At 64.3% G+C, this 57671-nt stretch carries 42 protein-coding genes (2 of these 42 cut by a window edge); 28 read left to right on the top strand and 14 right to left on the bottom strand.

Going from position 1 to position 57671, the window contains the following annotated elements; genetic code table 11:
• Positions 1-830: the 5' portion of a methyl-accepting chemotaxis protein gene (locus ACEN9H_RS11325; RefSeq protein ID WP_413674811.1), read on the bottom strand. Its footprint begins 730 nt before the window's first position; 830 of the gene's 1560 nt are visible here — the first part of the coding sequence; it begins with the start codon at positions 828-830; the stop codon falls past the left edge of the window.
• 170 nt (positions 831-1000) lie between these two features.
• Here ACEN9H_RS11325 and moaA point away from each other — a divergent pair, with 170 nt between their 5' ends.
• Genes moaA through ACEN9H_RS11305 form a run of 4 tightly spaced genes read left to right on the top strand, consistent with a single transcriptional unit; the run spans position 1001 to position 5277 of the window.
• On the top strand, positions 1001-1975 hold the full coding sequence (gene moaA, locus ACEN9H_RS11320; protein WP_056125101.1) for a GTP 3',8-cyclase MoaA: 975 nt from the start codon (positions 1001-1003) through the stop codon (positions 1973-1975).
• 1 nt (position 1976) lies between these two features.
• Complete coding sequence (locus ACEN9H_RS11315) at positions 1977-2624, top strand: carbonic anhydrase (protein ID WP_413674810.1); 648 nt, start codon at positions 1977-1979, stop codon at positions 2622-2624.
• Positions 2621-4573, top strand: a complete 1953-nt coding sequence (locus ACEN9H_RS11310; RefSeq protein ID WP_413674809.1) for a type IV pili methyl-accepting chemotaxis transducer N-terminal domain-containing protein — start codon at positions 2621-2623, stop codon at positions 4571-4573. The genes ACEN9H_RS11315 and ACEN9H_RS11310 overlap by 4 nt, the downstream gene beginning before the upstream one ends.
• A 17-nt stretch (positions 4574-4590) precedes the next feature.
• Entirely contained in the window at positions 4591-5277 is a 687-nt protein-coding gene (locus tag ACEN9H_RS11305; RefSeq protein WP_056125107.1) for a response regulator, read from the top strand.
• Here the strand turns inward: ACEN9H_RS11305 and ACEN9H_RS11300 are convergent, their stop codons facing one another.
• On the bottom strand, positions 5278-7593 hold the full coding sequence (locus ACEN9H_RS11300) for a response regulator (protein ID WP_413674808.1): 2316 nt from the start codon (positions 7591-7593) through the stop codon (positions 5278-5280).
• A gap of 195 nt (positions 7594-7788) precedes the next feature.
• On the opposite strand from ACEN9H_RS11300, the gene ACEN9H_RS11295 reads away from it, so the two are divergent.
• The 7 genes from ACEN9H_RS11295 (at position 7789) to ACEN9H_RS11265 (ending at position 18096) form a co-directional block, all read left to right on the top strand.
• Positions 7789-9060 (top strand): MFS transporter, encoded by a 1272-nt coding sequence (locus tag ACEN9H_RS11295; protein WP_413674807.1) that lies wholly within the window; start codon positions 7789-7791, stop codon positions 9058-9060.
• A 29-nt stretch (positions 9061-9089) separates the two neighbouring features.
• A complete protein-coding gene (locus tag ACEN9H_RS11290; protein WP_056125115.1) occupies positions 9090-10454 on the top strand; it encodes a NarK family nitrate/nitrite MFS transporter in 1365 nt (454 codons plus the stop codon).
• Between the two features lie 146 nt (positions 10455-10600).
• A complete protein-coding gene (locus ACEN9H_RS11285; protein WP_413674806.1) occupies positions 10601-14410 on the top strand; it encodes a nitrate reductase subunit alpha in 3810 nt (1269 codons plus the stop codon).
• A 20-nt stretch (positions 14411-14430) separates the two neighbouring features.
• Positions 14431-15987 (top strand): nitrate reductase subunit beta, encoded by a 1557-nt coding sequence (narH, locus tag ACEN9H_RS11280; protein ID WP_413674805.1) that lies wholly within the window; start codon positions 14431-14433, stop codon positions 15985-15987.
• A 1-nt stretch (position 15988) separates the two neighbouring features.
• Positions 15989-16660, top strand: a complete 672-nt coding sequence (gene narJ / locus ACEN9H_RS11275; RefSeq protein WP_413674804.1) for a nitrate reductase molybdenum cofactor assembly chaperone — start codon at positions 15989-15991, stop codon at positions 16658-16660.
• Complete coding sequence (gene narI, locus ACEN9H_RS11270; protein WP_160407841.1) at positions 16657-17340, top strand: respiratory nitrate reductase subunit gamma; 684 nt, start codon at positions 16657-16659, stop codon at positions 17338-17340. Before narJ ends, narI begins: the two co-directional genes overlap by 4 nt.
• A gap of 9 nt (positions 17341-17349) precedes the next feature.
• Entirely contained in the window at positions 17350-18096 is a 747-nt protein-coding gene (locus ACEN9H_RS11265) for a peptidylprolyl isomerase (protein ID WP_413674803.1), read from the top strand.
• A gap of 3 nt (positions 18097-18099) precedes the next feature.
• Here ACEN9H_RS11265 and ACEN9H_RS11260 read toward each other — a convergent pair whose 3' ends face one another.
• Positions 18100-18666, bottom strand: coding sequence for a nitroreductase family protein (locus ACEN9H_RS11260; protein ID WP_413674802.1), 567 nt, complete (start codon positions 18664-18666; stop codon positions 18100-18102).
• Positions 18667-18682: 16 nt separating this feature from the next.
• Positions 18683-20215, bottom strand: coding sequence for a diguanylate cyclase (locus tag ACEN9H_RS11255; RefSeq protein ID WP_413674801.1), 1533 nt, complete (start codon positions 20213-20215; stop codon positions 18683-18685).
• A gap of 421 nt (positions 20216-20636) precedes the next feature.
• On the opposite strand from ACEN9H_RS11255, the gene ACEN9H_RS11250 reads away from it, so the two are divergent.
• Positions 20637-23009, top strand: a complete 2373-nt coding sequence (locus ACEN9H_RS11250) for a TonB-dependent receptor (protein ID WP_413674800.1) — start codon at positions 20637-20639, stop codon at positions 23007-23009.
• A 58-nt stretch (positions 23010-23067) separates the two neighbouring features.
• Here ACEN9H_RS11250 and ACEN9H_RS11245 read toward each other — a convergent pair whose 3' ends face one another.
• The 6 genes from ACEN9H_RS11245 to ACEN9H_RS11220 all read right to left on the bottom strand — a co-directional run bounded on the left by ACEN9H_RS11245 (position 23068) and on the right by ACEN9H_RS11220 (position 31212).
• The gene (locus tag ACEN9H_RS11245; protein WP_413674799.1) at positions 23068-25299 is read right to left on the bottom strand and encodes a glycoside hydrolase family 3 N-terminal domain-containing protein; all 2232 of its coding nucleotides are present in this window, start codon (positions 25297-25299) and stop codon (positions 23068-23070) included.
• Between the two features lie 70 nt (positions 25300-25369).
• Positions 25370-26782: a DUF3943 domain-containing protein gene (locus tag ACEN9H_RS11240; protein ID WP_413674798.1), complete on the bottom strand. Its 1413-nt coding sequence runs from the start codon at positions 26780-26782 to the stop codon at positions 25370-25372.
• An 80-nt stretch (positions 26783-26862) separates the two neighbouring features.
• Positions 26863-27957 (bottom strand): hypothetical protein, encoded by a 1095-nt coding sequence (locus ACEN9H_RS11235; protein ID WP_413674797.1) that lies wholly within the window; start codon positions 27955-27957, stop codon positions 26863-26865.
• A gap of 12 nt (positions 27958-27969) precedes the next feature.
• Positions 27970-28380 (bottom strand): hypothetical protein, encoded by a 411-nt coding sequence (locus ACEN9H_RS11230; RefSeq protein WP_413674796.1) that lies wholly within the window; start codon positions 28378-28380, stop codon positions 27970-27972.
• A gap of 31 nt (positions 28381-28411) precedes the next feature.
• A complete protein-coding gene (locus tag ACEN9H_RS11225) occupies positions 28412-30016 on the bottom strand; it encodes a methyl-accepting chemotaxis protein (RefSeq protein WP_413674795.1) in 1605 nt (534 codons plus the stop codon).
• A gap of 131 nt (positions 30017-30147) precedes the next feature.
• Positions 30148-31212, bottom strand: coding sequence for an acyl-CoA dehydrogenase family protein (locus ACEN9H_RS11220; RefSeq protein WP_413674794.1), 1065 nt, complete (start codon positions 31210-31212; stop codon positions 30148-30150).
• A gap of 122 nt (positions 31213-31334) precedes the next feature.
• Between ACEN9H_RS11220 and ACEN9H_RS11215 the strand changes: the two genes are divergently transcribed.
• Positions 31335-32546, top strand: coding sequence for an XAC2610-related protein (locus ACEN9H_RS11215; protein ID WP_413674793.1), 1212 nt, complete (start codon positions 31335-31337; stop codon positions 32544-32546).
• A 235-nt stretch (positions 32547-32781) separates the two neighbouring features.
• Here ACEN9H_RS11215 and ACEN9H_RS11210 read toward each other — a convergent pair whose 3' ends face one another.
• Genes ACEN9H_RS11210 through ACEN9H_RS11200 form a run of 3 tightly spaced genes read right to left on the bottom strand, consistent with a single transcriptional unit; the run spans position 32782 to position 40470 of the window.
• Positions 32782-34149, bottom strand: a complete 1368-nt coding sequence (locus ACEN9H_RS11210; RefSeq protein WP_413674792.1) for a T6SS immunity protein Tli4 family protein — start codon at positions 34147-34149, stop codon at positions 32782-32784.
• Positions 34150-34195: 46 nt separating this feature from the next.
• The gene (locus ACEN9H_RS11205; RefSeq protein ID WP_413674791.1) at positions 34196-37216 is read right to left on the bottom strand and encodes a phospholipase; all 3021 of its coding nucleotides are present in this window, start codon (positions 37214-37216) and stop codon (positions 34196-34198) included.
• Positions 37217-37251: 35 nt separating this feature from the next.
• Positions 37252-40470 (bottom strand): type VI secretion system Vgr family protein, encoded by a 3219-nt coding sequence (locus ACEN9H_RS11200; protein ID WP_413675571.1) that lies wholly within the window; start codon positions 40468-40470, stop codon positions 37252-37254.
• A 212-nt stretch (positions 40471-40682) separates the two neighbouring features.
• On the opposite strand from ACEN9H_RS11200, the gene ACEN9H_RS11195 reads away from it, so the two are divergent.
• From ACEN9H_RS11195 to ACEN9H_RS11125, 15 genes are all read left to right on the top strand, one after another.
• Positions 40683-40946 carry a PAAR domain-containing protein gene (locus tag ACEN9H_RS11195; protein WP_036228705.1) on the top strand — a complete coding sequence of 88 codons (264 nt, stop codon included), beginning with the start codon at positions 40683-40685 and terminating at the stop codon, positions 40944-40946.
• Between the two features lie 3 nt (positions 40947-40949).
• Positions 40950-42323: a hypothetical protein gene (locus tag ACEN9H_RS11190; RefSeq protein WP_413674790.1), complete on the top strand. Its 1374-nt coding sequence runs from the start codon at positions 40950-40952 to the stop codon at positions 42321-42323.
• Positions 42320-43306, top strand: coding sequence for a type VI secretion system-associated protein TagF (tagF, locus tag ACEN9H_RS11185; protein WP_413674789.1), 987 nt, complete (start codon positions 42320-42322; stop codon positions 43304-43306). The genes ACEN9H_RS11190 and tagF overlap by 4 nt, the downstream gene beginning before the upstream one ends.
• A gap of 26 nt (positions 43307-43332) precedes the next feature.
• The gene (locus ACEN9H_RS11180) at positions 43333-46527 is read left to right on the top strand and encodes a type VI secretion system Vgr family protein (protein ID WP_413674788.1); all 3195 of its coding nucleotides are present in this window, start codon (positions 43333-43335) and stop codon (positions 46525-46527) included.
• Positions 46528-46562: 35 nt separating this feature from the next.
• Positions 46563-47105 carry a hypothetical protein gene (locus ACEN9H_RS11175; RefSeq protein WP_413674787.1) on the top strand — a complete coding sequence of 181 codons (543 nt, stop codon included), beginning with the start codon at positions 46563-46565 and terminating at the stop codon, positions 47103-47105.
• Positions 47106-47116: 11 nt separating this feature from the next.
• Complete coding sequence (locus ACEN9H_RS11170; protein WP_413674786.1) at positions 47117-48760, top strand: LysM peptidoglycan-binding domain-containing protein; 1644 nt, start codon at positions 47117-47119, stop codon at positions 48758-48760.
• Positions 48761-48769: 9 nt separating this feature from the next.
• The gene (locus tag ACEN9H_RS11165) at positions 48770-49375 is read left to right on the top strand and encodes a hypothetical protein (protein ID WP_413674785.1); all 606 of its coding nucleotides are present in this window, start codon (positions 48770-48772) and stop codon (positions 49373-49375) included.
• Positions 49376-49393: 18 nt separating this feature from the next.
• Positions 49394-50332 (top strand): hypothetical protein, encoded by a 939-nt coding sequence (locus tag ACEN9H_RS11160; protein ID WP_413674784.1) that lies wholly within the window; start codon positions 49394-49396, stop codon positions 50330-50332.
• 16 nt (positions 50333-50348) lie between these two features.
• Entirely contained in the window at positions 50349-53198 is a 2850-nt protein-coding gene (locus ACEN9H_RS11155) for a type VI secretion system Vgr family protein (RefSeq protein ID WP_413674783.1), read from the top strand.
• A 133-nt stretch (positions 53199-53331) separates the two neighbouring features.
• Positions 53332-54744, top strand: a complete 1413-nt coding sequence (locus tag ACEN9H_RS11150) for a hypothetical protein (protein WP_413674782.1) — start codon at positions 53332-53334, stop codon at positions 54742-54744.
• 17 nt (positions 54745-54761) lie between these two features.
• Positions 54762-55343, top strand: coding sequence for a hypothetical protein (locus tag ACEN9H_RS11145; RefSeq protein WP_371766642.1), 582 nt, complete (start codon positions 54762-54764; stop codon positions 55341-55343).
• A 376-nt stretch (positions 55344-55719) separates the two neighbouring features.
• Positions 55720-56118 carry a hypothetical protein gene (locus ACEN9H_RS11140; protein ID WP_413674781.1) on the top strand — a complete coding sequence of 133 codons (399 nt, stop codon included), beginning with the start codon at positions 55720-55722 and terminating at the stop codon, positions 56116-56118.
• A 58-nt stretch (positions 56119-56176) separates the two neighbouring features.
• Positions 56177-56455: a hypothetical protein gene (locus ACEN9H_RS11135; RefSeq protein WP_413674780.1), complete on the top strand. Its 279-nt coding sequence runs from the start codon at positions 56177-56179 to the stop codon at positions 56453-56455.
• 59 nt (positions 56456-56514) lie between these two features.
• A complete protein-coding gene (locus tag ACEN9H_RS11130; protein ID WP_413674779.1) occupies positions 56515-57045 on the top strand; it encodes a hypothetical protein in 531 nt (176 codons plus the stop codon).
• Positions 57023-57352: a hypothetical protein gene (locus tag ACEN9H_RS11125; RefSeq protein ID WP_413674778.1), complete on the top strand. Its 330-nt coding sequence runs from the start codon at positions 57023-57025 to the stop codon at positions 57350-57352. Before ACEN9H_RS11130 ends, ACEN9H_RS11125 begins: the two co-directional genes overlap by 23 nt.
• A gap of 49 nt (positions 57353-57401) precedes the next feature.
• Here the strand turns inward: ACEN9H_RS11125 and ACEN9H_RS11120 are convergent, their stop codons facing one another.
• Positions 57402-57671 carry the 3' portion of a diguanylate cyclase domain-containing protein gene (locus ACEN9H_RS11120; RefSeq protein WP_413674777.1) on the bottom strand. 762 nt of this gene lie beyond the right edge of the window, so the window shows 270 of its 1032 coding nt (coding positions 763-1032); its start codon lies off the right edge, out of view; its stop codon occupies positions 57402-57404.

Here is a 57671-nt window from a genome sequence, read left to right as displayed (position 1 = left end):
GACGCCGTGGCGATCGTCTCGGTCCCGCGCCGCACTTCGCCGACCATCGTGCAAAGGCTCGCGTTCATCGCCGCCAGCGCGCCGAGCAGCTCGCCGACTTCGTCCTGCGAACCCGCCTCGATCCGGCTGGTGAGATCCCCGCCGGCCACGCGCTGCGCCACCGCGACGGCGCTGCGCAGCGGCAGCACGATCGAGCGCGCGAGGCGGACGGCGAACACGAGGCCGACGGCCAGCGCGGCGCCGCCCAGCGCCAGCATCAGCACCCGGCCCGACGCGATCCGGTCCTGCACGGTCTTGCCCGCGGCGACCGCGCGCCCCTTCTGCAGCACGTTGAGGTCATGCACGGCCTGCTGCAACACGTCCAGGCGCGGCAGGGTTTCCGCCAGCACCAGTTGCTGCGCCTCGTCGCGCTTGCCCGCGTCGACGAGGGCGTTCACCTGCGTGAACGAGGCCACGTACGCCTCGCGCCGCTCGGTCACCCGGGCCAGCACGGCCTTGCCTTCTGCGCTGGCGACGAGGCGGCGCAGCGTGGCCAGCGCAGCGTCGATCTCGTGCCGGTTCAACGCGATGTTCTCGCGCACCCGGGTCCGGTAGCCGTCGTCCGGCGCGATGAACAGTTCCAGCGTGCGGCGCGCATTCGCCCGCGTCATCGTGTCGATGGTGGCGGCGGCTTCCGCCTTGGCCCAGTCGTCGTCGATCAGCGTCGCCGTCGCCCGGCCGACATCGTGGAAGCGCTGCAGCCCGACCGCGACCACGAGCGCGAGCAGCACCAGCACGAGGCCGAAGCCGGCGGCAAGGCGCGTGCCGATCCTGAAATTTGACATTTTCATATGAATTCCTCTCGTTTCGACACATTCTTGCCGATAGGAAATCAAGTCTAGCGGCAGCCTGCGTGGCCCGACATACGCCGAAAGAACTAGCTCCCGTCATCCGTCATGCCGACAGCCAGAGTGGCGCGCGGTCTCTACAATCTTCACCATCACCCCTTTGGAGAACCGCAATGTTGCGCGACCGCTACGGCCGAACGATCGAATACCTGCGCCTGTCCGTGACGGACCGTTGCGACCTGCGCTGCACGTATTGCATGCCGACGGGTTTCAAGGGGTTCGAGGAGCCGGAGGACTGGCTCACGTTCGACGAGATCGAGCGCCTGCTGCGTGCGTTCGCCCGCCTCGGCACGCGCCGCATCCGCCTGACGGGCGGCGAGCCGCTGCTGCGCCGCCACGTGACCGACCTGGCCGGCCGTATCGCCGCCATCCCCGGCGTCGACGACCTGTCGCTGTCGACCAATGCCACGACCCTGCGCCGCCACGCCGAGGCGCTGCGCAAGGCCGGCGTCGCGCGCATCAACGTCAGCCTCGATACGCTGGACCGCACCTGCATGGAATCGATCACGGGCCGCGACAGCCACGCGCGCATCCTGGACGGCATCATGGCTGGCAAGGAGGCCGGTTTCGATCCCATCAAGATCAACATGGTCGCGATGCGCGGCGTGAACGACGGCGAGATCGAGCGCATGGCGGAATTCTGCATCGGCCACGGCTTCGTGCTGCGCCTGATCGAAGTGATGCCGATGGGAGAAACCGGCCAGAACGCGGCCTACATGGACCTGCAGCCCGTGCGCGAACGACTCCAGCAACGATTCGACCTCGTGCCGCAGGCGCTGGAACTGGGCGGCGGACCGGCGCGCTACCTCGCCACCCGCGACGGCAGGAGCAGCATCGGCTTCATCACGCCGATGTCGCAGCATTTCTGCGCCACCTGCAACCGCGTGCGCCTGGCGGTGGACGGCACGCTGTACCTGTGCCTGGGCCAGGAAGAGAAATTCGAATTCCGCCCGCTGCTGCGCGCCGGCGCCAGCGACGCGGAACTCGAAGCCGCGATCCGCCACGCCATCGAACTGAAACCCCACCAGCACGACTTCACGGCGCGGCCCGAGAAAATCGTGCGCTTCATGTCGCAGACGGGAGGCTGACATGCAGGACATCGAACGCTTCATCCGCGGCTTTTCCCGCTTCCAGCAGCGTTTCATGAGCGAGCCGGTCGTGCGCGCCTCGCTGCGCGACGGCCAGCATCCGTCCACGCTCGTCATCGGCTGCTGCGACGCGCGCGTCGACCCGGCCCTGCTGACGGGCTGCGATCCGGGCGACATCTTCGTCGTCCGGAATATCGCGAACCTCGTCCCGCCGTGCACCGCGGACGCGTCGGCCGGCGTCAGTTCCGCCATCGAATTCGCCGTATGCGGCCTGGAAGTGGCGCGCGTCGTCGTGCTCGGGCATGCGCGCTGCGGCGGCATCCGGGCCCTGATGTCGGGCAAGCGCGTGACCGAGGAGACGGATTTCGTCGCGCGCTGGATGCGCATCGCGGAGCCGGTGCGCGCGGAAGTGCTGCGCGCGCTGCCGCACAAGCACGACGACGCCCGCTGCCGCGCCGCCGAGCAGGCCAGCATCCTCCATTCGCTCGACAACCTGATGACCTACCCGTGGCTGCGCCGGCGCGTGGAAGCGGGCAAGGTCGCGCTGCACGGCTGGTATTTCGACATCGGGACCGGCGAGCTACTGGCCTACTCCCCGCGCAAGCAGGAATTCCTCAACCTCGTCCAGCCGCTGGACGCCGCGGCATGACGACGCCGCCCGCTTATCCGCCGATCCCGGGCCACCTGCGCCTGTCGACCCGCATCGCCGGCGCCCTGGTCGGCTTCCTGCTGCTGGCGCTGACCGCCATCGGCACGACGTTGTGGCTGTCGTGGCAGCTGGAAGGCTCGGCGGCCGCCATCAACGAAACGGGCGGTGTGCGCAAGCAGGAATACCGGCTCGCGATGCTGCTCGGCCGCGAGGTGCGCGCGCCCGGCGGCGGCTACGCGCGCGACGCGCGCGCGCAGATCGCGTCCATCGATGCGACCCTCGCGCTGATCGACCGCGGCGACCCGCAGCGTCCCCTCGGCCTGCCGCCGACGGCCGCCATCCGCGACAGCTTTTCCATGGCCACGCTGCGCTGGCAGCGCGAGCTGCGGCCGCTCGCGCTGCAGGTGCTGCAGGCACGCGGCGACGAGCGCCTGCAGCCGCTGCGCGACTTCCTCGGCGGGGTCGATGCCTATGTCGCCCAGATCGACGCCATCGTGGGCCTGATCGAACGGGACAACGAGGTGCGCACGTTCTGGCTGCGCTGCTCGCAGCTGGCGCTGATGGCGCTGGCGATGGGCGGGACCGTCGTCCTCGTGTACCTGATGTTCAGCCTCATCGTCGACCCCGTCGAGCGCCTGCAAGCGGGGATGCGCAGCATGGCCGACACGGATTTCGGCGTCCGCCTCGACGTGGCCAGCCAGGACGAATTCGGCCAGCTGGCGGCCGGTTTCAACCGGATGGCCGACCGCGTGGAACAGGTCTACGCGAGCCTGGAAGACAAGGTGCGCGAGAAGACGGCCGCGCTGGAAGGCCAGAACCGCGAACTGGCGCTGCTGTACGACAGCGCCGCCTTCCTGCAGGTGCGCCAGACGCTGGAGCCGATGTGCGAAGGCTTCGTCGAGCGCATCATGCGCTACTTCGGCGCGGACGGCGGCTCCGTGCGGCTCATCGACGCCAATTCGGACAAGGTGCATCTCATCGTGCAGGCCGGCCTGTCCGACGAGATGGTCAAGGCCGAACGCTGCATGCCGGTCGGCGACTGCCTGTGCGGCGAGGCGGCGCAGGACAAGCGCCCCGTCGTGCGGCTGCTGCGCGCGGTGCCCGGCCCCGACGTGTCGCGCTGCGCGCGCGAAGGGTTCGCGACGGTGTCCGTGTTCCAGATTTTCGCCCAGGACCAGCACCTCGGCGTATTCAGCCTGCACTTCCGTAGCGAGACGTCATTCAACGACCGCGAGACCGCCCTGCTGGAAACGCTGGGCCGGCTGCTGGGCACCGCCATCGAGAACATGCGGCTCGCGGCGCGCGAGCGCGAAATGGCCATCTCGGAAGAGCGCAACATGGTGGCGCGCGGCCTGCACGACAGCATCGCCCAGGGCCTGAACTTCCTGAACCTGCAGGTGCAGATGCTGGAACAGTCGCTGCACGACGGGCAGCAGCAGGATGCGGCCGCGATCGTGCCGCTGCTGCGCGCGGGCGTCAAGGAAAGCTACGAGGACGTGCGCGAACTGTTACAGAATTTCCGCAGCCGGCTGGAAGAGGATGACCTCAACAGCGCCCTGCGCAAGGCCGTGCGCAAGTTCCGCGACCAGACGGGCGTGGAGGCCAGCTTCAAGGCCGAAGGCGGCGGCGGCCTGCCGTTCCCGCGCGAGGAACAGCTGCAGCTCCTGTTCATCGTGCAGGAAGCGTTGTCGAACATCCGTAAACACGCCCATGCCGACAAGGTGCTCGTCCAGGTCCGCGACGGCCAAGACTTTTCTCTATCGATCAGCGATAATGGCGTCGGGTTCGATGCCGCCGCCGTGCCGGCGTCCGGCGACAGCCACGTGGGATTGCATATCATGCGCGAACGGGCCCGGCATATCAACGCCGACCTGGCCATCGAATCCGGGAGTGGCGCCGGCACCACCGTCCGCCTGTACGTCCCCAGCGCGCACCGGCGGGCCGCTTGAATCGAATGGAGTTGTGTATGGAAGAAGCCCTCGAGCCGATCAGCGTGCTGCTGGTCGACGATCACACGTTGTTCCGCAGCGGCGTACGTTCGCTGTTGCAGCGCAATCCGCGCTTCACCGTCGTCGGCGAGGCATCGGACGGTATCGACGGCGTGAAGCGGGCGATGCAACTGAAACCCGACGTGATCCTGCTCGACCTGCACATGCCTGGCATGACCGGCGTGGAGACCCTGGAACTGATCCTGCAGGGCTGGCCCGAGGCCGCCGTCATCATGCTGACCGTGTCCGAGGAAGGCGAAGACCTGGCCACCGCCCTGCACGCGGGCGCGCGCGGCTACCTGATCAAGAACATCGACGCCGACTACCTGCAGCGCGCCATCGAGCGCGCGGCCGCCGGCGAATCCGTGCTGGCCGAATCGATGGCCGCCAAGCTCGTGGCCCAGCTGCAGAAACAGCGCGAACCCAAGCCGGCGGCGCCGCCGTCGGACCTGGACAAGCTGACGCCGCGCGAACGCGAGATCCTCGCCTGCCTGGCCCGCGGCGAAAGCAACAAGCTGATCGCGCGCGTGCTCGACCTGGCCGAGAGCACGGTCAAGATCCACGTGCAGAACATCCTCAAGAAGCTCGGCCTGTCGAGCCGCGTGCAGGCGGCGGTGTTCGCCGTCGAGCAGGGGATCGGCAGCGGGCCGGATCGGCAGGGTTGATCAGCGCAGCGCGAGCAGCGCCTTTTTCGCGTCCTCATACGCGGCGGTGAGCAGCGCCATCTGCTCCTGCGCATCCTCGAAGTTCTCCGCCTTCCCCATCAGTTCGAGGTTCGTGCACGGCACCCGCATCCGGTTCGCGCCGACGAAATCGATGCTCGACAACAGGTAGTGCGCGGTCGCCGCCAGCAGCTGCCCGTCGTGCTCGCGCACGGCGTGTTCCAGCTTGTGCAGCAGTTGCGGCACCTCGCCCACGAACGCGTTCACGACGTCCTCCAGCAATGAGGCATCGTCGTCGATGGCGCGCAGCTGCGCGATGCGGGCCGGGTCCAGCACGGCGTGTCCTGCGCGGCGCGCCGCCACGTGGTCGCGCGCGGCGGCCAGCGCCTTGTCCAGCACGTCCATCTCGATCGGCTTCGGCACGTAGTCGTTCATGCCCGCGTCCAGGCAGCGTTCGCGGTCGCCCGGCATGGCGTTGGCCGTCATCGCGATGATGTAGGGCGCGTTGGCGCCGCGGAAGCGCTCGCGCAGGCGGCTTGTCGCTTCCAGGCCGTCCATTTCCGGCATCTGCATGTCCATCAGGATCACGGGATAATCCTGGCGCTCGAGCGCCGCCACGGCTTCGAGGCCGTTGCCGACGACGTCCGCGCGGTAGCCCAGGTGGCGCAGCAGTTGCCGGATTACCTTCTGGTTGATCGTGTTGTCCTCGGCGACGAGGATGGCGAGGTCCGTCTCTTCGCGGGCCGGCACCGGCGCCGGCCGCGCCGCGGCCTGGCGCTCGCCCAGCACCTGCTGCAGCGCTTCCAGCAGCGCGGCCGGCTTGATCGGCTTGCTCAGCCACGCGGAAAATTCGCGCACCGCGTCCCCGTCCGCACCGGTGTGGCGCTGGCCGACGGACGTCAGCAGCACGAGCGGCAGCGCGGCCCTGTCGCGATGCTTGCGCAGTTCGCCCGCGAGGCGCGCGCCGTCCATGTCGGGCATCTGCATGTCCAGTACCGCGACGTCGAACGGGTGGCCGTCGCGCACGAGGTCCAGCGCCTCCACGGCCGATGCCGCGGCCAGCGGCGACATGCCCCACAACAGCGCCTGCTTCATCAGGATGCGGCGGTTGGTCGCATTGTCGTCGACGATCAGGATGCGACGTCCGCGCACCGTGGCCGCGCGGTCGCGCAGCACGTGTTCGGCCAGCTGGTCGTCGAACGCATCGGCGACGATGGCCGCGCTGAACGTCGAGCCGCGTCCCGGCTCGCTGTCCACCGTCAACCCGCCGCCCATCATCTCCGCGAGGCGCCGGCTGATCGTCAGGCCCAGGCCCGTGCCGCCGTATTTACGCGTGGTCGTCGCGTCGACCTGCGTGAACGAGTGGAAGATGTCGTCCAGGCGGTGCGGCGGGATGCCGATGCCCGTGTCGCGCACGGCGAACACGAGGCAGTAGCCGCCCTCCTCGCGCGGCTCGCCCGACACGGTGACGACGACCTCGCCGTGGTGCGTGAACTTGATCGCGTTCGACAGCAGGTTCACGAGGATCTGGCGCAGGCGCGTGGCGTCCGCGAGGATCGTGGCCGGCACGCCCGGTTCGATCATGTACGCGAGATCCAGGTTCTTGTCGCTCGCGCTGGGCGCGAGCAGGTCGAGCGCTTCCTCGACGCAGCGGCGCACTTCGAACGCTTGGCGCTCGAGGTCGAGGCGCCCCACTTCCAGCTTCGAATAGTCGAGCAGGTCGTTGATGATGGCCAGCAGCGCCTCGCTGCTGGAGCGGATCGTCTCCGTGTAGTCGCGCTGTTCGTCGTCGATCTCCGTGTGCAGCAGGAGGCTCGTCATGCCGATGACGGCGTTCAGCGGCGTGCGGATCTCGTGGCTCATATTGGCCAGGAACATGCTCTTGGCCTGCATGGCCGCCTCGGCGCGGTCGCGCGCCAGTTCCAGCTCGCGCTCGTAGGCCTTGCGCTCCGAGATGTCCTGCAGGATCGCCGTGAGGATCACGCGCCCGCCCGCCGCCGATTTCGAGATCGTCGCCTCGGCCGGGAATTCGCTGCCGTCCTTGCGCACGGCGTAGATGGTGCCCCGCTCGCCCATGCGCCGGGCCGTGCGCTCCCCGTGCTGGAAGCCGGCCACCCGCTCCGCGTGGCCGGGACGGAAGCGCGGCGGCATCAGCATCGCCAGGTCCTGGCCCGTCACCTCCGCGGCGGTCCAGCCGAACACCCGTTCCGCACCCTTGTTGAACAGGATGATCTTCTGCCGCTCGTCCGTGCAGATCACGGCGTTTTCGGCGATGTCGATGATGTTGCCGAGCTGTTCGGGGCTGAGTGTGTGCGGCATGGGCGGTTCCGTGCGACTGGGGCGCAATAGGGGCGATAGGGGGCAATAAGCGCCATCGTACACGGACCTACACCTTTATGACTAGGCCGCCTAGCTCCATTGCGCTGCCGCGCCCACCCCTCCGGCCAATGGTTGGGCAGGCCCCCGCCACGTACGCTTCCGGCATCACCACGTGCTTTTATCGGGAGAACAAAAATGAGCACCGACAGACGGCCCCTCGCGGTCCTGGTCAGCAGTACCTTCGCATTCACGATCTGCTTCGCGATCTGGATGATGTTCGCGGTGCTGGGCATCCCCATCAAGACGTCACTCGGCCTGAACGAAACGGAGTTCGGCCTCCTCGTCGCCACGCCCGTGCTGAGCGGCGCCCTCGTGCGCGTCCCACTCGGCATCTGGACCGACCGCTACGGCGGCCGCATTGTCTTCTTCACGCTGATGCTGGCCTGCGCGCTGCCGATCTGGATGATCAGCCATGCCACCGCCTACTGGCACTTCCTCGTGCTGGGCCTCTTCGTGGGCCTGGCCGGCGGCTCGTTCTCGGTCGGCACGCCGTACGTGGCGCGCTGGTTCGGCAAGGAGCGCCGCGGCCTCGCGATGGGCGTGTTCGGCGCCGGCAACTCCGGTTCCGCGCTGACCAAGTTCGTGGCCCCCGCCATCATCGCCGCCCTCGGCTGGCAGGCGCTGCCCAAGGTGTACGCCGTCGTGATGGTCGCCACCGCCCTGCTGTTCTGGTTCGGCACCTATTCCGACCCGTCGCACAAATCCGCGTCCGGCGCGAGCTTCGCCGCGCAGATGCGCGTGCTGAAGGATCCGCGCGTGTGGCGCTACTGCCAGTACTACTCCGTCGTGTTCGGCGGCTACGTGGCGCTGGCGCTGTGGATGACGAAATACTACGTGGGCGAATACGGCTTCGGCCTCAAGGAAGCCGCCTTGTTGGCCGCATGCTTCTCGCTGCCGGGCGGCGTGCTGCGCGCACTGGGCGGCTGGATCTCCGACAGGTTCGGCGCCTACAAGGTCACCTGGTATGTGATGTGGGTGTGCTGGGTGTGCTTCTTCATCCTGTCGTATCCGCAGACCACGATGAGCGTCAAGACGGTCTCCAGCACCATGGACCTGCACATCGGCCTCGGCCCCGTGACCTTCACCCTGCTGCTGTTCGTCGTCGGCGTCGCGATGGCCATCGGCAAGGCATCCGTGTTCCGCTTCATCGCCGACGATTTCAGCGACAACATCGGCGCCGTCTCGGGCGTCGTCGGCCTGGCCGGCGGCCTCGGTGGCTTCATCCTGCCGATCATGTTCGGCGCCATCGTCGACCTCACCGGCATCCGTTCCAGCTCTTTCATGCTGCTGTACGGGACCGTGTGCGTGTCCCTCGTCTGGATGCATTTCTCGTTCAAACCGCAAACCAGGGCGGCCGTCGCCGCACCGGCGCATTCCTCAACCAAGCCGTTGCGCAAGGCCGCTTGATACCACTTCATTAATCACAGGAGAACATCGTGAGTCGTTACCTCATCTCGACCTGGGAACCCGAGGTTCCCGCCTTCTGGCACAGCCGCGGCAAGCCCACGGCCAGCCGCAACCTCTGGATCTCGATCCCCGCGCTGATGCTGGCGTTCGCGATCTGGATGGTGTGGAGCGTCGTCGTCGTCAACCTGCCGGCCATCGGCTTCAAGTACAGCACCAACCAGCTGTTCTGGCTGGCCGCCGTGCCGGGCCTCTCGGGCGCCACCTTGCGTATCTTTTATTCGTTCATGGTGCCGATCTTCGGCGGCCGCAAATGGACCGCCATCTCCACCGCGTCGCTGCTGATCCCCGCGCTCGGCATCGGTTTCGCCGTGCAGGATCCGAATACCAGCTACCCGACCATGCTCGTGCTGTCGCTGCTGTGCGGCTTCGGCGGGGGCAACTTCGCGTCGTCGATGGCCAACATCAGCTTCTTCTACCCAAAAGCGCAGAAGGGCTACGCCCTCGGCATGAACGCGGGCCTCGGCAACCTGGGCGTCTCCGCCGTGCAGTTCGTCGTCCCGCTCGTGATCACCTTCGCCCTGTTCGGCGGCGAAGCGCAAACGTGGACCAAGGCCGCGGCCACCAAGCAGATGTGGCTGCAGAACGCGGGCTTCGTGTGGGTGCCGTTCATCATCGTCAGCACGCTGGCCGCCTGGTTCGGCATGAACGACCTCGCGTCGGCCAAGGCGTCGTTCGCCGAACAGGCCGTGATCTTCAAGCGCAAGCACAACTGGCTCATGTGCTGGCTGTACGTGGGTACCTTCGGCTCGTTCATCGGCTATTCCGCCGCGTTCCCGCTGCTGACCAGCACCCTGTTCCCGCAAGTGAACCCGCTGCAGTACGCATTCGTCGGTCCCCTCGTCAGCGCCCTGGCCCGCGTGGCCGGCGGCTTCATCGCCGACAAGCTGGGCGGCGCCCGCGTCACCGTGTGGACGTTCGTGTGCATGATCCTGGCCGTGCTGGGCGTATTGCACTTCCTGCACGCCGGCAGCTTCGCCGGTTTCTTCGGCATGTTCCTCGTGCTGTTCGCCTGCACCGGCGTCGGTAACGCATCCACCTTCCGCATGATCCCCGTGATCTTCCTGACCCTGCACCAGCGCGCCGCCAAGGGCCAATCGGAAGGCGCACAAGCGCAGGCCGTCGCCAGCGCCAACAAGGAAGCGGCCGCCGTCCTCGGCTTCACCTCGGCCATCGCCGCCTACGGCGCCTTCTTCATCCCGAAGAGCTACGGCACCTCGATCGCCCTGACGGGCAGCGCCGACGCCGCCCTGTGGTGCTTCATCGGCTTCTACGTCACCTGCATCGCCGTCACCTGGTGGTTCTATGCCCGCAAGGGTGCCGAGATCACCTGCTAGTCATAAAGGAGTAGACGGCCTACTCCCTAATCCGGGCCGGGACCGACTTCTTGCGAATACCGCGTAGCCGGCCCGGTCCGTAGACTGAACACAGCTGCACCACACCGAATATCGAGAGCGCGCCCCGGCGCGCCGTTGGAGAAACCATGAGTCACTTTTTGGACCGCCTGAAGTTTTTCGGCAAACCGAGCGAGACGTTTTCGAATGGCCACGGGGCCGTCGTCAACGAAGACCGCACCTGGGAAAAGGCCTACCGCCAGCGTTGGCAGCACGACAAGATCGTGCGCTCGACGCACGGCGTCAACTGCACGGGCTCGTGCAGCTGGAAGGTCTACGTCAAGAACGGCCTGATCACCTGGGAGACCCAGCAGACCGACTACCCGCGCACCCGCCCGGACCTGCCGAACCATGAACCCCGCGGTTGCCCGCGCGGCGCCAGCTACTCGTGGTACGTCTACTCGGCGCAGCGCGTCAAGCACCCGATGGTGCGCGGCCGCCTGATGCAGCTGTGGCGCGAAGCGCGCACGACCCGCGATCCGGTCGCGGCCTGGGATTACATCACGAACGATCCGCAGAAGGCCGCCAGCTACAAATCCGTGCGCGGCCAGGGCGGCTTCGTGCGCGCCAAGTGGGACGAGGTCAACGAGATCATCGCCGCCGCCAACGCCTACACGATCGGCAAATACGGCCCGGACCGCATCATCGGCTTCTCGCCGATCCCCGCCATGTCGATGGTCAGCTATGCCGCCGGCACCCGCTACCTGAGCCTCATCGGCGGCGTCGCCATGAGCTTCTACGACTGGTATTGCGACCTGCCGCCTTCCAGCCCGCAGGTGTGGGGCGAGCAGACCGACGTGCCGGAATCGGCCGACTGGTACAACTCCACATACCTGATGGTATGGGGTTCGAACGTCCCGATGACCCGCACCCCCGACGCCCACTTCTACACGGAAGTGCGCTACAAGGGCACGAAGACCGTCGCCGTGTCGTCCGACTTCGGCGAGATGGCCAAGTTCGGCGACATCTGGCTCGCACCCAGGCAGGGCACCGACGCGGCATTGGCCATGGCCATGGGCCACGTGATCCTGAAGGAATTCCACGCCACCGGCAAATCGACGTACTTCCGCGACTACGCCAAGCAGTACACCGACTTCCCGATGCTCGTCATGCTGAAGGAACGCGACGGCACGCTGGTCCCCGACTACTTCCTGCGCGCCTCGCACCTGGCGAACAACCTGGACGAAGCCAACAACCCGGAATGGAAGACGCTCGTCATCGACCAGGCGACCGGCAAGATCGTCGCGCCGAGCGGCTCGATCGGCTTCCGCTGGGGCGAGTCGGGCAAGTGGAACCTCGAACAGAAGGAAGGCGCCACCCGCAACCCGATCGATCCGCAGCTGTCGCTGCTGGACGGCCATGACCGTATCGTCCCGGTGGGCTTCCCCTACTTCGGCGGCAAGGATGCCGACGACCTCCTGCTGCGCAACGTGCCGGTGAAATCCATCACGCTGGCCGACGGCACCACCGCGCTCGTCACCACCGTGTACGACCTGTCGATGGCGAACTACGGCGTCGACCGCGGCATCTGCCCGAACGCCGCGAAGAGCTACGACGACGACGTCCCGTACACGCCCGCATGGCAGGTCAAGCACACCGGCGTGAAGGCCGCGGACGTCGTGACCGTGGCGCGCGAATTCGCCGACAACGCCGACCGCACCCGCGGCAAGTCGATGGTGATCGTCGGCGCGGCGCTGAACCACTGGTACCACATGGACATGACGTACCGCGGCATCATCAACATCCTCATGATGTGCGGCTGCGTCGGCCAGAGCGGCGGCGGCTGGGCGCACTACGTGGGCCAGGAAAAGCTGCGCCCGCAGACCGGCTGGACGCCGCTCGCCTTCGCACTCGACTGGAACCGCCCGATGCGCCAGATGAACGGCACGTCGTTCTTCTATGCGCACACGAGCCAGTGGCGCCACGAGAAGCTGCACACGTCCGAGATCCTGTGCCCGACGGCGGACGGCAAGCTGGAAGAGATGGCGCTGATCGACTTCAACGCCAAGGCCGAGCGCATGGGCTGGCTGCCGTCGGCGCCGCAACTGGAAACGAATCCGCTGGAGGTCGTCCGCGCCGCCGAAGCGGCGGGCCAGGATCCGGCCAAGTACGCGGTCGAGCAGATCAAGGCCGGCAAGCTGAATTTCTCGTGCGACGACCCGGACAACCCCGCGAACTTCCCGCGCAATATGTTCGTGTGGCGCTCCAACATCCTGGGCAGCTCCGGCAAGGGCCACGAGTACTTCCTGAAATACCTGCTGGGCACCCAGAACGCGCTGATGAGCGACGAAGACGCCTGCGTCAAGCCGCGCGACGTGAAGGTGCGCCCGGCCGCCGAGGGCAAGCTGGACCTGCTCGTGGTGCTGGACTTCCGCATGTCGACGACCTGCCTGTACGGCGACATCGTGCTGCCGACGGCGACCTGGTACGAGAAGGACGACCTGAACACGTCCGACATGCACCCGTTCATCCACCCGCTGTCCGAAGCCGTGCAGCCGCTGTGGGAAGCGAAGTCGGACTGGGAAATCTACAAGGGCATCGCGGCCAAGCTGTCGGAAATCGGCGGCGCCCACCTGGGCACCCGCAAGGACCTGATCCTCACGCCGCTGCTGCACGACACCCCGGGCGAACTCGGTCAGCCATTCGATCCGAAGGACTGGCGCCTCGGCGAGTGCGAGCCGGTGCCGGGCAAGACGATGCCGTCGATGACGGTCGTGGAACGGGACTATCGCCAGATCCACAAGAAATTCACGTCGGTCGGCCCGCTGCTGGAAAAAGTGGGCAACGGCGGCAAGGGCATCGACTGGAAGACCGGCCATGAAGTGGACGTCCTGCGCGGCATCAACCGCACCGTGCTGGAGGAAGGCGTGTCGAAAGGCCAGCCGCGCCTGGACACGGCGATCGACGCCGCCGAGATGATCCTCACGCTGGCGCCGGAAACGAACGGCCACGTGGCGGTGAAGGCCTGGGAGGCGCTGTCGAAGATCACGGGCCGCGACCACACGCACCTGGCCATCCCGCGCGAGCATGACAGCATCCGCTTCCGCGACGTGCAGGCGCAGCCGCGCAAGATCATCTCGTCGCCGACGTGGTCGGGCCTGGAAAGCGAGGAAGTCAGCTACAACGCCGGCTATACGAACGTCCATGAACTGATCCCCTGGCGCACGCTGACGGGCCGCCAGCAGTTTTACCAGGACCACGTCTGGATGCGCGACTTCGGCGAGGGACTGTGCGTGTACAAGGCCGCGATCAACACCAAGACGACGGAAGCGATCATGAACCGCCGTCCGAACGGGAACAAGGAACTGGCGCTGAACTGGATCACCCCGCACCAGAAATGGGGCATCCACTCGACCTACTCGGACAACCTGCGCATGCTGACCTTGTCGCGCGGCGGTCCGCACGTGTGGCTGTCCGAGACCGACGCGAAAGCCGCGGGCATCGAAGACAACGACTGGATCGAGGTGTTCAACGTGAACGGCACGCTGACGGCGCGCGCCGTGGTGAGCCAGCGCGTCCCGGAAGGCATGACGCTCATGTACCACGCCCAGGAAAAGATCGTGAACGTGCCGGGCGCGGAAATGTCGAAGAAGCGCGGCGGCATCCACAACTCGGTGACGCGCACGGTGACCAAGCCGACCCACATGATCGGCGGCTACGCCCAGCTGTCGTACGGCTTCAACTACTACGGCACGGTCGGTTCCAACCGCGACGAATTCGTGGTGGTCCGCAAGATGCGCGACGTGAACTGGATGGAAGGCGCCCGCGACGAATCGCGTCCGAACGGCGAGCAGCAACCGGCGCGCCCCGCCCCGGCACGGGCGGCAGGCGCGCCGAAGCACGAGACGGAAGACCGCGAACCCGCGCTGGCACGCGTCGCCAGCCCGAAGGGTGCTTGAAAAGATAACGAGGTAAAGACATGAAAATCAGAGCACAAATCGGCATGGTGCTGAACCTGGACAAATGCATCGGCTGCCACACCTGCTCGGTGACCTGCAAGAACGTCTGGACGAGCCGCGACGGCGTGGAATACGCCTGGTTCAACAACGTCGAGACGAAGCCCGGCATCGGCTACCCGAAGGAATGGGAAAACCAGGACAAGTGGAACGGCGGCTGGAAACGCACCGTGTCCGGCAAGATCGAACCGCGCCAGGGCAGCCGTTTGAAAATCCTGGCGAACATCTTCGCCAACCCGAACCTGCCGCAGATCGACGAGTACTACGAGCCGTTCACATACGACTACGAGCGCCTGCAGAACGCGCCACTGTCCGAGACGCCGCCGACCGCCCGTCCGATCTCCGTCCTGACCGGCAAGAAGATGGACAAGATCGAATGGGGTCCGAACTGGGAGGACGACCTGGGCGGCGAATTCGCCAAGCGCAGCAAGGACAAGCTGTTCGACAACGTGCAGAAGGAGATGTACTCGACGTTCGAGAACACCTTCATGATGTACCTGCCGCGCCTGTGCGAACACTGCCTGAACCCGACCTGCGTGGCATCGTGCCCGTCCGGCTCCGTGTACAAGCGCGAAGACGACGGCATCGTGCTGATCGACCAGGACAAGTGCCGCGGCTGGCGCATGTGCATCTCGGGCTGCCCGTACAAGAAGATCTACTACAACTGGTCGTCGGGCAAGGCCGAGAAGTGCACGTTCTGCTACCCGCGCATCGAGGCGGGCCAGCCGACCGTGTGCTCGGAAACCTGCGTGGGCCGCATCCGCTACCTGGGCGTGCTGCTGTACGACGCCGACAAGATCGAAGCCGCCGCTTCCGTCGCCGACGAGCAGGACCTGTACGAAGCGCAGCTCGGCCTGTTCCTCGATCCGCACGATCCCGACGTGATCGCGGAAGCGCGCCGCCAGGGCATCCCGGACTCGTGGCTGGAATCCGCCAAGCGTTCGCCCGTCTACAAGATGGCCGTCGAATGGAAGATCGCGTTCCCGCTGCACCCGGAATACCGCACGTTGCCGATGGTGTGGTACATCCCGCCGCTGTCGCCGATCCAGGCCGCGGCCGAAAGCGGCAAGATGGGCATGAACGGCATCCTGCCTGACACGAAGAGCCTGCGCATCCCCGTGCGCTACCTCGCCAACCTGCTCACCGCGGGCAAGGAAGCGCCGGTCGTGCATGCGCTGGACCGCATGCTGGCGATGCGTGCCTACATGCGTTCGAAGTCAGTGGACAAGGTCGAGAACCTCGACGTGCTGCGCCAGGTGGGCCTGTCGCAGGCGGTCGTCGAAGACATGTACCACATCATGGCCATCGCGAACTACGAAGACCGCTTCGTGATCCCGAGCAGCCACAAGGAGATGGCCGAGGACAGCTTCAACGAAAAGGGTTCGTGCGGCTTCTCGTTCGGTAACGGCTGCTCGGACGGCACCAGCGACGCCTCGCTGTTCGGCAAGAAGAGACAGGGATCGACGATCTTCGTCTCGATGCCGAAATCGCGCAAGAAGAAAGAAACGGAAGGAGCCTGACATGACCCACTACCGCATCCTGTCCGCCCTGCTGCTCTACCCGGAGGGCGACCTCGTCGCCGCCCTGCCCGAACTGGAAGACGGCCTGCCGCTTCCGATGCGCGCCCGGGTGGCGCCGCTGCTGGCGCACCTGGCCGAGAACGACATGATCACGCTGCAGCAGGAATACGTGCAGACGTTCGACCGCACGCCGTCGCACTCGCTGCATTTGTTCGAGCACATCCACGGCGAATCGCGCGACCGCGGCCAGGCCATGGTCGACCTGATGGAAGAGTACAAGAAGCACGGCCTGGAAATGCAGGGCGACGAGCTGCCGGACTTCGTGCCGCTTTTCCTCGAATTCCTGTCGCAGCTGGACGAAGAGGAAGCCGGCCGCCTGCTGGGCGACGCGGTCCACGTGCTGGCCTTCATCGGCCGCAAGCTGGCCGCGAACGGCAGCCCGTATGCCTGCGTGTTCGACGTGCTGGAAGGCTTGTCCCCGGTCGCGGCGGAAGAACTGTCCGAGCCGCCGATCAAGGACATGGACGAGGCGCTGGAAACCTTCGGCCCCGGCGCGGACGGCGTCGAGCCCCTGCTCAAGCCGCAGGGGAAGCCGCAGGGTTCCGGCCCGCAACCGATCAATTTTTACCCGCGCGGCACGCGTCCTGCCGTGCATCAGGAGGAGGCAGCATGAACTATATAAATCAATTCCTGTTCGGGATCTACCCGTACATCGCGCTGGCGATCTTCCTGCTCGGGAGCCTGATCCGCTTCGACCGCGAGCAATACACGTGGCGCTCCGAATCCACGCAAGTGCTGCACAGGGGCCAGCTGCGGCTGGGCAGCATCCTGTTCCACATCGGGATCATCGGCCTGCTGGGCGGCCACGCCGTCGGCCTGCTGACGCCCGTGTGGGTGTGGGATACGCTCGGCGTCACGCACGGCGCCAAGCAGCTGTTCGCGATGGCCGCGGGCGGCGTGATGGGCACCCTGTGCCTGGTCGGCATCCTGCTGCTGCTCGCCCGCCGCCTCGGCAACGAGCGCCTGCGCGCCGCCACCACGTTCAAGGACAAGATCGTGCTGCTGTGGATCCTCGGCACCCTGCTCCTCGGCCTGTCGTCGATCTTCGTGTCGGCGGGTCACCTGGACGGCCACATGATGGTCCTGCTGATGACCTGGGCCCAGCACATCGTGACGTTCCGCGGCGACGCCGCCGGCTTCATCCTCGATGCGCCGCTCGTGTTCAAGCTGCACCTGTTCATGGGGATGTCGCTGTTCGTCATCTTCCCGTTCACCCGCCTCGTCCACATCTGGAGCGGTTTCGGCGCGGTGACTTACCTGGGCCGTGCCTTCCAGCTGGTCCGTCCGCGCTAAGGAGCAATCATGGGTATCTCCGTCAACGGCGTCGAGATCGACGACCGCCAGATCGAACAGGAACTGCCGCACCACAAGGGCACTCCCAACCTGCTGAAAGCATCGGTGCACGAAGTCGTGCTGCGCACCGTGCTGCTGCAGGAAGCGGACCGCCTCGGGATTGCCGGCGCCGACGACGACGCACGCGTCGAGGCGCTGCTGACGCAGGAGGTCAGCGTGCCGCAGGCCGACGAGGCAGCGTGCCTCACCTACTACCGGAACCACCCGGACAGGTTCACCCGCGGCGCAATGGTCGAAGCGCGCCACATCCTGTTCCAGGTGACGCCGACCGTGCCCCTGGACCTCGTCCGCGAAACGGCGGAGGACATCCTGGCGGCGCTGCGGGCCGCGCCGGAACGCTTCGGCGAACTGGCGGCGCAGTATTCGAACTGCCCGTCCGGCGCCGTGGGCGGCAGCCTCGGCCAGCTGAGCCGCGGCGACTGCGTGCCGGAATTCGACGACGTGCTGTTCCGCCTCGGCGAAAACGAGCTGGCCGCGCGCCCCATCGAGACGCGCTTCGGCCTGCACATCGTCCAGGTGCTGCGCCGCATCGACGGCTCGCTGCTGCCGTTCGAAACGGTGAAATCGCAGGTCGCCGCGTGGCTCGCGACGGCCGCGCTGCAGCGGGGCATCCACCAGTATCTGCAGATCCTCGTGGGCCGCGCACGCATCGAGGGCATCACGCTGGAAGGGAGCGCGACGCCGCTCGTGCAGTAGAAATTACAGGCTCGTGAAGAATTGCCCCGGCTGCGGACGCACCCGGGGCGTTTTTTTCGGTTCTCCAGTACCGATGCCGATGAAGCAGACCGCACGCTCGTGCGCGTCGAGGGCCAGCAGGCGGCGCATGGCCGGCGCGTCGAGCGCCCCGCCGCTCGCGAGTCCGCTGGCAAAGCCCAGCGCCTGCGCCGCGAGCAGCACGTTCTGCAGCGCGCAGCCCAGCGACACCAGTTTTTCCTCGACCGGGATGGCGGTGCCGGGCGCGTCGACGAAGACCGCCACGAGCAGGCAAGGCGCGTGCAAGGCTTTCGCGCGCGCGGACGCCCGCGCTGCATCGTCGGCCGTGGGATCGCGCTGCGCAAGCGCTTCCTCGAACACGGCGCCGAGATCGTCGCGCCGCTCCGGCGGGACCAGCACGAAGCGCCAGGGCAGCAGGCAACCGTGATCGGGCGCCTGCGCGGCCGCGTCCATCATCCGCGCCAGCGCGGCATCGTCCGGGCCCGGCGCCTGCAGGCGGCGCAGGGCCACATGGCGGCGCGCCGCCAGCGTATTCCACAAATCCGAGTTCATGGCGCTCATTATAGGGTCAGGTCGCGGTACGGTTGCGCCCTGCTTCCTTGGCCCGGTACAGGGCCGCGTCCGCGTGCGCGCCGAATGCGCGGTCCGGGTCGTCCGCCTGCTCCGGCACGGCGGCGTACGCGCCGATGCTGACGGTGACGACGCCCAGCGGCGATGCCTCGTGGCGCAGTGCATGCGCGGCCACGCTGGCATGGATTTTTTCGGCGACTTCGCGCGCGCCGGCCAGGTCGGTTTCCGGCAGCAGCACGACGAACTCTTCCCCGCCATAGCGCGCGGCCAGATCGCCGCTGCGCCGCAGGCCGCGCAGCATCGCCTGTGCGACGGTCTTGAGGCATTCGTCGCCCGCCAGGTGACCGTAGCGGTCGTTGTAGCGCTTGAAGTGGTCGACGTCGATCATCAGCACCGCGAGCGACGCCCGGTTGCGGAACGCGCGCCGGTGTTCGCGCTCCCAGGTCTGCTCGTAGTAGCGCCGGTTGAACAGCTCCGTCAGGCCGTCGACATAGGCCATCCCCGACAGCGACGCATTCGCCGTCTCGAGCAGCGCCTTCGTCGTCAGCAGGTCGCGCTGCAGCTGGTCGCGCAGCCCGATCTGGCGCACGGCGCGCCGCCCGAGCAGCAGCAGGCAGGCGATCAGCACGAACAGCGCCAGGTACGACAGGATCGCGCTGTGCAGCCACGGTCGCAGCGCGACGTCCTTCGACCGCAGCACCGTGATCCGGGCCGGATAGTCGCCGACGCGCGACTCGGTGCGGATGAACGTCGCGCCGTCGATCTCGGCGTCGCGTCCGCGCAGGCGGAAGACGGGATCCTTCCGGGTGTCGCGTCCGATACTGGCCGTGTCGAACGGCACGCGCAGCAACAGGGTGCCGTCGTCCAGCGTCAACAGGATGCGGCCGTCGCCGCCGATGTCGAGGCCTTCGTAGAACGTGCGGAAGAAGTCGATCTTGATCGTCGCCAGCGCCACGCCCGCGAAGCTGCCGTCGGGATGGTCGATACGGCGCGACACGGGAATGATCCAGGCGCCGCTGGTGCGGCCGATGATCGGGCCGCCGACGTGCACGCCCTGCCCCGGATGCTGCTTGTGGTACTGGAAGTAGGCGCGGTCGCTGTTGTTGCGGCCATCGAAGCGCGCGCCGGCGGAGTTCACGATCCAGCGGCCGTTCTCGTCGTAGATGAACAGGCCCTGCAGCGCCGGCATGTCCGCCATGTGCTTCATCATCAGCGCGCGCAGGCGCGCCATGTTCGCGGCCGACCACCCTTCCACTTCGACGTTGTCGACGAGCGACACGAGCACCGTGTCCGCCATCTTGAACGAGGAATTCGCCTGGTTGGCGAGCGTGTGCGCCGTGTTGGACGCCGAGATGGACGCGCCGGACAATTCCAGCGCGCGCGAGTGATAGCCGCTCCACGCCATGACGGCGACGGAGGTCAGGCACGCCATCACGATCAGCGCGATCGTGACGACCTTCAGCGGCCGGCGGCCGCCGTCCAACGCGTCGACACGATCCTGCCCCGCCTGTCCGGCTTGCGACTGCAACAACGCACTGGCTCCCTTACGAAACAACACCCACCCCGACGATTCGGCAAACAGCCGAGTGTATGCGATCGCCTGTGCGGCGGGTCGGCATCCCATGCAATACCGGCATCTTATGTATCCGTGCAACAACGAATGTGACCCGCCGTTACATTGTGCCGCTCGTGTTGTATTGATCGCTCGCCGGCGCGATTCCGAATTGATATCCCTTGTCTTTAGCGCACGGTTAGGTTATTTTGCCGTTTGACGGAAAACGTTTAACCTCGCACGTAAGCGCAAGGTATTGACCATTATCTGAGCTGATGGGGACAATCGTTTTCCTTCATGATTGAGACGGACGAAGCGTACCGTCTTTTTATTTCGCCGGAATTGGAAACGTTGCCAATCGAGTGACGCCACCGGCCAGACCGATAACAAGGAGACCCACATGCGTTACCCCGGCACACCCAAGCCCGTGGCCGCCGCCATCGCCCTGCTCGCCATGAGCGCCCATGCCCAGGAGGCGCGGCAGCCCGAACCCGCCAGACTGGAAACCGTCGTCGTCACCGCGAACAAGCGCGCCCAGAACCTGCAGGACGTGCCCGCGTCGATCACGGTCCTCGGCGACGCCGTCCTGCAGCGTTCCAACGTGCGCGAACTGGACGACCTGCCCGCCCTGTCGCCCGCACTGACGCTGTCGTACGGCACGCAGCCCGGCAACTTCAGCATCAACATGCGCGGCGTCGGCACGTACTCGCTGGGCATCGGCGTCGAGGCCGACGTCGCGGTGATCGTCGACGACATCCCGCTCGGCATGCAGGCCAACGCGTTCAAGGACCTGGCCGACGTCAACCGCATCGAAGTGCTGAAGGGTCCGCAGAGCACCCTGTTCGGCAAGAGCTCGATCGCGGGCGCGCTGAACATCACGACGAAGCCGATCGGCGGCCCGGTCAGGACGACGGCGACCCTGCTCGCGACGAACGACGACGAATGGCGCGCCGGCGTCAGCGTGTCGGGCGCCGTGTCCGACACGTTCCGCATGCGCGTCGCCGCCAGCAAGACGAATTACGACGGCACGCTGAACAACCTGACGACGGGCGGCAAGCTCAATGGCAGCAAGGGCGACAACCTGAATGCGAAGTTCGAATGGCGCCCGACCGACGACCTGACGTTCACGCTGACGCCCCACTACAACCGCACCGAGAAATTCTGCTGCACGACCGCGTTCACGTCGATGACGCCGGGCGGCCTGTATCGCAACGCGCCGCAGCTGCCGCAGTCCGTCGTCCTCGCGGGGATCAACATCAATCCGTCCAACCGCGACGTGCGCAACGACTATCCGACGGGCGGCAAGTTCCACGACTGGGGCACGGGCCTCAAGATCGACTACGGCCTCGCGAACGGCCTGACGCTCAGCTCCATCTCGTCCTACAGCAAGTACCACATGGACGACTATCAGGATAACGACGCCACCGACATCGACATCCTGCAGTTCCTCGCCCTGCCCAACGGCGCGCCCACGCAGATGCACGGGGGCCTGTACCAGTACGGCGTGTTCAACGTGAAGTCGACGACGCAGGAATTCCGCATCACGTCGCCGGACCGCGGTCCGCTCCGCTACGTGGCCGGGCTCTGGTACGGCAAGAACGACCTGAATCGCGAGCTGGCCAAGGCCCCGCTGATCCAGAACTACGGCACGAACTACGGCGCGGACGCGTGGAACATCAACAAGGCGATCTACGGCCAGGGCAGCTGGGACTTCCGCCCCGACACGAGCGTCATCGTCGGCGCGCGCCTGAACGACGAGGACACGGGCTACAACTTCCGCCGCTACACGGTGCCGCCGCAGGCGTTCGCGCAGACCGAGTTTTATACCCGCTCGGACAGCAACACGAGCCGCACGTGGAAGCTGGGCCTCGAGCACCGGCTGGACAAGGACGCGATGGTGTACGGTACGATTTCGACGGGCCACAAGGGCATCGCGTACGACCTGACGTCGAGCTTCACGGCCGTGCTGGCGGCGCGTCCGCCGGTGGCGCCGGAAACGGCGCGCAGCTACGAAGTGGGCTGGAAGCAGAGCCTGTGGGACAACCGCGCGATGTTCTCGCTGGCCGCGTTCCGCACCGACTTCCGCAACTTCCAGCAGTCGGCCGGCTTCTTCGACTACGACGGCATCTTCCGCACGGCGCTGAACAGCATCGGCGGCCTGCGCACGCAGGGCGTGGAACTGGAAGGCAGCGCGCGCGTGACGCGACGGCTGCAGCTGAACGGCAGCCTCGCCTACACCGAGGCGACGATCCGCGAATTCCGCAACGGCCCCTGCTACAACGTGCTGAACGCGGCGGGTACGGCGGCCGTGCCGGGGCCGGGCTGCTACCAGAGCCCCGAATTCAACAACACGAACGTGCAGGACCTGGCCGGCAAGACGCTGCCGAACGCGCCGAAAGTCAAGGTGAACCTGGGCGGCCAGCTGGACGTGCCGCTGCCCGCGCTGCCCTTCGACGGCTTCATCGCGGCCACCATGCGCTACCAGAGCCGCACGCAGTTCTCGCTGAACCAGGATCCGAACACGATCCAGGGCGCCTACAGCATCACGAACCTGACGTTCGGCGCCGCGGACCGGGGCGGCCGCTGGAAGGCCACGCTGTTCATCAACAACCTGTTCGACCGCCAGTACGCGGCGGGCCTGAACAACAGCATCGCCAACAGCACGTGGAGCCCGAAGGCGCCGAACACGCCGCATGCAGTGAACACGACCGAATGGCTGCCGCCGCGCGACTGGCACCGCTATTTCGGCGTGCGTGCCGACCTCACGTTCTGATAAGGACAAGGCGGCCCGGTGAACCCGAGCGCCGCCTTCCGACGGCGCTCGAGGGGCCTCACCGCCCGGTCAGCTCGATGGTCTGGCGCAGCCGGATGTCGTCCGATGCGCTGCCGACCATCAGCTCGAACGTCCCCGGCTCCGCGCCCCACGCCAGCTTGCGGTCGAAGAACGACAAGGTCTCGCGGTCGACCGTGAAGCTGACGGTGCGGCGCTCGCCCGGCTTCAACGCGATACGTTGAAAACCCTTCAGTTCCTTCACCGGCCGCACGACGGACGCCACGGGGTCGCGCAGGTAGAACTGCACGACCTCGGCGCCGGCCACGCGTCCGCTGTTCGTCAGCGTGAACTGGAGGGTGATCTTCCCGTCGGGCGTCATCCGCGTGCTGGAGAGACGCAGGTCGCCATACGCGAACGTCGTATAGCTCAGGCCATGGCCGAACGCGTAGCGCGGCGTGTTCGGCGAATCGATATAGGCGGACCGGTAGACGCTGTTCCCGTTGTCCAGCACGGGGCGGCCCGTCTGGTATTGCTGGTAGCCGATCGGGATCTGCCCCATGTTGCGGGGGAAGGTCATCGGCAGCTTCGCAGACGGATTCACGTCCCCGAACAGCACGTCCGCGATCGCATTCCCCCCTTCGCTGCCCGGGTGCCACGCGTACAGGATGGCGTTCGCGCCTTGCGCGACGTTCTCGAAGATCAGCGGGCGCCCGGCCATGATCACCACGACGGGGGTCTTGCCGATCGCCTTCAGCGCGTCGAACAGTTCCGCCTGGCGGCCCGGCAGGCCGATATCGGCGCGTGATTTCGCCTCGCCCGACATGCCCCAGCTTTCGCCGCCGGCCAGCACGACGACGGCGGCCGCGCGCGCGAGGTCCAGCGCGGCCGCGAAGCCGTCGGTGCCGCGGCAGGCCACGTCGCAGCCGGCTGCGTAGGCGACGCGCGTGCCCGGTCCCGCATGCGTGCGCACTGCATCCACGAGGCTCGCCATCGTCGCCGCATTCGAGTCCACGATCCAGCCGCCTTCGAGATCGCGCCGCGCATCCGCCAGCGGTCCGATCACGGCGATCGAGCGCGCGTCCTTGCGCAGCGGCAGTGCGCTGCCATCGTTCTTCAGCAGCACCATCGATTCCGCCGCGATCCGGCGCGCGGCCGCGCGATGGCGCGGATCCGCGAGCGCCGCCTTCTCGCGCGCGGGATCGGAAAAACGGTATGGATCGTCGAACAGGCCCAGTTCGAACTTCTTCGTCAGCACGCGCCGCACGGCATCGTCGACGAGCTTCACGTCGACCCGGCCGCTGCGCACGAGGTTCGCGAGCGACGAGGCGTAGGCGCCGCTTTCCATATCCATGTCGCTGCCCGCGGTGATGGCCTTCGCGGCCGCATCCGGCAAGTCGTTCGCATAGCCGTGGACGACCATCTCGCGCACCGAGCCCCAGTCGCTGACGACAAAACCCTTGAAGCCCCAGCGGCCCTTGAGGATGTCCCGCTGCAGCATCGCGTTGCCGGTGGCCGGGATCCCGTTCAGCGTGTTGAACGAGTTCATGAACGTGGCCACGCCCGCATCCGCCGCGGCCTTGAATGGCGGCAGATAGGTCTCGTGGAGCTGGTGCTCGCTCATGTCGACGGCGTTGTAATCGCGGCCGGCGATGGCGGCGCCATAGCCTGCAAAATGCTTCGCGGTGGCCATCACGGATTCGAGCCCGCCCAGCTTCGTGCCCTGGAAGCCGCGCACGCGGGCCGCGGCGATGCGCGAACCCAGGTACGTGTCTTCACCCGCGCCCTCCATCACCCTGCCCCAGCGTGGATCGCGGCCGATGTCGACCATCGGCGCGAACGTCCAGTGGACGCCGGCCGCGGAGGCCTCGCGCGCGGCGATGCGGGCCGATTCCTCGATCGCGTCGAGGTCCCACGACGCCGCTTCGCCCAGCGGCACTGGGAACACGGTGCGGTAGCCGTGGATGACGTCGAGCCCGAACAACAGCGGAATGTGCAGGCGCGACTGCAGCGCCAGCGCCTGCACCCGGCGCGTCTCGGCCGCGCCGCGGATGTTCAGCATGGAGCCGATCCTGCCGTCGCGGATGTCGCGCTCGATGTCGCGCACCTTGTCGGAACCCGGGCCCGTGCTGAAGTCCTTGCCCGACAACTGGTTCAGCTGGCCGACCTTTTCGTCCAGCGTCATCTGCCGCAACAGCGCTTCCACGCGCTGGCTCACGTCGGCCTGCGCCGCGCCCGCGAGCGCCATCAGCGCACAGGCGACGGCCGCGCGCGTAAAACGTTTTTTCTCCATATCGTCTCCACCAGGGTTATCCCGTGAAATATAACCGCAAGTAAAACGTTTTACAACGGTGGCGCGCGCCCTACCATTCGACCGCGCCGAAGCCGCGGAATGGCTGCCAGGTGTAGTAAATACCGATGGTGTCGCGCCGCTGCTGCCGCTCCGGCACGTTGGCGAACGCGAACGTGCGGCGCGACGTGATGTACTTGAGCGAGACCGCATGGCGGCCGCTCAGGCGGTAGGTCAGCGTGGCGTCGCCCCGGAACACGCGGTCCGTGCCGCCGGTCTCGGGACTGGTCAATTTACCGTTGAAGAATTCGCGCGCCGTGAGGTCGAGCGCGATCTTCTCGCCGCCGATCACGCGCAGCATCAGCATCGCTTGCGGCGCGAAGCCGTAGTTGTACTGGCCGCTCGTGCTGGCGCGCACGGTGCCCGTCGACGTGTAGCCGACGCCGGCCGATGCGTGGCCCTGCAGCGCGAGTCCGTCGGCCACCCACCACTGCGCATTGGTGCCCAGCGACAGGCCCGTGCTGGCCACGCGGAACAGCTGCGGCGCCAGGTAATCGTAGCTGCCGTAGATGCCCGCGATGCCGCGCACGTTGCGGCTGGGCGCATACGGCGCGCCCCACAGCAGGCCGCGCGAGGCGAGGCTTTCGATGCCCTGGATATTCGACAGCCGCAGGCGGAACAGGAAATAATCGAAGGGCCGGCGGTACGTGTAGCCGGGTTTGCCGGGCAGGCCGTAGTCCAGCGCGAAGTCGGCCGACACCTCGTTGCGGTGCGGCGCCTGCGACGGCCCGACGTTCCTGTGCGAGACGCCGCCGACGCCCAGCTGCAGGCGCGCGTAGATCTCCGGGCTGTTGCTGGGCCAGATGCCGGACCCGCGGCCCGGACGCACGTAACGGTTGAAGCCGAGCGGCGGCGACACCGCGGCCGCGGCGGCCTCGCGCCAGCGCGGGGACAGGCCATAGCCCTGCTCCAGCACGAGATTCGCCATGCGATACAGGGATTCGCCGAGGAAGCTGCCGCCGAAGCTCGTCGTGATCTGGTCGTTGCGCGACGGCGGCGTCGTCTCGCCCGCGACTTCCCACACGGCGCTGCCGGCGAACGCGAAGCCCAGCGATTCCCAGAACGTCAGGCCGTTGCTGCGCGCGAGGCCGAAGTAGACGGAGCCCTGGTACGGGTGGCCCAGCTGGTTGATCTCGAACGGATCGCGGTCGACCACCCAGCTGCTGTGCAGGTTGCGGCGGATGGAGCCGACGCTGACGCCGTAATCGTCCGGGCGGACGAAGGCGTGATCCACGCGGTTCAGCAGGAACTGGAAGGTGGCGATTTCCAGCGCCGCGGCGCCATAGCTTTTGTATGGACGCGGGTCGTCACCACGTCCGGGTTCCTGCAGCGGATCGTCGTCCGCCTGGACGGCGCCGGCGGCCAGCGCCAGCAGCACCGCGCAGGCGCAGCGGCGCGGCATGAAGCGATTCCTCGATACCTTCATGTTCCTCTCGACAGCGGGTGAGCATTGTTAATCTAAATATAACGAATGCCCACCATCGATGTCGCACGGGACCGGATGGGTCAGAACAGGACGTCCCAGGTCACCGTCACCATCTTCGCGTTCTTGGTGAAATCGTACGCGCTCGAATCCTTCACCGAGTCCCACTGCACCTTCAGGTCCATGTTCTTGCGAAAGTCCCAGCGCACGCCGACGAAGCGCGTGTTGTCGTTCTGCGTTTCCGTATAGGTCGCGGTCTGCTTTTCCTTGTACGAGGAAAATCCGGCCATCGGCATGAACTGGCCGATGCGGTAGCCGACCGTCGCCGTCCAGCTGGACGACTTGTAGTCCAGCGCGGGACGCATGAAGCGGTTGGCTTCCGCGCGCACCATCCAGTTGCCGTAGTCGATGCTGCCGGACAGGCCGACGATGCGCTGGCGCGTGCCCCGGGCGAACGTCGGGTCTTCGCCCGGCGGATACATCGACAGGTCGATCGAGTTCTGCATGTAGATCAGGCGCGCACCGAACACCTCGTTCGACACGTCGAGGTAGCCGCCCAGGATGTGCTTCCAGTCGTCGTCGACGCGGTAGCCGTAATAGATCTTGCGCTGCTCGGTGTTGTTCTCCGTGGTCTCCTGGCCGGCGAACAGGGTGCCGGTGACGGCCCAGTCGCCGAAGCTGCGCGAATGGCGCACGTTCACGCCGTTGTAGGCGCCGACCTCCCAGCCATAGATATCCTGCGGCACGCGTGCCCACGGCAGCGTGTAGCCGATGTAGACGCTGTCCGAGTACGCGTAGATCGGCAGCCGGCGGCGGCCCACTTGCACCGTCGTATCGGGCGCGATGTCGTACGAGAGATAGGCCCAGTCGACTTCCGGCTTGCCGTGCTCCGACGCGCGCGCCACCGCCTGGACGGTGCCGGACAGCTTGCCGGTGAAGCGGTAGCTGGCCTGCAGGCCCACGAGCGATTCGCGCGCGAGGCTCCATTCGTTGCCGTGGTAGACGGCGCCGTGCTCGTAATTGCCGATGAAGCAGGGACACGGCTGCCCCATGAACTCCCCGTCGGAACCGCCGTAGGCCTTGCCCGCGGTGACGGTGGCGAACCCCGAAATACTCAAGTCGCTGGCCTGTGCCATGCCGGCGCTGGACAACAGCGCGGCGATCATCAGTTTCTTCATGCTTTTTATCGGTTAGTTGGCGGTGGCGATGACCTTGACGGTGGCGTCAACGTCCTTCCTGTCGATGTAGCCGACGGCGTTCGGATCGGCGGCGACGGCCTTGCGCATCGCCGCGCCCGAGTCCACCTCGGCGGGCGGCGTGCCGGTGCCCGTGAAAATCAGCTTGCCCCACATGGCCTGGACCTGGACCGGGTCCTTCTTGCAGGCCTTGGCGAAGAACTCGTCGCGCAACGGGTTCTTTTCCGTGAGGTTGATCGGGGTCGGCGACTTGATCTTGCCGAGGAACGCCTGGCATACCTGCGTCACGGGCGGCGCCAGCGACGAGTGGGCGGACACGATGATGCTGATCTCGGCGTGCGCGGGCGCCGCGGCGCACGCCGCGAACGCCACGGCGGATGCCGCAGCGGGAAGGACTCTGTTCATGATGATGGTGTGGTGTTGAAAAGGATGCGGGTCAGGCGCGGCGCCGCGCCACGGGACTGTTCGATGCCGGCAGCGCGAGCCTGTCGCGCGCGGCCGGTTGCGGCAAGGCGTCCTGGCGCGCCAGGGTGAACACGCTCACGACGGCAGCCAGGCTGGCGGCCTGCTCGCGCAGCGCGCTCGCCAGGCCCGCGGTCTCGTCGACGAGACCGGCGTTGCTCTGCGTGTCCATGTCCATCTGGGCGATGGCATCGTTGATATGCTCGATGCCCGCGGTCTGCGCCTTGCTCGCTTCGGCGATCGCGGCCATGATGTCGGTGACGCGCCGGACGCTGCTCACGATCTCGTCCATCGTGCGGCCGGTCTGGTCGGCCAGCGTGGTGCCCAGTTCGACCTGGGTGACCGAGCGCCCGATCAGGGCCGTGATGTCCTTCGCCGCGGCGGCCGAACGCTGCGCGAGGCTGCGCACTTCGTTCGCCACGACGGCGAAGCCGCGCCCGTGTTCGCCGGCGCGCGCCGCCTCGACGGCCGCGTTCAGCGCGAGCAGGTTGGTCTGGAACGCGATGCCCTCGATGACGCCGACGATGTCCGCAATTTCGCGCGACGACGCATGGATCGCCTCCATCGTGGCGATCACCTGCCCGACGACGGCGCCGCCCTGCGTGGCGACATTGGCGGCGAATCCGGCCAGTTCGTTGGCCTGCGCGGCATTCGCCGCGTTTTCCTTGGCCGTGCCGGTGAGCGCTCCCATCGACGACGATGTCTGCACGAGAGCCTGCGCCTGGTGTTCCGTGCGCCCGGCCAGGTTGCCATTGCCCTGCGCGATCTGGACCGAGGTGGCGGCGATGTTGTCGGTGGCGCTGCGCGCCTCGCTGACGATCCGCACCAGGCTGCCGTTCATGTCCCGCAGCGCCTTCAGCAGCTTGCCCGTCTCGTCCTGGGCATCCACGGCGATCATGCTGGTCAGGTCGCCCGCGGCGACGGTCTCCGCCACCCGCACCGCCTCGTTCAACTGGCGCACCAGCGTGCGCGCGACGAGCAGCGCGAAGGCCAGCGTGACGACGAGGCCCAGCACGCCCGTGACGGCGCCGCCGAGCACGGCCCGGTTCGACGAATCGGTCGCCGCGCCCACGGTGCCGGTGAAGCGGTCGCGCGCCGCCGTGCGGAACCCCGCGACATCCTTGCGATAGGTCGCCAGCGCCGCGGCCATCGCCTGCAGCCTGTCCTTGGCCGGCATGCCGTTGTGATTTGCCATCGCGTCGGAAATCGCGCGGGCCGTCTTGTAATACGTGTCGAACTCCAGCGCCAGCCGGCCCAGGTCCGCCTCATGGACCTGGTCGAGCGCGCGCACGCGGCGGTAGTTGTCCGCCACCTTCGCAGCCAGGGCGTCGGCGCCGGCGATCTGCTCGGGTTCACCGGCGGCGGCGGCCGAATTCAGCACGTCGATGATCTTGTCCAGGGCGCCCGCGTTCTCCGTCAGCGCATCGAGCACCGGATACTGCACGTCGCGCACATCCGCCAGGCGCAGGTTGTTCTGCTTGAAGACGATGGCCGTGAAGGTCAGGTAAGCCCCCATGCACAACATCGCAATGGCCGGCGCCAACAGGACTTTCCACAGCACGGGCAGGCGGCTCAGCATCTTCACTCCACGCAGAAGCCGCAGGCCGGCCCCTCAAAGTTGACTTGAGGCAAATGTTATCTGGTATTTACTCATTCTGGCAAGAAAATAATTTCGTATAGACAACATTTGTGAAGTATGTGAAATCCGGACTACGCCAGCCTGGCCAGGTCGCCTTTGAGGTGGGCCACCGTCGGCGTCACGACCGCCAGGAACGCTGCTTCACGCGCACGGCGGGCGTAACCGCCGCTTCTCGCGCGCAGCAACGCACGTCCTCCCAACGCCTGCAACTCCAGCGCGACGGCAGCCGCCGCGATGTCGACCATCCGCAGGCGCAGCGTCAGCAGGTCGCGCGGCCGTTCGCGCAGGCTGCCGTCATCGAGACCGGCGCACAGCGTCTGCCGGCACGCCGCGATCTCCGCATCGAGCGCGTCGATGTCGCCCGCCAGGACCGACGGCCTGCCGTCGAGCGCCGCCCGCGCCGCCCGCAGCGATGCGCGCGCGAGTCCGAGCCCGAGACCGCATTGCAGGCCGACGAAAACGGGACGGATCGACGGCAGGAAGATCCGTGCCTGCGGGTGGATCTCCCAGGAGGCATCGAGCACGACCTCGTCCAGGCGCAGGGCGGCCGTGTTGGTGCCGCGCAGCGCGAGCAGATCGAGGTCGGGTTCGCGCACCACGCCGCGCGCGTCGTGGGGGAGCGCAAACACGGCGGGATTGTCGCCATGTTCGCCGCCGACAGCGATCGCGGCGACGAACCCCTGCCTGCGCACATTCGTCGCCCAGGCCACCGTGCCGTTCAGCCGCATGCCGTCCGGTGCGGCGGTGCCCGTGATGTGCAGCCGGTCCAGGCCGCCCAGGAATTTCATCGCATTCGACAACCCGGGCGCGCCCGCAAGGCGGCCGTGCAACAAGTCTGGCAGGAGCCGCCGCACCTGGTCGCGGTTCGGGCTCGCCAGCAGGCAGGCGATGACGGCACGCTGTGCCCAGTACACGAAGGCGGCACTGAGCGAGTGTTCGGCGAGTCCTGCGACGATGTCGGCGGCGGCACTCAGGGCGCGTCCGTCCCCGCCCTCGCCTTCAGGCACTGCCGCCGCGAACAGGCCGGCCTGGGCCAGACGGGCCGGCAGCGCATCCGCATGCAGCGTGTCCGCATCCAGGCTATCCGCATGCGCGTCGAGCCATGCGACCAGCGATTCATCCATTCGTACCATCATTCGTCCTGTGTAAAAACGCATTGTAGCGATGCTAGGCGAAATCAAGATCCATACAAACAAGAGCGATTTTGCTATTTCGGGTTTACATGTAGACTTCGAGCGGTCCAATCACAGGTAGCAACATGCGCAACATCTTCGTTTTCATCATGGCTTGTTCGCTGCTGTCCGCGCATGGACAGTCTTTTGCCCAGGAGGCGAAGCCGCCGCGCGTCGAATTTCCTGTCTGGGAACGGGTACTGTCCGGCACCCTCGGCACAAAGCCGATCAATGTGGCGCTGACCCGCATCGCCGGGAATGTGTCGGGCTGGTATCGCTACGAGCCCTGTTCCGAAAAGACCCGACAACAGCTTGAGCTGACCGGCACGGTGAAAGCCAACACGCTCAGGCTGGCCGAGCGCGATTCGCATTCTGCGAAGAACATCGCGACCGGCCGATGGACGGTGAACCTGGACGGAGTTAATGCCTCGGGAACCTGGTCATCGCCCGATGGCAGGAAGACGTTTCCGCTGCATCTGCGCGATACGCAACCGGTGCCATTCGAGCTGCGCCTCGTTGCCGACGCGATGTCGAATGAATCGGATGACAGCGACGCAGCGCCTTACGTATCGGCCATCAGGATTTACCGAAACGGCCAGCTCGCCCAGGAATTGCCGACCGATTCCCAGGGGCCGGGCCGCGTCTTCATTCCATCGTTCGTCGACGCCAATTTCGATGGGTTCCCCGATCTCACGATCGCGCTCAGTTTGCCGGCGGGACCGAACATTCCGCAGCAAGCCTGGCTGTTCGATCCAGGCACGCAGCGCTTCGTCGATGCACCGGAAACGCTGCAGGGGATTACCTCACCCGAGTTCGACAAGAAATTCAAAACCATTGTTTCGCAATGGCGTAACGGATGCTGCGAACATGGCGTGACGACATATCGTTGGGATGGGGGGCAGCTCAAGGAAACCGCCACGGCGTCGAGCGTGCAGTTGCCGGTGCTGGTCGGCCGGAAGATCCTGTATTGCTACACGGTTCCCGAGTACCGGGACGGGCGTATCGAATTTCCCGACCGGGTGGAACAGGTCGGCGATCGCCTTACGTTGACGTTCGATGACTTCAGCGGCTGCGAATCGCAGGCATTGCCCAACGTGTCGGGAGACATCGCGATTTGGAAGCGTGACGGAGCGGGGGAACTCAAGGTCGTGCGCACGGAGAGCACGGCGTGGAAACCAGTCGACATGCCGGGCGGGCGTCGTTATTGTCCCGAGATCCCGTACTTTGCGAAGGGACGCGTCGAGCGTAAGTTCATGCGGGATCGTCCTGACGAAGCCTGTAGTGATACCGCACCTTGAACATTACGCGGCCCGTTCCGGTCGGTATAGGAGACACGCAGCCCCTGACTACCGTTGCGCCCTTCTCGTCGGAAATAACCGAACTTCAAGCAAACAGACCGCGTTTGCGAACGCGGGCCTCTCAAGGAAAATCAGGCGCATTACATCGAGTAAGATGCCGGGACTCATTTCACTGCGAAGCCCCTCCGCAGTACCAAGTCATGTCTCGTTCACATGAGAAGGGGGCTTCCTCGAGTTATCTTCGAGTCAGTTCTGGCATGGGTGGCGTGGTTGGCCTCCAGCGCATGCTTTTAACCACCAGGTCCATTCGACTCTTACTGGCGGCGAACGGCGGAGGAATTTCCTTCAACTCCGGAGCCAGATTCTTGTTTATAGTACGCATATTCACGAGAATGTAAGGCAGCACAGTCGTGCCCAGCCATCCGCCATACCCTGTGAACACACTGTAAATTTCGTACCCCTTGCCTCCGGGTTGATCAAGCTTTAAGTGTACGCCTCCCTGTGACGCAGACAGCCCGCCCATCTTGACCATTCGGGGGCCGATACGTTGGATCACCTTGGGCACTGGATCGCCTGGCTTCTCCGGAGCGGGCGGCGAGATGGCCGCCTCGGCCATTGCGAGCAAAGGCGCCGCCTTGATATTTCGCGGATCGACAGTACCCGTACTTAGTGTATACAAGACACCCGGAGCATCACTGAAACGTATTGACTGCTTAAACGCGATAGGTGTTTCTCCATCGTCTGCGATAAAGCCGAAAGGTACGCATACACCTCTTTCTGAGGGAATTTCGTTAGCCGCCCGTGGGCGGAAATTCGAGAGCACAGAAGAGAATTTTTTCTTATGGTTCTCCTTATCTGCCGTCGTTTTCATCTTCACATTGGATTCAAATACGAAGATGTGATCGCCTCGAGTCAGGTACGCCCTGAGAATCGAACGGAGATCCGAATTATCAACTGACGAGTCTTCACTGGTCCAATATGCCTCACTGTTCGGCAATCCGGTGTCAAACTTCTCAAATTTCTTCCCGTACTCAGCTATGATCGTCTCGAACCGCTGGATATCCTGCGACTGCGCTTCGATCTCGGCCTTATCAGTGTCCGTTATTTTTCCGGCCTTTTTCAGCCTTACAATGTAAGCGCGCTTTTCTTCAATATTTTTTTGCAAAGCAACCATTCTACCGAAAGGTGTAGCCTTAAATACGTTCTCCTTCGGGAACTTTTTTGTCGATGCAACGACAGCGATGAGCGTATCCCCAAAACGCATACTATCATATGGATCTCCGATATTGTCGCTGAACGATCTTGCAAAAATGCCTTTTGGATACATGTGGCGATAGTAAGTCGGCCATTCATCAACCCCGTTAACTTCGAACATTATACGGCCAAAACATTCGGAGTTGACACCGACCGGTTTCTGGTAGTCGGGCGCGGTTATTTTCAATAAATCGTCCGGAGTTGGAGTCCGAGAAGGTGCGACTTCTGTCGCATCGACCGACAGATCTGCCGCCTGGAGCACATTTGAAACACGCCCCAGCAATATTAGGGCTATCGCTAGGCGAGGAAATAATCCTCTACGAGGAGACAAAGATTCAGTTCGTGACATCTATACAATTCCAAGAGTATACAAGGCTCAAAGCAAGGCGAATCGCCTATCCGTTCACTTCAGTTTCAGTCGCCTGCATCGTACTCGCGACTGTCTGTTGAGGCGCTGTAGCGGGGTCTGTCTTCGCAAGCATCGTAAGATTCATTGCCGAAAGATTATTTTCACCTTCAGTCCATGATAAAGGCAACGCCACGATAAAACCTTGTATTTCTCTTGGGGACTTTTCTTTTACCCGAGCTTTTGCATGCCAAGAATACGTAGTATCCCGAACTTCGTCATCTCTCCAAAATCGTTCATTGAACGGCATGTGATAGTCCAAGGCACGCTTGGACTTGTTCCATGTCGGCCAGATCGAACTTGGTTTATTACCAACGGCCGGAAGAAACGGAAACGCATCTTTGTATGCCGTCGCATTAGCGTAAGCAACTCTCTGAATCGCTTCCCACGATTCCTTTGCGGCAGGCTTTTCCACGACATTAATTAGGGAATGTGCCGGATGTGCAGATCCCATTAGACCAAATAATTTTTTCCATAATCTGACCCTGAGGCCGTGAACGCACGAACTCACCATCGCTGGCTTGACGCCATCCAACTTGACACTCTTTTGCTCATCATCTCGTATCACGACCGCGAGCTCGGAATCTCGATTTCCCAACTGACTTCTATCGTTGATGTTGGCACTTCCGAGGATGGCCACGCGATCGTCAGCAATGAGCAATTTCGAATGCACGTAGATTTGCTCCGTGACTGGCCGCCCGTCCAAAACGTCCCAGTTACGAAGATTGAGCAACGTCAAATAACTCTTCCATTTTTCTCCGACTTCCTGCCGCAGGTCGTCAATGGGATATTCGCTAGCAATCTTCTTCGCTTGAGCAACACTGATATTCTTCTTCTTCTTGATATCTAGCGTCAGTATTGCCCGATTAATCCGATTTACAAGACTATGACTGCCGAATACTAGTGACTGCATCGTCAAATGAAGCTGCGTCATGATGTTGAGTGTATCTAACGTGCCTTCTGGATGAACTGGAAGAACCATATATACATGGAAGGGCTGACCATCGAAAATCGCCTTCTCAATCCGGGACGCCAATGCCTCACCAATAGGATTAAAAATGCGCTCTTGAGGCTTCCCCATCAATAATGATGCTTTGATAGAAGCGATATTGCCAAGTACTGTCTTCAAATCGTTTACAAAAACGTTCCCCTTCCCTTTAATGTCACGCGCGATGTCGTCGTACTCCACCCATTTAATCTTGCTTGGCACTTCATTCCATGGCACCCCGAAAATTCCAAGACGCTTTGTGTATTTCTGATAATCGGGCAAAGAATTGACATCAGTTAAAATCGACATCGGTCCGTTGTTTTCACTGGGTTCGAGCGTCGCGGAGTCGGTCCCGTATGCTGACTGAAAAAATTGCCCTTCAATATAAATGAAGTTCTGTGAACCATAGATTGAAGTTAGCATCGCCTTAAGACAGTTGTTTTGCTCGCGAATGGGTCCATGCATCTCGGCGCTTCCTCCGCGGTCAGCCATCTGTTCATCGCGCTGCAGAGTCGCAGGCGCACTCCGGAGGACCTGCACCCAACACTTCCCGTGCTTACTTTGGTCCTTCTTCATTATGCTAGGAGAAATACGAGGTAACCGAACAGCGCCGGTAGGACGCAATCCAAAGGCGTCGAAAAAGGCAGACACCTCTGTCCCAGCCCTGGTTCGATAAGAAACCTCATAACGATGCGCAATAGCGTTCCAGCGCCGGATAAAGTTTCTGGCGAGATCGCTGACGGCCGGACCCAAGATCGATGCGTGAACATCGTGCCACGGCATACGAGGTTGAGATGGAGACAAAACCTTTCCGTCAGGAGGCAACATCTTCCTGACTTTGCGAAGGTTCTTGTAGCGCTTCGGACGATTGTCCGCAGACACGCTGAGCTGCTTGAACACGGCAATGCCGAACATTTCAATAATCTTGATTGTCTCCTGACGCACTTCGGCTGGCAATTGCTCCAGGCTGGCGTGATTCAACCAAGCGACGAGCGCAGCGCTTGCCGTGCTCACATGCGCCGATCCAGTTTGTCGAAGACGGTCAAGTTTGCCGTTCAGGCTCTGATTAATCCGTCGATAAGTCCAGCGCGTCAGGTCGTCCGCGGCCTCGACGGGTTTATCCTGGAGGCTGCGAATGAATTCCGGCATCAGTTCCTTGGAATTCCACCAGTCGCTGACTTCTTGCCGCTTGTCTTTGGCAAAATCGCTGCCGGCTCTTTTCCAGTCCAGCACCGTGGCAACCGGTTTGCCCGATGCGGACTCCCACCACGCGCCAGCTTTCGCCAGGAAGCCGTCGAAGCTAGCGCAAATGAGCTCGTTTCTGGTGAGATAGTTGACCTGTTCGACTTTCGTTAGTTCATGAATCGGTGGAATGCAGGTGTTGTAGACCTCGTTGCCAACACGACCTTCATGTGCAAGTGGAAAACGGCCGTTATCTCGACGTCCGTACGCCAGATCGATCCCGCCTACAAATGCACGGACTTCGTCGATAACGACCAGTTTCTGGTGGTGTGAAAACCCGATCCCAAGTGCCCCCGCCATATCGCTCTGCGCGATTGCAGGCAAAGCGAACGCACGTACCGGGGACGGCAGGCCAGCGTTCAATTGGTAGACCGCGAGCATCGTTTCAAAGTCCCCCGTATTGACACCAGCCTTGGGGGAGAGCCATGGCATGATGTAGACCCGCAAGGCCGGGTTCGAGTCAATGGCTTTCTCGAGACATTCGTACAATGTTCTTCCCGCGGTCAACTCTACGTCAAAATTGACCTGCCACCCAGCTATGTAAATCGATTTCTTGGCGCCTGCAATCGCATCCGCGACTGCAGCGAAATATTCTTCCCCTGTGACGTAGAATTCAACCGAATTTCCGTTACTCGGCTCCGAGAAGACTTTACCCCAAGTAATGTCAGGATGTCTTGCAATAGGTACGTCATCATGTACGAAACATCCGGGTGCGGACACCGCGGTGGCGGTCGGCATCCCGTCCGCGGAAATCAATTGCGAAATCTGTTTGCTGGTCATTCGGTTTACATGGATAAGACAAATCGGCGAAGGGGTCAGATCTTGATTCTCTCGAAAATTCCATTAGAGCTGACTAACTCGAATGCTTCTTTCGCATAGTTGGTTTGTGGCGGCGCTCCGGCACTAAACGTCGCGGCATGCAACTCAGCACTAAAATCGGCAGCGTTCAGCGCGTGCAGCATTTTCTGTTTTTCATCCCACGTCTCCGATTCCACCTGGACGTGGATATTGATGACCTGTCCGGGGTAAACAAGCCACGTATCGCCAGGATGCAATGCATATGCTTCCGCGAGCTTTTTTTCGTCGTCCGGTGTCAGCACCACATGGCCGTCGTCATCGGTGACGCCTTCGGCAAGGAGATTTTCCTCGTCAATCAGCTGGAGCCCTTCGGGTTGTTCACGTATGGCGATTTTCCATGGTGTGTTACCCAAGGGATGACCGTTCGGGCCAGGGGTGTCCATCAGCCGCATTTTGAACTGCATGGCCCGTTGCGCCAGGGCTGAGCGCGGAAGCTTGGGCAATGCGTAGTCCATGTTGACTGGCCCCGCAAAACTCTTCTTCCCCGCATGCACCGCAATCTTCCCCGGACACTGCACCGTAATATTCCCGCCTTCGATAGTGATATTCGCCCCATCCGCCGTCGACAAACTGATCCGCTTCGCCGCCGCCCAGTCCACATGCGCATTCGCACTGACGACATGCACGTCGTCTCTCGCCTGCACATCGAGCGTCCCGGCCTGCGCCTGCATGTCGACCGCATCCTGCGCCGCGATCATCTGCAGCCCGACGCCGCCTTCGCCCGCCTTCACGGCGCCGGCCAGTATGCCGATCGCCTGCCCGGTATGCATCCGCATGGCGCCACCGGTGACGAACTGCGTGTCCTGCCCGCTCATCAGGCTGACCGTCTCGCCGTTCGACAGCTGCACCGCATCCGCAGCGGTCACACCCAGCCCGGCCTTCGCCGACAGAGCGATCACGGGCGCCGCCACGTGCGGCAGCTTGTCGTCGCCCGATGCAGCGCCATCCAGCGCCACCGTCCCGGCCACCGCATTCAACATCGCCTGCAACGGCGCCACCTTCGCATCCAGCGCGCTGGCACCGGCCTTCGTCGCACCCAGGTGAGCGGCGAGCCCCACGGTCTTGTGCGTCACGGCGGCTTCGCTGAACGTCTCGCCCAATTTGACGGCCTGTTTCAGCAGCGCGATGCCGGCCACGTTGTCGCCCGCCGGCTCGCGCGACGACACATCGTGCTCGATGCGATAACTCGAAACGAGCAAGCCCGCGCCCGCGCGCAGCGCGCCGTAGGCATCCGTGCGCAGTTCGGCGCCCTGGCCGCGCAGGCTGCCGCGGTAGTTGTCGGCGCCGTGGATCAGGTGGCCCAGGTTCAGTTCCGTCGCCGCGTGTGTCGTGCGCAGTTGCACGCGGCCCTGTGAGTCGGTGTCGTCGAACAGCAGCTGGTTGTAGCCCGCGCCGCCGAATTCCTTGGTGCGCACGCCCCACTGGGCCGCGGCGTTGCAGTGGCCCACCACGGCGGCCGAGGCGCCGTGCCACACGGGGCTGTTGCCGCCGGCGAGGTTGCCCTGGCCGGATGCCGCATGGTCGTGGGCGGCGCCGAACGGATCGGCGCCGGCGTCGCGGTGCTCGCCGCCCGGGGTCGGCGTCACGCCACCTTCGCCCTGGCCGTTGTACAGCGCGCCCGCGATGATCGGGCGGTCGATGTCGTTTTCGATGAACTGGACGATGACTTCCTGCCCGATCCGCGGCAGGAACTGGCTGCCGATGCCGCCGCCCGCCAGGCGTTGCGCCACACGCACCCAGCACGTGGCGTCGCCGCCGTCCTGCCAGTGGAAGCGGATGCGCACGCGGCCCAGGCGGTCGCAATACAGTTCGTCGGCGCCGCGTGGCGTGTCGCTACCGTCGGCGCCCACGACGATCGCGCTCTGCGCGCCCGCCGCCGTCGGGCGCGGGTGACTGCGGCCGTCGCTGCCGTCCAGTTGCGGACGCCACACGACGTCGGCGGCGACGGCTTCGAAGCAGTTCGCGTAGCCGGCCACGCGTGCCTGCGCGAGCGCCAGGCCGAAATCTTCCGGCAGGTCGTCGCGCATGGTGTCTTCCAGCAGTTCGGGGATGGGGCCGAACAACTCGGCCAGCGCATCCTGCGCCCGCGTCGGCAGGTTGTTCACGCCGACGCTCGTCACGCGCAGAATCGTGAACGGTGCTGCCGCGCCAAGTGCGCTCACCGGGGCGCCGATCACCGTCAGGCGCGTGCCGGCGCGCAGCGTGCGCAAGGTCGAACGGCCGCGCCACGACTGGCTGCGCGCCTCGCGCGCTTCCATCTGCAGGTCGGCGTAGCGGCGGGCCTGGGCACTGTCGGCATACGCGTACTGGCCCGGCGTGTCGAACGATTCGAGCCACGGCAGGCTGCCGTTCGACAGGCGCGACGGCGAGTTCGCGGCGACCGCCTGCTTGCTCTTGTAATCGTAACTGAGCACGGTAACGGCGGACGCGCCGACGCCGCGCAGCACCGCCAGCGCCTGCACGCTGTCGCTTTTTTCGCGCGCGTGCGCGCCGTGGAAGCGCGCGCCGCCGGCGCCGATGCTGGGGTCGTCGGCCACGGCGGACGCATCGCGGCTGTCCGCGAACAGCACCATGCGTGGGCCATCCTCGGCCTGTTCGAAGCGCCATGCCAGGCCTTCTTCGGCGAGCAGGCGCTCGACGAAAGCGAGGTCCGATTCGCGGTACTGGCAGCAGTAGCTGCGCGGGTTGGCGCCGTCCATGAACGGGCCGACGTCGTCGCTCCAGCGCCAGCGCGCGTCGGGCGCGTAGACGGAAAAGACGTCGTCGACGATGTCGATCACGGACTTGTCCTGCCACACGCGGCTGTTGCGCACGTGGGCCAGGCGCCACACCCAGTGCGCGATGCGGACGCGGTAGCGCGCCAGGCCGCCGTTGCTGCCCAGTTGCGCCGCCGCGCAGATCGCGCCGGCGAAGTCGGCCCGCGTGCCGTCCGCCAGGGTGACTTCGAGGGCGGCCGGCCGGCCCAGCAGCGCGGATGGATCGAGCGCGGCGCTCGTCGACAGCGCGATCACGTCGCGTACGCCGAGTCCCTGCACCGCATCGTCGGCGACGAACGCCTCGACCAGCAGTTCACCGCCCGGCAAATCCGTATCGTCGTCCCCGATCCGCAACGCGTACAGGCGCGTGACGCTGTCGAATCCGGCAAGGGCGGCCAGCGCTTCCAGCGCCTGGGTCATAGCTTGCTGCAAGACACACTCTCCAACTCATCCATACTTAACAAACTTAACTTTACGCTAATCGCAAGCGCTACGCTATAGCCTGAAAGAAACTGCACAACTGTTACAAACCGTGATTAAGAACACCGTTTTGCCCAGCTATAATGCGGGAAAAATATTGTCTGCATGTAACATTGCACGCTAAACATCTGTAACGGTGACGGAAGAAAAGCATGGCAGGACCATTGATCGTATTGGGTGACAGGACCTCGCACGGCGGCAGCGTGATCGAGGCGTCGACGCTGAGCGATTGCGACGGCAAGGGCATCGCGCGCGTAGGCGACATGACCGTGTGTCCCCGCCACGGCCGCTCGCCCATCGTCAGCGGCGACACCACGTTCATCGTCGACGGCAAGGCCGCCGCACGCCATGGCGACAAGGCCGGCTGCGGCGCCACGCTGATCGCCGGCCAGCAGGCGACGGTCGATCATGTGTAACCCGTGCCGCCGCAGCCGGATGCGGAGATCGACCTGATGGGCACATGGATCCGCGGCGGCATCCTGACGATGCTGACGTTCGGCGCGTTCTGGGGTGGCGCGATCTTCACCTGGCGCGGCACCGGCAGCGCGCCCACGACCTCGGACCTGGTCACGTACCTGGTCGCGCTGCCGCTCGCCGTGCTGGCGGGCGTGCTGCTGCTCCGCCGCCTCGCGCCCGCAGCGCCGGCGCCTGTTGCCGCTGCCCCGACGACTCCCGTTCCCGTCACGGCCGCGCGCCTGCCCGCGCTGGCGCTGGTCGACGCGGCCGTGCGCCTGCGCCACGGCGACTCGATCGACGAACTGGCCGCCACGCTGGCCGCACAACGCGCGCGCCCCGACCTGGACCCGGAACTCATCGACGACGCCGGCTATCCCGTGATGACCGTGCGCGTGCCGTCCGCCGCCGACGCCGCGTGGCGGGACGGCGCCGAGCCGTGGCTCGCCGCACAGGGCCACCTGGATGCCCGCTTCGGTGAAGCGCACTGGCGCGCCTTCGCACTGGCGAGCGGCGTCGTGGACGAACTTGCCGGCGCCGCGCTGGACGCCGCCGACGGCACGCTGCTGCGCATCGCCCCGCTGGCGCCGGCCGACTGGACCGCCGCGCAGCGCACGGCGGCCGGCGCGTGGCTCGCGCACGTGGCCGCGCTGGCGGGATGGGATGCGGACAAGGTGACCGTCAGTCCTGCGCCGCCGGGCGAACCCGTCGCCGCCGCGAGTGCCCTGTTGTCGGTACTGGCCGTCCAGGCGGTCACTGAGCCGGTGCTGACCCTCCTCGTTGCTTTCGATTCGCGCATCGACCAGGTCCGCGTCGACCGGATGGCCGCCGACGGCACGCTGTTCACGGCGACCCATCCCCAGGGGCTGGTGCCGGGCGAAGGCGCGGCCGGGCTCCTGCTGGCCGATGCCGCGCACGCGGCGCCGACGCTGCAGGCGGCGAGCACCACGCGCGGCGCATCGGCCGACGCGGCGGCGCGCGCCGACGCCACCGACCTGCGCCGCCTGGCGGAACGGCTGCTCGCCGAGACGGCCGTCGACGCCTCCGCCGTGTCCGCGCTGTTCGCGGATGCCGACCACCGGAGCAATCGCGTCCTCGAGGCGATGGCACTGGCCCACGACGATTTGCCGCACCTCGACGCCGGCATCGATGTCAGGACCACCGGTCCCGCCTGCGGGCAGTCCGGTGCCGTGGCCTTCCTGGCCGCGCTCGCGCTGGCCCGCCACCATGCGGTGGAAGGCGCGGGCGCCGTGCTGTGCGTCGCGAACAACGATCCGATCCATCGCAGCGTCGCCCTGGTCCGTCCGGCCGGCGCCGCCGCTGCCGCCACCGTCGGATGAGTCGCGCGTCCACCCATGTGTCGATCGGCTATTTCGGCAAGATCCCCAGCCGCGGCGACTTCGTCAAGGGTTCCGACAACCCGGCGCTCGTCAAGCTGCTGGACGACTGGCTCGCGCGTGCCATGGACCTCATGATGGCCGACGCGCAGTGGAAATCGCGCTACGACGCGGTCGCCCCGCTGCACTTCGTCATCGCGGGTCCGCGCCGCCGGCATGCGATCGCCGGCCATATCGTGGCCAGCAGCGACGCATCCGGACGGCGCTTCCCGTTCCTCATGACAGGCATGCTCGACGTGGCCGAACCGGATGCGTTCGTCGCGTCGGCACCGCAGATGCTGGGTGTCCTGTGGAGCCGCCTGGAAGCGCTCAGCAAGGGACTGGTGACGGCCCCCGACGCCGACGCGCTGCTGCACGCGGCCGCCGGCCAGGTCGTCGAACTCGACCTGCGCTCGCACGCGCACGCGCCGGCGTTCGCCGACTTCATCGAACTGCAGTCGCTCGACACGCTGCAGGCGCTGCTGGCGCAGGCCGGCTATGCGGGCCCGGTGCGCCGGGCGCTGCTGGCGCTCGGCCTGCTGCTGCAACCCGTCCTGGCCAGCAGCACGAGCCGGCTGGAGAAAAGCCTCGTGCTGCCGCTGCCGGCCGATCCGCTGTACCGCGGCCTCGTCGGCGCCTACTGGATGCATGCAATTGCCCCGTTCCTCGCACGCGCCGATTTCGAGCTCGCCCTGTTCGTCACGCGCCTCGGCGCGCAGCCGCGCCTCGTGCTCGGCTTCGGCGGCGCGTCTGCGCACACGCTGCAGGCGGTCATGGATCCGCAGGCAGCCAGCGAGCGCCACATCGCGTTCGATGACCTGGACTGGGTCGAAGACCAGGTCGGCACCGACTATGCGGTCGCCAAGGTGTCCCGGCACCTGGAGCGGCCCGGCGTCTCGCTCAAGTCCGCGCTGGATGCGTTGGGCGCGGCATTCATCGGCACCTGAACCATGCGACTACGAGAACCCCGCGTATGCTGACATCCTCTCTTCCTCTGACGGCCCAGGCGATCCGGGCGCTCGTGGCGCGCTTCACCCAGTCGAGCCGCGTGCTGCGCCTGCATACGCCGCTGGGTGATGACGTCCTGCTCGCCGAATCGCTGCACGGCGAGGAAGCCATCGCGACGGGTTACCGGCTGCGCGTCTCGGCCCTGTCGACGGATGCGGGGCTGGCGCTGAAGTCGCTGTTGGGCCAGCCCGTGCTGCTCGAGCTGCTGGCCGGCCCGTTCCAGGGCGTGCGTCCGTTCCACGGCCACGTGACGGCGGCCGAGATGACGGGGGCGAACGGCGGCCTGGCCAGGTACACGCTGACGATCGAACCCTGGACGGCGTTCCTCGCACTGGGCCGCGACAGCCGCGTGTTCCAGGACAAGACGATCGTCGACATCATCGACACCGTGTTTGCCGCATACGACGGCAAGGGCAGGCTGGCGCCGGCCTGGCGGTTCCAGGTCGACCGCCCGCTCTACCCGCAGCGCAGCCTGACGACGCAATACCAGGAAAGCGATCTCGCGTTCGTGCGGCGCCTGATGAGCGAGGAAGGCCTGTTCGCCTTTTTCGAGCACGAGGGCGATCCGGACGGCGCGACGCTGGGCGCGCACACGCTCGTCATCGCCGACAGCAACGACGCGTTCAAGCCGAACACGCAGGCGCTCGTGCGCTTTACGCAATCCGGCGCCGTGATGCGCGAGGACAGCATCGACCGCTGGCGCACCGAGGCGCGTCTCGCGACGAACGCCGTCGAACTGCGCAGCTGGGACTATCGCGCGCGCCAGGTGCGGGCCGTCGGCGCGGCCGGGCAGGATCCGGTCGAACTGGCCAGCCGCGACATCCCCGGCGTGTACGCATACACGAGCCGCGAGCACGGCGCGCGCATCGCCGAGCGCCAGTTGCAGGCACTGGAAGCGGGCAAGGTCGTCCACGTGGGCGCCGGCACCGTGCGTACCTTCACGCCGGGGACGACGTTCACACTGGCGGACCATGGCGCCTGGGGCAGCGCGGCCGATCCGTTCCTGCTCGTGCGCGTGCGCCACCTGGCGCACAACAACCTGGATGCCGATACCGCATCGACGCTGACCCGTCACCTGGGCCACGATCCGGTCGCGGCGCTCAACGACGAGATCCTGTCGGCGAGCCTGCATGCGCGCGGCAAGCGCGTTGCGGAACGCCCCGTGTACCGCAACAGCTTCGACGCGATCCCCGCCGCGACGCCGTACCGCGACAGCCAGCTGGATGGCCACGGCCGCGTGCTGCATCCGCGCCCGACGGTGCAAGGCCAGCAGACGGCCATCGTCGTCGGCCCGCCCGGCACCGCGATCCACACGGACCGCGACCACCGCATCAAGGTGCAGTTCCACTGGCAGCGCGGCGAGGCGAGCCACAGCCGGCTCGATCATCCCGACGCGGACCGCCACACGGGTGCGCCGGCCGACGACCGCGCCGGCACCTGGGTGCGCGTGGCGACGCCGCTCGCGCCGGTCGCCGGCGCCAACTGGGGCAGCCACGCCCTGCCCCGCGTCGGCCAGGAAGTGCTGATCGATTTCCTTGACGGGAACATCGACCGGCCAGTCGTCATCGGCGCCGTCTACAACGGTGCGGGCGCCGGCGACGCCCAGCACAACACGGTGGTCGGCGGCCCGGGTGCGGCGACCGGCAACGCGGGCGCGTGGTTTCCCGGCGCCGCGGGCGCACACGCCCATGCGGCGGTGCTGTCCGGCCTGAAAAGCCAGGCCATGCAGGCCAGCGGCAACGGTGCCGGCGCGTACAGCCAGCTCGTATTCGACGACACACCGGGACAGGCCCGCGTGGCGCTGCAGCGGCATGCGAAGGCGCATCGGGGGACGGCGGAGCTGAATCTCGGGCATCTGGTGCATCAGACGGATAACCAGCGGTTGGGGGCCGTGGGGCTGGGGGCGGAGCTGAAGACGGAGCATGGGATGGCCGTGCGCGGACGCCTTGGCCTCCTCGTCTCCGCCGACCGGAGCGGGGCGGATGCCGCGCAGATGGAGGCGCGCCCGGCCCGGCAGCAGATCGACGCCGCGCAGTCGCTCGCGACGTCGCTGGCGGAGACCGCGCAAAAACACAATGCCAGGCTGGCGGACGAACCAGCGCCGGACAAGCTGACGGCCATCGCCCAGCTGGCGGCCGGCGCTACCGCGATCGACAGCACGTCGACGCCGGCCGGCACGCAAGGTGCCGCCGCCTTCGATGCGCCGCAGATCCAGCTCACGGGCCCGGCCGGCATTGCGGCGGCCACGCCGGCAAGCGCGGTATTCGTCAGCGGCGCGACCAGCGCGATTGTCGCGGGCCAGGACGTCAACGCCGCCGCACAAGGGGCAATACATCATGCCGTCAAGGCCGGCATCAGCCTGTTCACATACGGTAAAGCGGCCAGCGCCACGAAACCGAACCAGGAAGCCGGGATCCGCCTGCATGCCGCCAGCGGCAAGACAAGCGTACAAAGCCAGTCCGGCCCCGCGCGCCTGACGGCCGACAAAGCCGTGACCTGTGCCAGCGTTTCCGGGACGGTGACCAGCGCGGCGAAAGACCACCTGCTGATGACGGCCCAGGGCGCGTATCTCAAGCTGGAAGGCGGGAACATCATGCTGCACTGCCCCGGCACCGTCAGCTTCAAGGCCACGCACAAGGAGTTCGCCGGGCCGCAGCGCGCCTACGGACCGGAACTGGACTTCACGCATCCGTCACCCTTGAAAGTCGAGGTTGTCCCCGCCCGCATGAGCACGCGCGTCATCGTCGACAGGCCGTTGCAGGACCTGATCGGCGCCAGCAGCAGCGGCGCCGTGCCTTACCGCTTCATCGACCACACGGGCACCCTGGTCGCCAAGGGCAAACTGGACGACAACGGCGCGACGCAACGCGTCTTCCACCAGACGCAGAGGGATTACACGGTACTGCTCGGCGAGCCTGGCGAGTGGCACCGCGTCGACCACGCGGACGATGACACGGCATGCGGTTGCGGAGGCGAGGACCATGACCACGACGCCGGCGAAGGCGGAGAACATGATGCTGCGGCCGTCGTCGACCAGGCAGACGAATCGCCGGAAGGCGCACTGCCGGCCTACGATGCGGCGTTCGAGCGCCAGCTGCTCGATCACCTGGTCTTTGCGGATCCCGCGATTCTGCAGGCAATCGAGGATGGCGAAGCATGATGCCGTCGTCCCACACATCGAGGATGGAGAAGAACATGAAGGTTTTGCGTAACGTCGCGGCGGCCGCTCTCGCCACTGCCTGGTTCGCTGTCCATGCGCCGGCGGTTGCGGCGCCGGCACACAACGAGGTGAAGCTCACTTACGGCGTCAACGAGGTCAAGCTGGGCAAGATGTCGCTGCGCATCGTGCGCGGGATGGTCGCCAACGGCACGGCGAGCAGTTTCGACACGTTCACCGTGTACCTGATGCCGGACAGCGTGGGCGATCCGTGGCTGCAGGTGACGACCAGCACGCCGAAGGGCCTGGGCTACAACTTCCGCAACTACGAGTCCGGCGATGCGAATACGCAGGCCGTTGCGTTCTACATCGAAGGAAATCACCTGTTCGCGGTCCAGGCGACGAAAGTCGGGCCCAGCGCCGATGCGCAGGGTGCGCGCAAGACGCCGTTTGATTTCGAAGTCGTCCGGTTCAACGAGAACGAGGATATTCCGCTGTTCAAGAGCGACAGCAAGCAACGTTCGAAGGGCCAGTACGTGGATGGACGCGATGCGATCGGCCATGAATTCTTCGGCCGCTGAGGGGTAAACCGATGTTCGTACGTGCGACCTATTATCGCGAAAAGAAGACCGTCCACTACTTCGACGAGAACGGCGAAGAGACGCTGTACATCGGCGGCTCCTTCGCGTGGCGCACCAACAATCCCGGCAACATGGCCAAACCGGGCAAGCGTGTCGTCAGCACGAGTATCGGCTATGCCCAGCGCACATCCAACCCGAAAAGCCTCTTCCTGATTTTTCCCGACCGCGCGACCGGCGATGCCGAGCGCATTCGCCTGCTCAAGGAGGTCTACGGCGACAACTCGATCGCATCGATGATCGAGGCGTACGCGCCGCGCAATGAAAACGACACCGACGGCTATATCGCCACCGTGAGCAAGGCGACCGGCGTCGACAAGTCCACGCGCCTGGATGCGCTGACCGACGACCAGTTCAAGAAACTGACGGCGGCGATGGCGAAGCACGAAGGTTGGATCCCCGGGAAGATCGTCCCGCTGGGCAAACCGAAGACGGCGGAATTGCGCGACAAGCTGCAGCAGCCGCTGGCCGGGCAGCCGGTCACCCTGAGGGGCGGCAAGCAGGAGATCACCGTCAAGACGGATGCCGGCGGCGCCCTGCCGCTGTTGTACCCGAAGCTGTTCGAGGACAAACTGTCGCTCTACCTCGACAACGTGGGCGACAAGATCGGCGATCTGCTCGACACCGGCACCGGGTACGCGTGTACGTTCATCGCACCGTACTTCGCGATGCAAAGCAATGCCGAGGTCCACGAGACCAAGGCCAGGACGGCGCCGCTGATCCACATCGTCAAGGGCGGGGAAACCCTCGGCACGATCGCCGCAAAATATCCGGGCGTGACCGTCGATGCACTGGTCGCGGCGAACGGGCTGAAAGACCGCAACCGGATCTTCGCGCGCCAGCACCTGCGCATTCCCGGCAAGGCCGCGGCAACCGCGCCCGCGCCGAAACCGGCATCGCCCCCGAAGCCGGCCGCGGCGCCAGCCAAACCGGCACCGAAGCCGCAACCGAAGCCACGTCCTTCCCCGGCACCCGCCGTCCAGGTCGACCGCCAGCGCACCGACAAGAATCATCCGATTACGGTACTGAGCAGCCCCCAGCTGGAAGCCAGCGGCAAGCAGTGGTGCGGACGGTTCCTCGGGAATAACACGCTGGCGGGCCTGAATGGCGACTTCCGTCCGAAGGCGACGCGCTTCATCGCCGCGCTCAAGACCGCGGGCGTCGGCGTGAAGATCAACGCCGTCTTCCGTCCGATCGAACGCTCCTACCTGATGTACTGGTCGTTCATGATCTGCCGTGGTACCGACCCGACCACCGTCCCGCCCTGGCCGAACGTTGCCATCGACTGGACACATCGTGGTTCCGACGGCAAGCCGGATCTCGCGGCCGCCAAACAGGCGGCGGAAGACATGTGCAAGGGCTACGGCATCAAACCGCACTCGAAGTCGCAAAAAGTCGGCCGTCCCAAGCGCTCACGCCACAACTTCGGCGGCGCGCTGGACATGAACCTGAGCGCCTATGTCGGTAAATCCGTCAAGGACGCCGACGGCAAGGACGTCAAGGTGAAAGGGTTTTCGACGCTGGTCGACATCGGCGCGACCTATGGCGTCCTCTACTATCCACAGGAAAACATGCACTGGTCCGACACCGGACACTGATCGATGCCCATGAAAAAATATCTCTTCTTCCCCCTCTGCGCGCTGGCCTGTGCCGGTTGCCATGCCGACGGCCTGCCCATCACGGGTGTCGTCGAACAGATTCCCGTCATGGCCGACGGGGCCACTGTCAGCGCGCGGCCGGTCTACGTCATGACCGACCAGAAGTTGTCCGCGCCGGCCGTTTTTAGCGGCCTGCAAGGCGTCGGATCGACGCTGACCGTCGCCTGCTGCTTCGAAGTCAGGAACACGGCGCCAACCTCGCTCGACGCCGAGCTGGCGAAATACGGCAAGGATCCCGAGTTCGCCGCCCACATGAAAAGCATCAAGGGCTATCGCTACATCTACATCGCGCAGCCCTCGTCCGACAAGCAGCGCTGGACGCCGCTGATGAAAACGCTCGCGCGGAATGCTGCGAACCCGGACGACGCTTCGCCGTTTTCCGCGGCCGCTGTCGCGGCGCAGTTCGACAAGCCGACCTTGCCCGCGTCGTTCAGTGCCAACAATGTAACGATGACGCTGCAGGTCCGCACGGACAAGAAGACTGGCCGCACGGTGTATGCATTCACGCAGGGCGGCAACAAGGTCGAGTTCTCTGAAAGCGCCTTCGCGGACTGATCGCCGCGAGACACCGACATGAACAACATTGCCCCGGTCCTGGCCATGAGCATCGCGGCGACGTGCTGCCTGCCGGCTTCCGCCCAGCAGCTCGACGTTGCGAGGTTCCTCAAGGAACGCGGTGCGGAGAGCGCCGAACTGCGTCAGCTGGCGCGCTCGCCCAGTCCGGCGGTAGTACCCGTCGCGTTCTACGACAAGGACGGCATGGCGCCGAGCTGCGGCCTTCTCGTTGCCGTCCCCCACGCGGCGAAGCCACGCTATATCGACATACTGGATGCGGACAGCGGCAGCACGTTTCCGCAATGCGTCGCGATACCGTCGATCAGGGCGTTCCGCCTGCAGGACAGGCGTTACCTTGCCATCGAATATCTGGACCGGGACACGCGCGACGATACCTATCGTTATTTCCATTACGTGTACGATGACCCGGCCCAGGGCTTCGTCGAGGACAAGATGCTCAACGACGGGGTCCCGTCGTCCGATTTGAGGAAAGACGCCGACGGCATCAAGCTTGCACGCGAGACGATGATGCGCAAGACGTTCCCGCAATGGCGCTTCCTGGAACGTCACTTCATCGCGGGTGACACGTCCTCATTTGCCACCTTCGAGGACGGCCATGCCCGCGCCTGCCATTTCGCGATGGAAGCCGGCGCCAAACCGCTATCGGCAAACCTGGCCGAGGTGGCGTCGACGACCGGGTGCGCCAGCGTCCTCGCTGCTACTCGGCTGGACGCACCCGCCGCGACGTACTACATCTCCATGTTCAGATCGGACGCCGGCAAGCAGCTGGTCGCCATCGCGTCCATCGCGAACGACGGCACGCTGAAGGTCGAAAAGACCTGCCGCCGACATCAACGGCGCAGGCGCAACCGGCGATATCAGGGCGGCCAGGACCGCACTGTCGCAACGCCTGGGCGCCCTCCGCAATCCACCAACCCGACAATGACACTGTTCTGACATGGATCTCGCAACGTTGAGCGAAGCACTCCGCCGCTTCGGCACTGGCCTGTCCCAGCACGCCCGCCTGATCACGCTGGCCAGCGCGCACGACGCCGCGCTGCCGCAATCCCCGCTCGCGGAAAGCGTGCGCGGTCGCGAAGCCGTCAACGATGTATATCGTTTCGACGTCGACGCACTGAGCACGTCGACGGATCTCGATCTCGCGGGCTTCATCGGCGAAGAATTGACCGTCGGCCTGCTGCAGCCCGACGGGTCGCGCCGCGCGTGGCACGGCATCTGCACCGCGGCCGAGTGGCTGGGCGCGGACGGCGGCGTCGCGCGCTACCGGCTGCGCCTGGAGCCCGCGCTGGCCCTGCTGCGCCTGCGCCGCGACAGCTACATCTTCCAGGACAAGAACGTCCGCGACATCGTCACCGAACTGTTCGCGGACTACCCGCAACTGCGCTTCGACTTCGACATCACGCAGGACCTGCCGCCGCGCCCCATCTGCACCCAGTACCGCGAAAGCGACTACGATTTCTTCGTGCGCCTGATGGCGTCGGAGGGCCTGTCCTGGCGCTTCGAGCACGACCAGGCCGTCACGGCCGAAGACGGCCAGGCGCGGCACCGCGTGATCATTTTCGACAGCGCGGCCGAGTTTCCCGCGACGCCGGGCGACGCCGCCATCCGTTTCCACGGCGTGCGCGCCACCGACACCGACGACGCCATCGACGGCTTCCGCGCGCGCCGGCGCGTGCAGGCGAACGCCGTCTCGATCAGCAGCTGGGATCCAGCCCAGGTCCGCGCGCCCGCCGCCGAACAGCAATCGATCCTGGATGCCGGCGCGCTGCCGCTGCTGCCGGTGTACGACGGCGCCGGCGAACGCATCGCCACCGACGCCGGCGCGGCCGACCTGCACAGCCGCCTGATGCTGCAGGCGCTGGAACTGGACAACAAGCTGTTCGAAGGCGAAGGCGCCGCGCGCCGGCTCGCCGCGGGCCATGCGTTCACGCTGACGCAGCACGACCGCTACCCAGACGGCGACAACGCCTTCAAGATGCTGTGGGTCGAGCACGAGGCGCGCAACAATGTCGGCGCGCAGATCGCGGCCGTGGACCGCGGCGGCGTCGAACCCGGCACGTACCGCAACCGGTTCGGCTGCGTGCGCGACGCCGTGCCCATCGTCCCGCACGCGACCGCCCTGCCCCAGCCACACACGGCGCTCGGCCCGCAGACGGCGCTGGTGGTCGGCCTGCCGGACAGCGTCGCCACCACGACCCGCGACCACCAGGTGCGCGTGCAGTTCGCCTGGCAGCGCGGCGCCGCGGCGAACCGCGGTGGACTGGATCACGACACGGACGACGCGGGCTGCGCTCCCGGAAACGACCGCTCGGGTACGTGGGTGCGCGTGGCCGAAGCGCTGGCGGGCCCCAACTGGGGGTCGCAATTCACGCCGCGCATCGGCACCGAAGTGCTGGTCGACTTCATCGACAACGACATCGACCGCCCCCTCGTGGTCGCGCAGTTGTACACGGGCGCGGATGCGCCGCCGTTCGCGGCGGGCGTCGATTCCGGCGTTGACCACGCGGGCACGATCTCGGGCATCCATACGCAGACGTTCGACGGCGCCGGCTGGAACCAGTGGCAGCTGGACGACACGCAGGGCCAGCTGCGCATGCGCCTGGCCACCAGCACGGCGGCCACGCAGCTCAATCTCGGACACCTCGTCCGCCAGGCGCCAGGCGGCGCGCAGCGCGGCCACTACCGCGGCAGCGGCTTCGAACTGCGCACGGATACCTGGGCCGTCGTGCGCGGCGCCGAAGGCGTGCTGCTGACGACGCGCGCACGCGCCGCGCAAGGCGCCGGCGTCAGCTCGACGCAGATGGACGCGGCCGAAGCGGTAGACAGCCTGAAAGCGGCGCAGTCGCTCGGCACTACTCTGCTGGGGGCTGCGACGGGACAGCATGCGCTGACCAGCAAGGCGGCCGTGCAGGCGCAGAAGGATTTCCTCGCGCAGATCGATCCGGCCGACAAGGGCAACTTCGCCGGTCCGGTGAACGGCCAGGATGCCGCGAAGCCGACGCCCGGATCGCGCGACCTCGACCCATCGTCGCCCGTCGAAAAATTCGGCGCGCCGGTCGTGCTGCTGGATTCGCAGGCCGGCATCAACTGGGCGACACCCGCGTCGACCGTGCTGTTCGCGGGCCAGCATCTGCACTGGACGACGCAGTCGGACATGCACGTGACGGCGGCGTACACGTCGTCGTCGGTGTCGGCCGAGGCGACGTCGTTGTATGCGCACGAGGGCGGCATACAGGCGGTTGCCGGTAACGGGCCGGTGTCGGTGCAGGCGCATACGGACCAGCTCGAGATTTTGGCGGACAAAGAGGTCACTGTCATCTCGGTCAATGACGGGATCGAGGTCAAGGCGAGCAAGAAGATCGTGCTGCAGGCGGGGCAGGCGTCGATCACGCTGGAGGGGAAAGACATTACGTTTGCTTGCCCGGGCACGTTTTCCGTTAAAGGCGCGCAACAAGTATTTGATGAAGGTTCATTCGGTGCCGCACGATTGGAAGAGCTCCCACATCGTCTTGTTACACCAATACTACAGCCATATAGCATACGCTGGGCAGCGACATCGGCTATCACGGGTAAGCCGGCGGAAGGCGTCGATGTCGACGTCTTTGACACCGAAAGCTTCGAGGTTGCGTATACCGGCACTACGCAAGGCGATGGCAGGACGCAGCGACTAACCGATCAAGAACGTCCGCAAGAATTCGTCGTCCTTGTCGGAAGCGGAAATTGGGTTACCGACATAACTGCCGATCAGGACCCCGTGACGTTAGAACCAGACGACTGGATGGATTTGGAGGCAGAAGAATGAACAGGATATATGTGGTAAAAAAGGGCGACACCCTAACCGGTATTGCGGCCCGGGAAAAGGTCGATCGATATGAACTCGCCTCATTAAACGACATACACAACCATAATCTCATTAAAAAGATCAAGTACTTATATTGCCGCGTCTGGCTATCAAGGTAACACCTGAAGAGCTCGGTCCGTTACCACTCCCGCAACTCGATGATCTCTCGATTATTACTTGCCAGTTTATTGATGCCTCAAATGAGCCTATAGAAGGCATGCACGTCAATCTAACGATTGGCGCACACAAATTGCATCACTCAACTGACAGCGATGGATTCGTCCCTGCTGTCGTCCTCGAGCCGAGTGACGAAATTAAGGTTTCCGTGAAGACAATGGCCGGAGAATGGAAGACCATTTCCGAGGTAAAGCCAGCGGGTCCCACAACACACGCGCGAGTTGTTAGTCCAAAAATAAAAAGGACTTCTGAACAGAAATTACATGAAGGTCCAGCTCAACCTGCCAAACCTGTCGAAACAACCCGACAAGAGATTGGAAGCACTACCTTTACTCGGAGCCAGAACGGCCATCCTGTACAGCAGGTCGCATTGGAATGTCCGAATCCTGAAAATCTGAGGCTGGAAGCCAACCATAAGTATCGCGAAATCATTCTTGGAGCCTCGCGACGTTCAAAACTGTCTCCTCATGCTATTGCTGCCATTATGAACGCAGAGGCGGCTCGCATTATAAACGTAAAAAAATTGCCAGTTATTGACAAAAAAACTGGCAAACAAAAAACTGACGCACATGGCACGCCAGTATTTATCAAGCAAACATACGACACTGGTGAGTGGGACCCTCGTTCTGAGAATCCAAGATCGTCTGCCAGAGGAATGACACAGTTTCTTGACGCCACATGGATAAGTCTGACCCTCACCAAGGGCACGTTCTTGTACGAACGCGCTAAACGCGAGGGATGGATTACTGAAAAGACAAAGACCGTGCTGCGCGGTAAAGACAAAGTAGAGAAAACATATCCTCAATTCAACTTGGCTGACGGCACAGTAATCACTTCCGCACCGAAATCCAGCCTCGATAGATTACTTTCTTCACGTAGGTTTATACAGAAATGGGCCACGTCGAGTGATACGAATATTCAAAATCTCCTGGATTTGCGATATGATCCCGAATGCGCGATCAATACAGCCGTTGACTATGGCCTTCAGAACCTCGAGATATTGAAGTCTAAAGGCGTAAAAGTAGACAGCATTCCAGACGGGGAAAAGGCGAAAGTGATATATCTAACCCATCATCTCGGAGCAAATGATGCTATATCTTTCATTTATAATACAATGAGTGCAAAGAAGGCGGAGCTTCTTCTTAGAACCCAGGTCAAAGATGAAGGCGCGGAAATACGTGCAAAGCGGGCGGGTGGTGATTATCTCAAGGCCCATCGAAATTGGCTCGGCGAGTTTATTGACAACAAGATCATAATTTTCGACAAAATGTGTACAAGACAGGGCACGCTCCCGCGCCACCTTATTGACCTTACAATCGCTATTCGCTAATCAATCATCAATAAATAATGAAAAAGCTCTATTTTACAATCTTGCTTTGCACCGTCGCAAGTTTGTGCCACTCAGAAAACGCCAAAAGGCCGATTGACGCACAACAAAAAGTCTTGTTGGACGAACGAGGCTCCGATTATTATTCTTACCATACCGGACTGGGAACGCTTGAGTTTTTGGACCGTTCAGGCTCGCGGGGAACCCCTGCAATAAAAATTCTCTTGAACGGAAAAGCCATCGTGAATTTAGAAGGCGTTACCGACAAAGGAGGATCCGAGCAATCACTCATGCTTGACAGCTTCTCAAATGTCATCGATTGGGCTTCCAGCAAAGGTAATCAGAGCGGCCCGAGTGATGTGAAAAGGATGATCGTTTCTGTTGGCGCAACGAGTAACTGCGTGAGACGTTATATCATGCTTGACTTTACTGACACAAAGCCCTTTGTATCTAAGCCGTTCTCCTACAATCCTGACGATGATATATGCGAACACCTGAAAAAAGTCAAGTGGGGAAAACAGGAAACCTTTATTGATTTAGCTGGACCTCAGCGCTATTTATATCGCCCTCAACGGGAAGTGATAGGTCCGATCGGCGATTGATACCACCTTTTTGAAAATTAACTCATCTTTGAAATATTTCTGAAATGAAATACAGTCGCCTATCCGGCAGCCGTAGGCTCGGTCTGCCGGACAGCGGCTCCACTATTCGCGTTATCGATGGCGCCCCTAGCTATGCGTTAATATAAAAGACTTGCCTAAAACATGAGTATCGGCTGGAGCGTCTTTTTAGGCGTACCGACTATTTTATCTACGATCAAAGTACAAATACTTTACGAGGAATATGGTCGGCATCGACGCAAATCAATACCGCAATTCCATTCCCCACCGCCGAGCCGGAAATAGCGATTAAAAGAATAAAAGACGGGTATAAATTGATTGGACGGGATCGTTTCCGAGCGATAGTCCACCAACGCAAATGACAGTCCATAATATTTATAAACACGAAGTCAAAAAGGACGGGCGACCAGCTACCGTAGAAGACCCGCAAGATGTCTTGCTGCGCGAGGCGCGCGCGGAGCAGAACAAAATAAAGGCTGATGGGCCTGATCAGGTTCGCTGGAAAATTCCGATCTATTCAACCTCCACGAAAAAACCTGATCTGGAGATGCTGATAACGAAAAGTACGAAATTCTCAATGCGACTGGAGCCGGCGCAAGGGTTTCTTTATTTCAGCCTCCCCGAATTTCAATCACGCATTCAAAATCGACAAGCCAAACACCCCCGGCAATCTTTGCCCAAGGTACAACTTCCAGATTGTCGACGCTTCGGACAAGCACGCGGTGATACAGAAAAGCTGTCCGCGGCTCCTGTATAGAACAAGTAAATTCTTCAGTGGCGTCACGTACTATTTGTATGACGTTCCTACTGCCAGCATGCGTGACATCTGGCGGGCAAGCGCTGTCGGCAGCAAGAATCCATTACCGCTGGCCGAACCGGTTCCTTTAATGGAAATTATCGACAGTGGCTATCTTTTCGGCTGGAATGGAGTGCGCGCGGGCGGTTCTTCGACAAGTTCAGCCACCATTCAGAATAAGTATGTTAGAAAAGCGAAAAACAACAAGCAAACCCTGGTTTGTATTGATATGACAGTACCAGGCGGCGCCGTTGAGGACGACATGTGTGAGGGACGCACCGTCCCCAAAACGAACTAAGTCATGTGCGAGTTCGAGGGCGATGGCTCCACATATAAGGGAAAATAATGAAGTGTTGCTTGAAGCGAGTCCATAATCACCCTGTATGCCTGCTGAGGCCAGCCAAGACTGGTCTCACCGTGGCGATATTACTTGCCGCAGCCGGCCTCTGCGTTTCCGGCTGCTCGCCACAAGATAAAAAACTCAAAGCTTCCAACGATATCAAGGCATTGCAACAACTCGTCGATCTACCCGCCGACCTAAAGTCGGCCCGGTGGGAAATGTTCGGAACTCCGGAATACGATGGTGGCGTCCCAGGACACACAGATTACATGACGCTTGTCGCGGAAATCGAACCGCTCACGCATACCGATGGCTTCACGCGCGGTACGAACGACAAACTTATTTATATTGTCCCGGAAGCCGCACGGCCCTGGCTCTCGAACCAATTCCGCACTATGCTGGAGAAGAACAGGAACGCAAATATCAATCTCACGACAGCTGGCGGATGCCATGAATATGATACGGAGATAAAGGGCTCTGGCCGCAAGGTGAGCGGTTTTTCCTGCAAAAAATCTGGAAAAATACTTGTCTATCTTTCAATATTTTGATGACTCGATTGCCTGGCCGTTTCTTCGACCATGGCCAGCACAAAAAGATGCGCCATTGCACGCGCCCGCGGGTCTCTGGCTACGCAATAGATTCACGTTCGTAGCGCCCGGGGAATCGATCAAGATGGACGAGTACCGTTCGTCAACGGCGATCAGGGGCCTGAGGGAATGGATGATTGATCTTTCTGCGAAGTACACCATCAATATCCCCGTCAAACTGGAAGGCGCCAAGGTTCCGGTGCGCCAGACCACAAGCACGTCACTCCGGATTATTGGACGCGACAGGGCCGAACTCGACGACAAATAACGCGACCTGAGCGGCTCCCAACGCTATCTATACCGCCCCTATCACGACATCATTGACCCATCGGCGATTGATCACCCCGACCGATCAGGCGTCGGCGCCCATGCTTGACCCGATACATGGCCCGATCCGCCAGTTCGATCAGCTGCTCCATATCGTCGCCATCTTCCGGCCACAGCGCAAACCCGATGCTCGCCCCCAGCGCCAGCGCCCGCCCCTCGAACTCGAACGGCGCGCCGATCGCCGCCGTCAGCGATTGGCACTTGGCCGCAACGCTGTGCCGATCGCGCACGCCGACGAGAATCACGCCGAACTCGTCGCC

The organism is Massilia cellulosiltytica, from assembly GCF_047325105.1.
Classification (GTDB): domain Bacteria; phylum Pseudomonadota; class Gammaproteobacteria; order Burkholderiales; family Burkholderiaceae_D; genus Telluria; species Telluria orientalis.
Note: the sequence above shows the minus strand (reverse complement) of the source record. Positions and strands in the feature narration are given on the sequence as shown.

Excerpts from the sequence above, each read along its gene's own strand:
- moaA (WP_056125101.1), top strand. The coding sequence starts at position 1,001 with ATGTTGCGCGACCGCTACGGCCGAACGATCGAATACCTGCGCCTGTCC.
- ACEN9H_RS11315 (WP_413674810.1), top strand. The coding sequence starts at position 1,977 with ATGCAGGACATCGAACGCTTCATCCGCGGCTTTTCCCGCTTCCAGCAG.
- ACEN9H_RS11310 (WP_413674809.1), top strand. The coding sequence starts at position 2,621 with ATGACGACGCCGCCCGCTTATCCGCCGATCCCGGGCCACCTGCGCCTG.
- ACEN9H_RS11305 (WP_056125107.1), top strand. The coding sequence starts at position 4,591 with ATGGAAGAAGCCCTCGAGCCGATCAGCGTGCTGCTGGTCGACGATCAC.
- ACEN9H_RS11300 (WP_413674808.1), bottom strand. The coding sequence starts at position 7,593 with ATGCCGCACACACTCAGCCCCGAACAGCTCGGCAACATCATCGACATC.
- ACEN9H_RS11295 (WP_413674807.1), top strand. The coding sequence starts at position 7,789 with ATGAGCACCGACAGACGGCCCCTCGCGGTCCTGGTCAGCAGTACCTTC.
- ACEN9H_RS11285 (WP_413674806.1), top strand. The coding sequence starts at position 10,601 with ATGAGTCACTTTTTGGACCGCCTGAAGTTTTTCGGCAAACCGAGCGAG.
- narH (WP_413674805.1), top strand. The coding sequence starts at position 14,431 with ATGAAAATCAGAGCACAAATCGGCATGGTGCTGAACCTGGACAAATGC.
- narJ (WP_413674804.1), top strand. The coding sequence starts at position 15,989 with ATGACCCACTACCGCATCCTGTCCGCCCTGCTGCTCTACCCGGAGGGC.
- narI (WP_160407841.1), top strand. The coding sequence starts at position 16,657 with ATGAACTATATAAATCAATTCCTGTTCGGGATCTACCCGTACATCGCG.
- ACEN9H_RS11265 (WP_413674803.1), top strand. The coding sequence starts at position 17,350 with ATGGGTATCTCCGTCAACGGCGTCGAGATCGACGACCGCCAGATCGAA.
- ACEN9H_RS11260 (WP_413674802.1), bottom strand. The coding sequence starts at position 18,666 with ATGAACTCGGATTTGTGGAATACGCTGGCGGCGCGCCGCCATGTGGCC.
- ACEN9H_RS11250 (WP_413674800.1), top strand. The coding sequence starts at position 20,637 with ATGCGTTACCCCGGCACACCCAAGCCCGTGGCCGCCGCCATCGCCCTG.
- ACEN9H_RS11245 (WP_413674799.1), bottom strand. The coding sequence starts at position 25,299 with ATGGAGAAAAAACGTTTTACGCGCGCGGCCGTCGCCTGTGCGCTGATG.
- ACEN9H_RS11240 (WP_413674798.1), bottom strand. The coding sequence starts at position 26,782 with ATGAAGGTATCGAGGAATCGCTTCATGCCGCGCCGCTGCGCCTGCGCG.
- ACEN9H_RS11235 (WP_413674797.1), bottom strand. The coding sequence starts at position 27,957 with ATGAAGAAACTGATGATCGCCGCGCTGTTGTCCAGCGCCGGCATGGCA.
- ACEN9H_RS11230 (WP_413674796.1), bottom strand. The coding sequence starts at position 28,380 with ATGAACAGAGTCCTTCCCGCTGCGGCATCCGCCGTGGCGTTCGCGGCG.
- ACEN9H_RS11225 (WP_413674795.1), bottom strand. The coding sequence starts at position 30,016 with ATGCTGAGCCGCCTGCCCGTGCTGTGGAAAGTCCTGTTGGCGCCGGCC.
- ACEN9H_RS11220 (WP_413674794.1), bottom strand. The coding sequence starts at position 31,212 with ATGATGGTACGAATGGATGAATCGCTGGTCGCATGGCTCGACGCGCAT.
- ACEN9H_RS11215 (WP_413674793.1), top strand. The coding sequence starts at position 31,335 with ATGCGCAACATCTTCGTTTTCATCATGGCTTGTTCGCTGCTGTCCGCG.
- ACEN9H_RS11210 (WP_413674792.1), bottom strand. The coding sequence starts at position 34,149 with ATGTCACGAACTGAATCTTTGTCTCCTCGTAGAGGATTATTTCCTCGC.
- ACEN9H_RS11205 (WP_413674791.1), bottom strand. The coding sequence starts at position 37,216 with ATGACCAGCAAACAGATTTCGCAATTGATTTCCGCGGACGGGATGCCG.
- ACEN9H_RS11200 (WP_413675571.1), bottom strand. The coding sequence starts at position 40,470 with ATGACCCAGGCGCTGGAAGCGCTGGCCGCCCTTGCCGGATTCGACAGC.
- ACEN9H_RS11195 (WP_036228705.1), top strand. The coding sequence starts at position 40,683 with ATGGCAGGACCATTGATCGTATTGGGTGACAGGACCTCGCACGGCGGC.
- tagF (WP_413674789.1), top strand. The coding sequence starts at position 42,320 with ATGAGTCGCGCGTCCACCCATGTGTCGATCGGCTATTTCGGCAAGATC.
- ACEN9H_RS11180 (WP_413674788.1), top strand. The coding sequence starts at position 43,333 with ATGCTGACATCCTCTCTTCCTCTGACGGCCCAGGCGATCCGGGCGCTC.
- ACEN9H_RS11175 (WP_413674787.1), top strand. The coding sequence starts at position 46,563 with ATGAAGGTTTTGCGTAACGTCGCGGCGGCCGCTCTCGCCACTGCCTGG.
- ACEN9H_RS11170 (WP_413674786.1), top strand. The coding sequence starts at position 47,117 with ATGTTCGTACGTGCGACCTATTATCGCGAAAAGAAGACCGTCCACTAC.
- ACEN9H_RS11165 (WP_413674785.1), top strand. The coding sequence starts at position 48,770 with ATGAAAAAATATCTCTTCTTCCCCCTCTGCGCGCTGGCCTGTGCCGGT.
- ACEN9H_RS11160 (WP_413674784.1), top strand. The coding sequence starts at position 49,394 with ATGAACAACATTGCCCCGGTCCTGGCCATGAGCATCGCGGCGACGTGC.
- ACEN9H_RS11145 (WP_371766642.1), top strand. The coding sequence starts at position 54,762 with ATGAAAAAGCTCTATTTTACAATCTTGCTTTGCACCGTCGCAAGTTTG.
- ACEN9H_RS11140 (WP_413674781.1), top strand. The coding sequence starts at position 55,720 with ATGACAGTCCATAATATTTATAAACACGAAGTCAAAAAGGACGGGCGA.
- ACEN9H_RS11135 (WP_413674780.1), top strand. The coding sequence starts at position 56,177 with ATGCGTGACATCTGGCGGGCAAGCGCTGTCGGCAGCAAGAATCCATTA.